The following is a 55237-nucleotide window of genomic DNA, read 5'->3' as shown; positions in this document are numbered from 1 at the left end:
CTATCGCTACCGCTGGGACACCGAAGCGTTCGGCCAGGTGCTCACGCCGCTGCCGGAATCCGGCCTGCTCGACTTTACCCAACCAGACGCCTACGCGTTCTGGCGCGACCAGCACCGGGCCCTGTTCGAACTCGGCGTGGATATGATCAAGGCGGATTTCGGCGAGCAGGTGGGCGACGACATGCGCGCCGCCAACGGCGAGCACGGTCACGCCCTTCACAATGTCTATGCCCACCTGTACAACCGCTGCGTTTACGAAGCCGCGGACAAGTACTCCCGTTCCGGCGCGTTCCTGTTTTCCCGCTCCAGTTGGATTGGCGCGCAGCGCTATCCCTCACAGTGGGGCGGCGACCCGCAGGCCGACTGGGGCGGCATGGCCGCCAACCTGCGCGGGGGTGTCGCCTGGGGTCTCAGCGGTGGCGCCTACTACGCCACCGATGTCGGCGGCTTCTACCGCGACGAGCGCGATCCGGTGCTGTATGTGCGCTGGGCGCAGGCCGCCGTGTTCTCCGCGCACATGCGACTGCACGGCATCGGCGCGCGTGAGCCCTGGTCCTATGGCGCCGAGGCGGAGGCCGCCACACTGGCCGCGTTGCGGCTTCGCTATCGCCTGCTGCCTTACCTGCAGCAGACGATGGCGGCGGCGCAGGCGACGGGCCTTCCGGTGCAGCGCGCGATGGTGCTGGCCTGCCCGGATGAACGGGCGGCGTGGGCGTTCGAAGATCAATTCTTCTTCGGACCCGACATCCTGGTGGCACCCTGCCTGAATCCTACAGGCGAAGTCGAGGTCTATCTGCCGCAGGGAACCTGGCATCGCTTCCCGCATGGCGCAGCGCTCGCCGGCTCACGCACGCACAAGCTGCATCTTTCGCTTTCGGATACCGCCGTCTTCGTGCGCGCCGACAAGCACATTCCGCTGGGGCCCGAGGTCAACCATACCGGCGAACTCAACGGCACCGCGCGCATCACCGAGTACTGGTGCAATGGCGTCTTCACGCCGATCTGAGCACCGCACCGCCCCTAAGAGCGTGGGTGATGGAAACCGTTCCGGCTCCTAGGCGACCGAGTGAGCGGACGCGACCCGGTTGGTGGCCGCATCCGTCGCGCCCGAGGCGTGCCCTGTCACGTGGGTCGCCATGTAATGGTACACAGCATCCTGTGCGGCAGCATCAAGGTGCAGGCCGAGCTTGGAGCGCCGCCACAACACGTCCTCCGCGCCGCACGCCCATTCGTTGGCTATCAGGTAGTCGAGTTCGGCTTCCGTCAAACCCGCGCCGAAATCGTGGCCGAGATCGTCCATGTGCTTTGCGTCACCCAGCACGCGATCGATGCGGGTACCGTAGGCCCGGGCCAACCGGTGCAGCATGGCTGGCGGCACGTAGGCATATTGCGCGGCGAGCCCCGGCAGCCAGCCGTCAAAACCGGGTTCGGGAATGTCGCCGCCGGGCAGGCACGCAACCCGCGTCCAGGGACGTGCGCACCGACCCAGCGCCTTGTCCAGTTTGTTCAATGCCTCTTCGGCGAGTCGGCGAAAGGTCGTGATCTTGCCCCCGAAAACCGTCAAGAGAGGGGCCTGACTGCGGTCGCCACTCAGCTCCAGCGTGTAATCGCGGGTGATCGCCGACGGATCATTGGATCCATCGTCGTAAAGGGGCCGGATCCCGGCGTAGCTCCATACCACATCAGCCGGCTGCACCGGTTTTTCCAGATAGCCGCTGACGGTGCGACACAGGTAATCAACCTCTTCCACACTGATCACCACGCCCGCCGGGTCAGCCGAAAACGGCACATCCGTGGTGCCGATGAGGGTGAAATCATGCTCATAGGGGATCACGAACACCACACGCCCATCGCCGCCTTGCAGCGTATATGCCTGCGGTCCGTCGTAAAGTGCGCGCACCACGATATGGCTTCCCTTGACCAGCACCACGCTGCTGCCGGTGCTGCGCGATCGCAGGGTTTCGGCCACCGGCATCACCCAGGGGCCGGTCGCGTTGACGATCGCACGTGCGCGCACCTGCCGCACTTGTCCATCTTCCATCGCCAGGTCCGCAAGCCAGCTGCGGTCCTGCCTGTGCGCATCGAGAAAGTGCGTGTGGGTCATGATGTCTGCCCCGTGCTCGCGCGCGTCAATCGCGGCCAGGACGACCATGCGCGCATCGTCAACGCAGCAGTCCGAATATTCGTAGCCAAGCGTGTAGCGATCGGCCAACGGCGCACCCGCTGGATCGTTGCGCAAACGCAGCGTCCGCGTCGGCGGCAGGCGCTTGCGCCCACCCAGGTGGTCGTAGACAAACAAGCCTAGGCGAAGTACCAGCGCGGGACGCAGGTCGGCGTGATGCGGCAGCACGAATCGCATCGGCCGCACCACGTGGGGCGCGGCACGCCACAACACCTCGCGTTCACTCAATGATTCGCGCACCAGGTGGAAATCGTACTTTTCCAGGTAGCGCAGACCGCCGTGTATCAGTTTCGAACTCGCCGACGAGGTGCCGCTAGCCAGGTCCGACTGCTCGCATAGCAATACCTTGTACCCGCGCCCGGCGGCGTCCCGGGCGATGCCCGTACCATTGATGCCACCGCCGATGACCACCAGATCGTAATCTTCATGCATACTACGTATGCTATATCATGTGTCTTATATAAGTCTAAGCTAAGCGTGTGTGTGGTACTCGAACGCCTCACCACCAAGCGACCAACGGGGCCCGCATGACAGACTCGAAGCTGCGCTACTGGGTACTGGCGGTGGTGTGCACCGCCATCCTGCTCAACTACGTGGATCGCCAGATCATTGCGCTGCTCAAGCCGTTGCTTGAGCAGAAGCTTGGCTGGGACGACGAGGACTACGGCTACATCACCACGTTCTTCCAGCTCGGAGGGACCGTGGCAGTTCTCTTCGCGGGCCGATTCGTTGACCGCGTTGGCCTGAAGGCGGGCTACGCCTGGGGCGTAGGCGTGTGGAGCATGGCGGAGGTCGCGCATGCAGCGACGCGCAGCGTAGCCGAATTTTCGGCGGCACGGCTGGTCTTAGGCGTAGCCGAGTCGGTAAACACCCCTGCGGCCGTAAAGAGCATGGCCGTATGGTTCCAGCTCAAGGATCGTTCCTTGGCTTTGGGCGTGATGAATGCCGCTCCCAACATCGGCGCCATCATCACGCCACTGCTGGTGCCATGGTTGGCTCTGACCTACGGCTGGCGCGAGACTTTCATCATCACCGGTGCTGCAGGTTTTGTCTGGCTGGTTTTTTGGCTCACCCTACCCAAGCCGCCAAAGCGAATTCGGTCCGTGGCCGAACCCACACGCCACGACGTACGCGCCATGCCGTGGGGACAGCTGCTGCATGACCCCTACACCTGGCTGATGGTGGTGGGCAAGCTGCTGACCGATCCGGTCTGGTGGCTCCTGCTGTTTTGGGCTCCAGACTTTTTCCACCGTCGCTACGATCTGGACATGGCGCATATCGGGTTGCCGATCGCAGCGATTTACGTGATGGCGATGGCCGGCGCGCTTCTGGGTGGGTGGTTCCAAACCTTGCTGATACGCCGCGGCTCGCCGGTCAACACAGCACGCAAGATCCCCATGCTGGTAGCCGCACTGCTGGTACTGCCGCTGCCACTGGTGCTGCTGGCGTCCGACTACTGGGTTGCCGTTCTGCTTGTGGGCACCGCTTTGGCTGGACACCAGGCATTTTCCACCAACTTGTTCGGTCTGGCGGCAGATTCATTCCCCAATCACGCGGTCGGATCCGTGATCGGCATCGCTTCGTTTGCGGGGAACGTGGGCGGGCTTGCTATCCTGTTCGTCGCGGGCATCTTGTTGAACCATTACCACAACTACCTGCCGCTGTTCGGCTACGCAGCGATCGCATACTTGGTCGCGCTCGCACTGATACATTGGATCGCGCCCACGCTGCGACTGGCAGAGACAGATTGACCCTCCCCCCGATGGCCTGATCGACCTGCAGCGCGGTCGCAACACGAACACGGTGGCACGTCGTCATTCCGCGTTCGCAATCGATATTTCGATCTGGACGCGCCTATTCCACGGTGACGGACTTGGCGAGGTTGCGGGGCTGGTCGACGTCGGTGCCGCGTTGCACGGCGACGTGATAGGCGAGCAGCTGCAGCGGCACGGTGAACACCACCGGCGCAATGAAGTCGCCGCCGGAGGCGACGCGCAGCATGACACCCTGGCCGGCCATGTCGTCCATCCTGGCGTCGCCGTCGGCAAACACGATCAGGCGGCCGCCGCGCGCCCGCACTTCCTGCAGGTTGGACTTGAGCTTGTCCAGCAGCGGGCCGTTCGGCGCCACCGCCACCACCGGCATGTCTTCGTCCACCAGCGCCAGCGGGCCGTGTTTCAACTCGCCGGCGGGATAGGCCTCGGCGTGGATGTAGGAGATTTCCTTGAGCTTGAGCGCGCCTTCGAGCGCCACCGGATACTGCACGCCGCGGCCGAGGAAGAGCGCGTGCTGGCGGGTGATGAACTCGGCGGCCAGTTCGATGATGGCCGGTTCCAGCTCCAGTGCCCGGTTGATCGCCGCCGGCAGGTGTTGCAGTTGCGCACACAGCTCGCGGTAGCGGGACGCCTCCAGATCGTGGTGGCGGGCCAGCTCGAGCGCCAGCAGGGCGAGCGCCGCAAGCTGGGTGGTGAAGGCCTTGGTCGAGGCCACGCCCACTTCCACTCCGGCGCGGGTCAAGAGCTTCAGGTCGGATTCGCGCACCAGGGACGATTCGGGTGAATTGCAGATCACGAGCGTGCCGACGTAGCCGCGCCGCCGCGCCTCGCGCGCGGCAGCAAGCGTGTCGGCGGTCTCCCCGGACTGCGAAATGGCCACGAACAAAGTGCCCTCGGGCACCACGAACTCGCGATAGCGGTATTCGCTGGCGACCTCGACGCTGACTGGCAGGCGGGCCAGGCGCTCGATCCAGTAGCGCGCAACCAGGCCGGCGTTGTAGCTGGTGCCGCAGGCGACGATGTGCACGCCGCGCAGCTTGGAGAACAACTCGTCACTGTCGGTGCCGAAGATGTTGGGCAGCACGCCATGTTCGCCCAGCCGTGCTTCCAGCGTGTCGGCGATGGCACGCGGCTGCTCAAAGATTTCCTTTTGCATGTAGTGCCGGTAGCCGCCGCGGTCGGCCGCGTCCAGCGACAGCTCGCTCTCGTGCTCGGCGCGTTCGACCGGCGTGCCATCCAGCGTGCAAATGTCGACGCTGCCGCGGGTGATCTCCACCACGTCGCCTTCTTCCAGGTAGACCATGCGGTTGGTCACCTGGATCAAGGCCTGCGCATCCGACCCCAGGAAGTTTTCGCCAATACCCAGGCCGACCAGGAGCGGCGCGCCGCGACGCGCGCCGACGATGCGATCCGGATCGTCGCGATCCAGCACCGCGATGGCGTAGGCGCCCTCGAGCTCGCGTACGGTCGCGAGCACCGCATGGCGCAGGTCCAGGCCGGCGGCCAGGCGCTCGTCGATCAGCGCCGCGATCACCTCGGTGTCGGTTTCCGAGGAGAACACGCGGCCGCGCGCCTGCAAGGCCGCGCGCAGTGGCACGTGGTTCTCGATGATGCCGTTATGCACGATCGCCACCCGCCCGGATACCTGCGGATGCGCGTTGCCCTCGCTGGGTGCGCCATGCGTGGCCCAGCGCGTGTGCGCAATCCCGGTGCCGCCGGGAAATGGATCGGCGAGGTAGCGCGCTTCCATTTCGCGGACCTTGCCCTTGGCGCGCACGCGCTGCAGCTTGCCGGCGTGCAACACGGCCAGTCCTGCCGAGTCGTAGCCGCGATACTCCAGCGCCTTGAGGCCGACGATCAGCAGCGGCGCCACGTCACGCTGGGCCACCGCAGCAACGATTCCACACATGTCATCACGCTCCAGGACGATGCACGTCGCTCAGTGGGCAAGCTTACCCGCGCCAGCTCGACCGGACGGCGCATTGTGCCATTTGCGCCCTCGCCGGCGCGGGCGCCAAGCCGGTGACGGCGGCCGGCACAAGGTCAATTCACCTTGCGCCGCAGGTAGTTCAACAAGTCGATGCGCGTGATCAGGCCGAGGAAGCGCTCGCCGTCCATGACGATGGCGACATGCCCGCGGTCGAACACCGGCAGCAGCGCCTCGATCGGCGAGGTCACCGGCAACTGGTGCAGCTCGCGGATCATGGCCATCGACACCTTGTCGTTGAAGCGCGTCTCGTCGGTGTGCACATGCAACAGCACGTCCGATTCGTCGACGATGCCGACCAGGCGCTCGCCGTCCATGACCGGCAATTGCGACACGTCGTACAGCTTCATGCGCGTGTAGGCCGTAATGAGCTGCTCGTCCGGGCCGACGACCACGGTGCCGCGGTCGGCAAACGGGCGTAGCAAGAGGTCGCGCAGGTCGCCGTGTTGCTCGTGCGCGATGAAGCCGTTGTCCAGCATCCAGTAGTCGTTGTAGAGCTTGGACAGGTACTTGTTGCCGGTGTCACAGACCAGGGTCACCACGCGCTTGGGCGCGTCCTGCTCGCGGCAGTAGCGCAAGGCCGCCGCCACCAGGGTGCCGGTGGACGAGCCGCCCAGCACGCCTTCGCTGGCCAGCAAACGGCGCGCGGTGAGGAAGCTCTCGCCATCGGCAATCGCATAGGCCTTTTTCACGCGGCTGAAGTCGCTGATGCTGGGCAGGAAATCCTCGCCGATGCCCTCGACCATCCAGCTCGCGGACTTGGCCTTGAGCTCACCGTGGTTGATGTACTCGGCCAGCACCGAGCCGACCGGATCGGCCAGGATCAGCTCGGTCGTGGGCGAATGCTCGGCAAAAAACTGCGACAGCCCGGTCATCGTGCCCGAGGAGCCGCAGCCCACGACGATGGCGTCGACCCGGCCATCCATCTGCTCGAGGATCTCGGGTCCGGTGGTCGTACGGTGCGCCGCCGGGTTGTCCGGGTTGCCGAACTGGTTGATGAAGTACGCGCCAGGGGTCTCGGCCGCAATCCGCGCCGCCATGTCCTGGTAATACTCGGGGTGTCCCTTGGCCACATCCGAGCGGGTGAGCACCACTTCGGCGCCCATGGCCTTGAGGTTGAAGATCTTCTCCCGGCTCATCTTGTCCGGCACGACCAGGATCAGCCGATAGCCCTTGGCCTGTGCCACCAGCGCGAGGCCCAGCCCGGTATTGCCGGCCGTGCCTTCCACCAGGGTATCGCCCGGCTTGATCGTACCGGCGCGCTCGGCACCCTCGATCATCGATACGCCGATGCGGTCCTTGATCGAGCCGCCGGGGTTCATGTTTTCCAGTTTCAGGAACAGCGTGCACAGGCCGGTATCCAGCCGATGCGTTTGCAGCATCGGCGTATGGCCGATGAGTTCGAGGATGCTCTGTTGGACCGTCATGGCTGTCCCGGTTACGCGTTCGCCAGCATGCTGCGACAAGCCGCGCTGGCACACCGGACATGATAGCCGACGGTTGTGACCCCAAGACCGGTGGCGGCAACTCGCATTGGCGCTGGTCTTGTGGCGGCTGCTTGCGCGCGGACGGTACCGGCGCAAGCAGCCGTACGGCGCTGGATCAGTGGACCATGTGCCTGCGGTTGGCCCAGAGGCGTTCCAGCCGCGCCTTGGCGGCGAGTTTTTCCTTCTTCATGCTGACCAGGGTGTTCGGATCGATGGGAAGCACACCAATGTCCGCATCGTGCACCTTGCTGTCCAGCTCCTGGTGGTGCTGGTACAACCGCCGAAACTCCACGTCGGTCTTCAGCAGTGCCTCCACATCCTCGCGCTGATCATTTTCAAACATGAGTTCGACCTCTCGATGATTGAGTCCGAGATGGCAACCCGCGCACGGAGGCCCGGCCCGTCGCCACGGCAGAGCCGCGGAACGCAGGCAACGAGACAGACGAGGGGCATAGGCATGTGTCGGGTCGAGGGCCGTCAGGCGGACGCCTGCCGGTAGCTCGACCCTACTACGCGAAGCGGGCGCTTACAAGCCGACGAAGCCAACCAGATTCACGGCCGTGCTGGGCGGCCAAACCTTTAATTTACATGCAGTTAACTTGGGCGGCGGGAAGCCGCACGGAACCGTATCAGGCGATTACGTGGACCATGCATCAGGCGCCGATATGGACGGCTTGGCGGCTATTTCCAATCGCCGGGATCGTGCCCGCCATCCGGCGTTTTCGCCGGTGTCGAGGAAGACGCTGCCGGTGCCCCGGCCTGCTCCTGCATCTGCGAGCGCATCGCCTTGGCCGCCTTGGCGGCGAGGGCGGCCTGCCGCCGTGCCGCCGTCGCCACGCGACTTTGCGCCGCGGCGAGCTTCTTGGCCTTGTCGGCTTCCGCGCGGGCCTGCTCGGCTGCCGCGGAATACGCCTGGCCCTGGGCCTGCAGGCGCGCCGCCTCTTCCTGGGCCAGCTGGTACTGCAGGCGCTGGCGTTCCAGTTCGCGGCGTGCGGCAGCGATGTCCTGGCGGCTGTTTTCCAGCAGGATCTGGTCGTGTTCGCGATCGAGCTGGGCCAGCTTCATGCGCGCGTCCTGCAGTTGCGCCGCGACTTTCGCCAGGTCGACCAGGCGTTCAGCCAGGTACAGGTCGTGCGGCCGGTCCTTGCGGCCAGCGTGCGCCAGCCGGTTGATCGCGTCGCGGGCGCGGGCCTGCTCGGCTTGCGCGTAGCCGCCCAGGGTCTGGTCGCCGGCCAACTGGTCGAGGCTGGCGGACAAGCGCGCCACGTCCATCGTGTCCTGCTTGGCCTGGGCCGTACCGCCCATGCCGAACGCCAGGACCAGCGCGAGGACCACTGCCGTCACCGGCTGCTTCATGGCTGCATCCCCTGGATTTGTCCGGCGTCGACGGTCGGCGTCGTCGGGACCGATTGTGCCTGCGCGGGTTGACTCCCGGATGCCGCCGGCGGCACGGTCTGGAACCCGGCGCTGGGTGGCGCCGGGGGAGCCGGCGCCGGCTGCCTCTGACCGCCCCCAGCCGCGCCCGCAGAGGCCGCCGCTGCAGGCAAGTCCGGCAACGCCGCCACCGGCGGAGCCCGATTGCCGACCGGCAACGGCTCCGGCGCAGAGGACGCTTCCTGGTCCGACGAAGCCGGCCGCCGCAGCCGGTTGTTGTCGGCAATCTTCTGCTCGATCTGCGCCCGCGCCGCGCCAAGCCGGCCTTTGGCGGCGGCAAGCTCGGCATCGGCCCTGGCTTCATCCGCCAGCACCGCTGCATCCGCGTATTTGCGCTCGGCCATGGCGCCCTGCGCCTGCTCGAACTTGTCCTGGGCGAAACCCAGGTCCACCGGCGCATAATCGGCAGCGTGCGCATCGCGCGCCGCCTGCAGTTGGCTTTGCGCCAAATTCATGGCGTTGTCCGGAGGAGGAACCGAGGCGCAGCCTGCCAGCACCAGCATCGAGAACACGCTCAAGCCCACAACGATCCGGCCGACATAGGTTGTAGTCCCGACACCACGGGAAAAGACGCGCACCATCACATTCCTCATGGAAACTTCAGGGTATTGTGGCGAGGCTCAATCGATCTTTGCAACGAGCAGCGGAGGCAAGGGGAAAAATGGACATTGGTTATTTCCTCAAGCTCATGTTGGACAAGGGTGCTTCGGACATGTTCCTCAGCACAGGCGCCCCCGTAAATATCAAGGTCGAAGGCAAGTTGTACCCGCTAGGCAATACCGGGCTGCCCAGCGGCATGGTCAAGAAGATCGCCTACTCGCTGATGGACGAGGGGCAGGTGCCACAGTTCGAGCGCGCGCTGGAGCTGAACATGGCGTTGGCCGTCAAGGATACCGGACGCTTCCGCGTCAACGTCTTCAAGCAGCGCGGCGAAGTGGGCATGGTGATCCGCGCGATCAAGAGCGAGATCCCGAGCATCGAGGAGCTGCGCCTGCCCAGCATCTTCAACAAGCTCATCATGGAGCCACGCGGACTGATCCTCGTGGTGGGCGCCACCGGTTCGGGCAAGTCGACGACGCTGGCGGCGATGATCGACCAGCGCAACCAGAATGCACCGGGACATATCCTCACCATCGAGGATCCCATCGAATACCTGCATCGCCACAAGCATTCCATCGTCAACCAGCGCGAAGTCGGCCTGGACACGCACAGTTTCAAGGAAGCGCTGAAGAACGCCATGCGCGAGGCGCCTGACGTGATCATGATCGGCGAGATCCGCGATACCGACACCATGGAGGCGGCCATCGCGTTTTCCGAGACCGGCCACTTGTGCCTGGCGACCTTGCACTCCAACAACTCCGACCAGACCCTGGAGCGTATCCTCAATTTCTTCCCCGAATCGGCCCACCGCAACGTGTTGATGAACCTCGCGCTCAACCTGCGCGCAGTCATCAGCCAACGCCTGGTGACTGGCAAGGACGGGCGGCGCCTGCCGGCCGCCGAGGTTTTGCTGAACACGCCGCTGATCAGCGACATGATCCGCCGCGGGCAGATCCACGAAGTGAAGGAAGCCATGGACCACAGCCTGCAGGAGGGCATGCAGACCTTCGACCAGTCGTTGTACCGCTTGTACAAGGAAGGCCGCATCGAACTTGAGGAAGCGCTGGACAAGGCCGATTCCCGCGATGGGCTCAGCCTGAAAATCCGCCTCGCCGCCGGCGCCAGCGACCCCGAGGCCTTGGTCGCGAACGACCCCTACGGCATGGGCTTCTAGCCCGCGTCTCAACCGGCCCCAGGCTGTACCTCGGGCGCAGCGCGGCGGAATGCTTCCACGGCGCCGCAAGCCTGGTCGATACGGCTGAGCGTGGGATAGGCGTCCATCGGCAAGTGCCAGCGCCGGGCGTTGTAGATTTGCGGTACCAGGCAGGCATCGGCCATGCCCGGGGTGTTGCCGTGACAAAAGCGTCCGGTGGCGGGGTCGCCGGCAAGCATGGCCTCCAGGGCAGTAAAGCCCGTGGCAATCCAGTGCCGCGCCCACGCCTTCTTCCGCTCGTCGTCCGCGCCAAGCTCGCCTTGCAGGTATTGCAGCACGCGCAGGTTGCCCAGCGGGTGCACGTCGCAGGCCACGGCCAAGGCCAGTGCCCGCACCCGCGCCCGACCCGCACGGTCGGCCGGCAACAGCGGCGGCACGGGCCACTTCTCTTCCAGGTATTCCAGGATGGCCAGCGACTGGGTCAGCACCAGCTCACCATCCACCAGGCTGGGCACCAGCTGCTGCGGATTGAGCGCCAGGTATGCTGGCGCGTGCTGCTGGCCACCCTCCTGCACCAGGTGCACGCCGTGGCTGGCATAGGGCAAGCCCTTCAGGTTGAGCGCAATGCGTACCCGATAGGAGGCACTGGAGCGCCAGTAGTCGTACAACACCAGGTCCATAGCCACAGCATGCCTCCGCTGGGAATCAAAACCGGGGTCAGAGTGCGCTTTCGGCGGAAGTGACGGGATGTCCACCGGTATCGGCGCCGAAAGTGCACTCTGACCCCGGTTTTCGGTTTGCATGCACCTTGCCCGCCCGGGACAATGCAGTTTCCCGGGTGCATGGGCGCCCGTACATGATACCGGAGCTGCATCATGGCCATCCTGCGCATGGGTGATTTGGACCTACGCGGCAAGCGCGTGTTGATCCGCGAGGACCTCAACGTGCCCCTCGACGCCGGGGGCAACATCACCTCGGCGCAGCGACTCGGCGCCGCGCTACCCACGATCCGCAGTGCGCGCGACGCCGGCGCCCGGGTCATGGTGCTCTCGCACCTGGGTCGACCCCATGAAGGCGAATTCGATCCAGCCTTCTCACTGGCGCCGGTGGCCGAATGGCTGGCCACCGCCCTGGGTACACCCGTGCCGCTGGTGCGGGACTACCTCGACGGGGTAGACGTGGCCCCCGGCGCTGTGGTGGTGCTGGAAAACTGCCGCATGAACCGCGGCGAGGCCAAGGACGACGAGGCCTTGGCCAGGCGCTACGCGGCCTTGTGCGATATCTTCGTGATGGACGCCTTCGGCACCGCGCACCGGGCCCAGGCCTCGACCCATGGCGTCATCCGCCTGGCGCCCGTCGCCGTCGCCGGACCCCTGCTCGGTGCCGAGCTCGAGGCCCTGGGCCGGGCGCTGGAGCAGCCCAAGCGGCCGATGCTGGCGATCGTGGGCGGCTCCAAGGTGTCCACCAAGCTCGAATTGCTGGACAGCCTGCTGGCCAAAGTCGACCGGTTGATCGTTGGCGGCGGCATCGCCAACACCTTCCTGCTGGCTGCCGGCTATCCGATCGGCAACTCGCTGGCCGAGCCGGATCTGGTCGATGCCGCGCGCAAAGTGCTGCAGGCGGCCAAGCAACGGGGCGCCGAAATACCGCTGCCGACCGATGTGGTGGTGGCGCCCGCCTTCTCCGCCAACGCCACGGCCACGGTGAAGCCAGCAAGCAACGTGGGCGCGGACGAGATGATCCTCGACGTGGGACCGGAGACCGCCCAACGCTACGCCAGCGCGATCGCCGGCAGCGGTACGGTGATCTGGAACGGGCCGGTCGGCGTGTTCGAGTTTGACGCGTTCGCCCGAGGCACGGAGACCGTGGCCCGCGCCATCGCCAAGTCGACGGCATTTTCGCTGGCCGGCGGCGGCGATACGCTCGCGGCCATCGACAAGTACGGCGTCGGCAACGACATCTCGTACATCTCCACCGGTGGGGGCGCTTTCCTGGAGTTCCTGCAGGGCGAGACCTTGCCGGCAGTCGCCGCCCTCGAGGCCCGCGGTTCGCACTGAGCCGCGACAAGACGCCCCCGCAACGCCGTTGTCACTCGAAGTCCCTGGTTCCCCAGGCGGGAGTCGTGCGCCTGGCACTGCCACTTGGCACATCGACACCGCGGTCAGGCGGCACCTGTCGGCAGCCTATTAATTTGGCCTGAACCCGCCAGCCGCCTGTGTAGGCAGGCTTCAGGCGCGGGTGGTTCCAATGGTTCCGCCGAGATGGAACCAGCCGTAGGCGGATGGTTCTTAACACTTCCTAAATATTAAACTGCCAAGTATTGAATTATTCGCCGACTGCTCCATCTCAGTGACACAGGCGTCGTCACCCGGCCAATCCGGGGCGCCGCCTGCCGCGACGGCGGGCACTTCCGCCCACAGCCGCATAGATAACAACAGGAGAATCTCCTCATGAAAAAGACCCTACTTGCCTTAGCCATCGCATCAGCCGGACTGTTTGCTGCAACGGCGGCGAGCGCACAGGACATGTCTGCCGGCAACGGCGGCTGGTTCATCAACGGCAACGTAGGCCGGGCGTCGCTCGACCACGGTCCGTACAACGATGACACTACGGGTTACGCCATCAACGGCGGCTACCGTTGGGCCCTCGCTCCCTCCGCCGCACTGGGCGTGGAAGTGGGCTACAACGACTTGGGCAACATCCACGCGAAGAACATCTTCCAGAGTGGCCCGGTGATCCAGGATAACAAGTCCCAGCTGCATGGCTGGACGGCCGGCGTGAACGGCCATTTCAACTTCAATCCCAACTGGTACGTGAGCGCACGTGGCGGCCTCTACAGCTGGACTGGGCATGGCCTGAGCAACGACGTCAACCCCATCCGCAAGGGCCTGGATGACACCAGCTGGTACGCGGGTGCCGGCGTCGGCTACGACTTCAGCAACAACGTCAGCCTGGGCCTCAACTACGACCACTACGATGCATCCAAGAGTGGGGTCAATCTGGGCACCAACCTGATTTCGGTGAGTGCCGAGTACCGCTTCTGATCGAAGGATTGATCGCAGCTACGCAGAAGGGCGCCCTGGGGCGCCCTTCTTTTGTCTGACGGCCAGGCAACCAGGTGGCGCTACTTGCCGCTGCTCCACTGACCGAGCGCGGCCAGCCCGTTGTCACGCGCCCGGGCGAAGACGACCTTTTGCGCTTCGGCGACGTTCGCCCTGGTGTCCTTGGCCCACAGCTTCAGCGCGCTGCTCACCATCGCCCGGCCGTAGGAGAAGCTGAGCGGCCATGGGTGCGGCCCCAGCCGGTTGATCGCGTTCAGGTGCGCCGTAGCCTGTTCGTCGGTCTGCCCACCGGAGAGGAACACGATACCCGGCAAGGCCGCCGGCACCGTGCTCTTGAGCACCCGTACCGTGGCCTCGGCGACATCGTCGATGTCGGCCTGGTCGGCGCAATCGGTACCGGCAATCACCATGCTCGCCTTCAGGATCGTCCCTTCGAGCATGACGTTCTGCTCGTACAAGGCGTTGAACAGGCTGCGCAGCACGGCCTCGTGCACCTCGTAGCTGACCGCCAGGTCATGGTCGCCATCCATCAGCACTTCGGGTTCGACCATCGGCACCAGGCCGGCTTCCTGGCACAGCGCCGCATAGCGCGCCAAGGCGTGGCAGTTCGCTTCGATCGCCGTGGAACTCGGCGTGTCCTCGCTGATCTTGATCACGGCGCGCCATTTCGCAAACTGCGCGCCAAGCTTGACGTACTCCTGCAGGCGCTCGCGCAAGCCATCCAGGCCCTCGGTGACCACGTCGCCCGGGAAACCGGCGAGCGGCTTGGGGCCTTTGTCCACCTTGATGCCGGGGATGATCCCCGCCTTGCGCATGGCCGCCGGGAACGGTTCGCCGGTACTGATGGCCTGGCGGATGGTCTCGTCGTACAGGATCGCGCCAGAGATGTGCTCCTTCAGCCCGGGGGTAGTGACCAGCATTTCGCGATACGCGCGCCGGACTTCCTCGGTGCTCTCCAGGCCGACTGCCGTAAGGCGCTTGGTGATGGTGCCGGTCGATTCGTCGACCGCGATGATGCCCTTGCCGGGGGCAACCATCGCCAAGGCGACGTTTTCAAGATTTTCGATACTCATGGGAACTCCGCTCGGGGGTGCGCTGTACGCGCCGACAGGGGGTGCCGCGGCATGGACCGCCCGCGTCATTCAAACCCGTGATTATAGGTCAGTTCCGGCTGCGCAGGGCGGCCGGCAGCCAGGGCCGCGCCGACCATCATCCGGGGTAGCCGGGCAGCTGGCAGGGCGCCATCAGCTTCTTGCGCGCGGCAGGATCGTCCGGCGAGTTGAACGGCACCACGTAATAGGTCGATACCGGCTCGCGCTTGCCATTGGTCAGCGACGGGCCGTAGCGGAACTGTTTGACCGCGTTGGTGGCGATGACGCCGAGGTCACTCGGCGGCGCCACCTTGGCCAGCTGCACGTCGCGTGGGATGCCGTCCGAACCCACCATGTAGGTCACCGCCGCGCAACCCGGGACCATCAGGTTGCGCCCGCTGTTGGGTGCCTCCAGCGTCACCGAACGGTTGAGCAGGATCCAGTAGCGGTAAAGGTTGGCCTCGTTGATCTTGCGCGACTGCGCAAACAACGGCGCCACACAGCCCAAGGCAAGTGCCAGTACGAGCGCCTGCCGGACCAGCGACAAGGAAGATTTCATAGCGGACTCCCGTTCGGGCTGAAGACGACTCAAAGTGTAGACAACAACGGTTGCCAGGAAGTGAACCGCGACGACGTGGACAGCTTCCACCGCCCATGTTCCTAGAGGTCGCGCAGGCTCTCGACCATGCCGCCGGCGCCAACGGCCAGCAGCTTCAAGGTATTGGTGCCACCGCCCAACCCCACGCGATCGCCATGCGTCAAGATGACGCGATCGCCCTCGGCCAACAAACCTTGCACAAACAGCTGCTGCACCGCGGCGCGCGCCGTGGCGGCGGAATTCTGGCCCTCGTGGCTGAACGCGACTGGTTGCACGTCGCGCAGCAGCAGCATGCGCCGCCGGGCCTCGGGCAACGGCGACAGGGCGTAGATGGGAATCGCGCTGCGATAACGCGAGAGCCATTGCGCGGTCGCACCGGACTCCGTCAGGGCGACGATGCCGCGCACGTCGACTTCACCGGCCAGTACCATCGCCGCCAGGGCAATGGCCTGGTCGGTGCGATCCAGCTGGGGGCCGGCGGCGCGGAAATCGGCTTTCGATTCAAACTGATGCTCTGCGGCCAGGCAGATGTCGCGCAAGGCCGCCACGGCCTTGTCCGGATGCTCGCCCGCGGCCGATTCCTCCGACAACATCACCGCATCGGTGCCGTCGATGACCGCGTTGGCGACATCCAGTACCTCGGCGCGGGTCGGGATTGGCGCGTGCACCATCGACTGCAGCATTTGCGTGGCGGTGATCACGGCGCGGTTGCCACGCACGGCCTCGCGGATGATTTTCTTCTGCAGGCCGGGCAACTCGGCGTAGCCAATCTCCACTCCCAGATCACCGCGCGCCACCATGACCACGTCGGAGGCAGCGATGATTTCCCGGAGCACCGGTATGGCATCGGCGCGTTCGATCTTGGCCACGAGCGCGGCGCCGCCGCCGGCTTCGCGCAACAGACGCCGGGCCAGATGCATGTCCTCGGCCGAGCGCACGAACGACACCGCCAGGAAATCCGCGCCAATCTCGGCGGCCAGGCGGATGTCGTGCTCATCCTTGGTGGACAGTGCGGCCACCGACAAGCCGCCGCCCTGGCGGTTCAGGCCCTTGCGATTGCTGAGCCGGCCGCCTACGCGCACCGTGCAGCGCACCTCGGCGCCAGCCACCTCGCGCACGGTCAGCGAAATCAGCCCGTCATCGAGCAGCAGCACGTCGCCGATGCCGACGTCGCCCGGCAAGCCCACGTAACTCACGCCGACGCGGTGCTGATCGCCGACCGGCGCGTCCGGGCGGCAATCGAGCACGAAGGGTTCACCCTCGATCAGCTCGACCGCGCCTTGGGCGAACGTCTCGATGCGGATCTTCGGCCCCTGCAGGTCGGCCAGCACGCCAACCTCGCGCCCCAGGCGCCCGCGGATGCCGCGCACCGCCTCGGCACGCGCCCGATGGTCGTCGGCCACCCCATGTGAGAGGTTCAGGCGCACCACGTCGACGCCGGCCACCAGCAGTTTCTCCAGCATGCCAGGAGCGTCGGTGGCAGGCCCGAGGGTGGCGACGATCTTGGTGCGGCGGGAAGCGTCGGACATCGCACGAGCCTAGGAGCTGGGATAGTGGGAACGCAAGCGCGTCGGCACCTGGTGCGCGGGCGACACTCCGGCCGCCAGGGCGGCGTCGAGGACCGCAGCCAGGCGCCGGCCAGCCAGACGCAGACGCTCTTCGGCCACCGGCCGCTCGGCGCGCACGTAGGCCGCGCCGATGCGGCGCGCCGGTGGATAAAAGCCTGGCTGGGCCGTGATGCGGCACGACTCCCGCGCCCAACTTGCGTAGGCCGCTGCATCGGTGCCATCCACAGCGTGTGGAGGGACCCCAGGCTCGGCCTCGAGCAGGCGCGCATAGGCCGGCGCCGCCAGACCCCGGCTCGCCAGCAGGCCCGAATCCCATACCCGATGCAAGTTGCTGCCACGCCCTTCGAAACGCACTTGCCAGGTATTGCCACCGCGGTCGTCGCGATAGCCGGCATGCAGCGGCTGGTGGATGTCGCCGACGAAGTGCACGACGAACGCCAGCGCCTCGACGCGATCCGCATCACTCCGGCTGCGGTCGGCCAGCACCGCGACATACTGCGCGATGCCGGCCACCACGCACTGCCCAGCGCGACAATCGCGCGCCGGCTCGAATGCGCAGATCGGGCCGCGGAAATCCACGTAATGTTGGTGTCGCGTGCGTTGCCACAACGCCTGCTCGGCTGGGTCGTCCTGGATTGCATCGGCCCAACTGGATACCGCCGCCAGGCTTTCCGCGTGGCCGGCGGCAAGCAGGCGCTCCACCTCGGCCCGGGCGTCTGCACGCAGTTGCCGCTGCGCGAGCTCGGCGATGATCGCGTGGCCCAACGGTCCCCAGGCCTGCGCCGGCCAGGCCAACGTGCAAGCCAGCAGGATCGTGCCCAGCCGTGCGACACCCCGCATCTTCTTCCCCCCTGTCAGCGCCGCCGACCCTGCTGCGACCACCCACGCATGATGGCATGTTCGTGCGACACAAAACCGCATGCCCCGGCATCGCGCTCACGGTGCGCGGCGCCGTCCTGCTTGGCCGGGCGACGGGTAAGCCACCCGGTTTGCCGCTAAAATCACTGGACGATGAGTCGCACGACGCGACTCGATGCACCCTTAATCGGAGGACTTCGCTTCATGGCCATCAAAGTTGCCATCAACGGTTACGGCCGTATCGGCCGCAATATCCTGCGGGCCTTGTACGAAGCCGGCCGTACGCAGGAACTGCAGATCGTCGCCATCAATGACCTGGGCGACGCCCAGACCAACGCGCACCTCACCCAGTACGACACCGCGCACGGCAAGTTCCCCGGCACGGTCAGCGCCGAGGGCGGCTACATCATCGTCAACGGCGACAAGATCAAGGTTTGCGCCGAGCGTGATCCAAGCAAGCTGCCCTGGGGCGAGCTCGGCGTCGACCTCGTCCTGGAATGCACCGGCTTGTTCCGCAGCAAGGCCAAGGCGGGCGCGCATCTCGCGGCCGGGGCAAAGAAGGTGATCATCTCGGCGCCCGGCGCCGACGACATCGATGGCACGTTCGTGTGTGGGGTCAATACCGATCGGCTGAGCGCGCAGGCCCAGGTGATCTCCAACGCCAGCTGCACCACCAATTGCCTGGCGCCATTGGCCAAGGTGCTGGACGCGGAAGTGGGCATCGTGCACGGCTTGATGACCACCATCCATTCCTACACCAACGACCAGGTGCTGACTGACGTCTACCACAGCGACCTGCGTCGCGCGCGTTCGGCGACCATGAGCCAGATCCCCACCAAGACCGGCGCCGCTTCGGCCGTTGGCCTGGTGCTGCCCAACTTGAACGGCAAGCTGGATGGCTTCGCCATGCGCGTGCCGACGATCAACGTGTCCGTGGTGGACCTGACCTTCGTGGCCAAGCGCGCCACCAGCAAGGAAGAGATCAACCGTATCGTCGACGCTGCCGCCAAGGGCGCCATGCACGGCATCATCGAGGTCAACACGCAACCGCTGGTGTCGGTCGATTTCAACCACAACCCTGCGTCGTCGATCTTCGATGCGACGCAAACCCGGGTCATGGAAGGCACCCTGGTCAAGGTGTTGAGCTGGTACGACAACGAATGGGGCTTCTCGAACCGCATGCTGGACCTGGCCGTCACCTGGATGGCCGTCCGCTAGGAACCGGACCCGCCTGTGGCTCCGGGCTCTGTGGCGGCATGCCGCCGCGAGCCCGGAAGCGCACAGGGCGTCCTAGAGTTCGCGCTTGAGCAAGGGCAGCTTGTCCGGGACGCCATCCCACTTTGCCGCGTCCGGCAACTCGGGGATCTTGCTGGTCAGCACCGGCCAGTTCGGCGCCAGCTCGGCGTTGATCGAGAGGTAGATTTCCTGCCCGGCAGGCACGTCCATGTCCGCATAGATGGCATTGACCGGGCATTCCTCCACGCACAGCGTGCAGTCGATGCATTCTTCGGGGTCGATCACCAGGAAATTCGGCCCGGCGTGGAAGCAGTCAACCGGACACACCTCGACGCAATCGGTGTACTTGCAGTTGACGCAATTGTCGGTGACTACGTGGGTCACGGGCTTTCCTCCACGCGTGGATCGTCGCGCATCAGTGTTCAACAGGCAGGGGCGCAGCGTGCTGATCCACGTCACGCCAGCACAGCCCCGGCAGGGTCCGCATCCTGTCACACGCAGCGGATCGGGCCAAGCTGCGGCAACAAGTCACAGGTGTCGGCTGACGCAAGTCAGGATGCTGTCATGGGTCGCAACGCAAAATATCACTGCAATCCATTCACCGGTTTACAGGAGATTCCATCCATGATGCGCAAGCTTTTCGCCATTGCCTTGTTGGGCCTGCTGTCCACGCCGCTGCTCGCGGCCGAGTGCGCCACGACGATCGAAGGCAACGATGCCATGCAGTTCAACAAGCAGACGATTACCGTCCCCAGCGCCTGCAAGACGTTCTCGGTCACCCTGAAGCACGTCGGCAAGTTGCCGAAGACTGCCATGGGCCACAACTGGGTGCTCACGCACGGCAATGACAAGGCCGGCGTGATTGCCGACGGCATGAAGGCGGGCGCGGCGAACAGCTACGAGAAGCCGAACGACGCCAGGATCATCGCCCACACCAAGCTGATTGGCGGTGGCGAGTCCGACACCACGACGTTCGACGTGGCCAAGCTCAAGAAGGGCGAAACCTACGCCTACATCTGCACCTTCCCTGGTCATGCCGCGCTGATGCATGGGACGCTCACGCTCGGCAACTGACCGCCCCGCGCAACGCCCCTCATGCGCCCGGCCAGCAATGGCCGGGCGCATTTGTCTCCTGGATCCAGGCGAGTACGCCGCGCGCGATGAGGAGCGCCAATACCGGCTTTGACACGTCCAGCATCGCGCGGCCGGTCGATCGTTTCTACGGGCGCGTGCGCGGTTCCCGGGATCTGGCCGGATGCCAGAACAGCAAGGGCGCCGGCTCGCCTGTCAGGCGAGGGCTTTCAGCGCGGCATCGTAGTTCGGTTCGTGGCCAATCTCGCTGACCAGTTCGGCATACAGCACCTTGTTGCCCGCGTCCAACACCAGCACCGCGCGTGCGGCCAAGCCGGCCAAGGGACCACTGGCCAGGGCCACGCCGTAGTCATTGAGGAATTGGCGGCCACGCATCATGGAGAGCATGGTCACCTTGTCCAGGCCTTCGGCCCCGCAAAAGCGGGCCTGCGCAAACGGCAAGTCGGCCGAAATGCACAGCACCACGGTGTTGTCCAGCTTGCCCGCCAGCTCGTTGAATCGGCGCACGGAAGCGGCGCATACCCCGGTGTCGACGCTGGGGAAGATGTTCAGCACTTTGCGCTTGCCGGCAAACTTGGCCAGCGACACGTCGGCCAAGTCCGTTCCTACCAGGTGGAACGCAGGCACCGTCGAGCCGACCGCTGGAAATTGACCATTGATGCTGACCGGCTCGCCCTTGAATGTGACATTCGACATGTTGCACCTCTGGTTTGGTGGGAATGCTTCAGATGAAACGCATGGTCTTGGCGATGAACACGATGCCCACCATCAAACCAAGCACCACGCGATGCGTATTGCGAAAGCGGCAAATATCCATCTTGCCACGCTTTGAGGCCCGCACCGCGCTGATGAACACGCCGAGCACGCCAAACGCCAGTACCACCTTCAGCACCAGCCAGTTGCCGAAGCGCGATCCCACGCACTGGAATCCGTCGCAGTTGACGTCGAAGATCACGAACCCGCTCAGGAACAGCAGGACGACTACGACCGGCATGAAGCGCCTGACGCGCGCCATGACCGTTTGCTCGATGCGCTGCATCGTCACCACGTCGAATTGCCTGTGCAGGCCTTCCAGCACCAGTACCTCGAATGTCACCGCACCCACAAACACGATCGCGCACGCCAGGTGCAACAACTCTATCCACGGATACCAGGCAGCCATCGCCTACTCCCACCAGTCCATTACCCAGTCTGTGCCCGTGCACCAGGCACCGCGCTGACATGGATCAAGCACGCGGGCGGGGGCGTGCGGTGACGCCCCCGACAGGGGAGCGAAACCATCGCGCCAGGATACCGTGGCGCGACGCGACGCTCAGCCCGGCTTGCCGTCGACCCGTGGCGTCAGGTAGATCCAGGCCGACCGGAATACCCAGGGCGCAAAGGCGACCAACCAGCCGTAGGCAGCGATGACCAGCCAGAAATACGGGTTGAAGTTCTCGCCGCCGCCGAACTCCGCATACAAGCGCAGCAACACCACCGCCTGTAGCAGGGCGAAGCACAGCCAGGCCACCTTGCCCATCTCCAGCGGTCGGCCCGAATGCCCTTGCGTCACCCGCGTCACCATGGCCACCAACATGGAACCAAAGTAGCCGATGCCCAGCGCATGCAGCGGCGCACGCAGGAAGAACACCGAGCCGGTGCGCAGATACAGCAGATCCTGCACGACATACAGCACGAACGCGATCGGCAGCCAGGCAAAGGCCAGGTGCAAGGCACCGAGCAGGCCCGGATGCATCGCCTTCCACGGCTGCCAGCGCAACGCATGCCAGATAAACACCAGTGCCAACGGCACGTCCACGATCCACAGCCAACCCAGCGCCCCTCGCCAATCCAGCAGCAGATGCGCCAGCAGCAGCACCCACACCACCGGCAGACTCCAGCGCGGGCGGATCACCTTGTAGCCGGGCACGATGTTGCCAGTGAAGAACGGCATCATGCGGTGAGTGACGGTGAAGAAGATCGGCAGCAGCAGCCCAAAGGTGCCAATCCGCACGGCCAACTCGGCACACTCGGCGAGATCGGTGAACAAGTAGACCAGGAACAGCAGCAGGCCCAGGGCGCCCAGGCTCAACGCCAGCAGGCAGGATTTGGCGTGATCAATGCGGTTGCTTGCGGCGCGCAGCACGCCAGCCAGGTTATAGATGCCGAACAGGTAGCCAGCCAGCATCAGCACGAAGCCGAGCCGCAGCAGCCAGGGCAAGTCCAGCAGGCCGACGTTCGCCAGCACATAGCCGCCGAAGACCAGACCAGCCACCGGCACGTAATGCGCGCGGGTCAAGGCCGGCTGGTTCATCCAGCGCGGGAACACGGTGAGCAGGAAGCCGAACATGAACAAGGGGAAGACGCCGTACTGCAGCAGCATGCCATGCGCATAGGCTGGCGGAATCGTCGGCTGCGGCCACGCCGACATCGGGATGCCAAACATCCAGCTCAGCTCGACCGCCCACCAAGCCATGCTCAGCAAGACGGTGATCGTGCCGGCGAGGAACAACACCCGATGCGGCGCTGCCGCCAACAATGCCGGCAACTCGGCAAACGTGGCCGGGGTGCGCTGAGGAATTGGAGATGCAGCCATGGTGAACAACCTTAACGCGAATGATTCTCTATCATGCCACGTACGGATACGTGGTGCCCAGTGCATTGCACGCCGGGCGGGAGATCGTGCCTCGCTGGCGGTCGCTGGCGCCCAGGGTGGTCCCGCCCGCCTTGCAGACCCATGCGCGACCGGTGGCGCTTACTCACACGAAACCACCGTGCGTCGCACCAGCCAACCGTCCCCCATGCTGCTCAACGCGACGCGTCATTTGGTTGCAAGGCGTGGCCAATCTCGCGCAAGCGCGCCGGATCCAGGACCCGGCACTCGCGACCTTCGACCTGGATCAGCCCCTGGGCGCGGAAGCGGCTGAGCACCCGGCTGACCGTCTCCGCCGCCAGGCGCAGGTAATTGGCAATGTCTCCGCGCGACATGCTGAGGCGAAAACGCGTGGCGGAGAATCCACGTGCGGCGTAGCGGCCGGCCAGGTCCATGAGGAACGCTGCCACGCGTTCGTCGGCGCTGTGGTCGCCGGCCAGCAATGAGGCACTGCCCAGTTCCTTGCTCAACATGCGGAACAGGTGTTGTTGCACGGCCGGGATACGTGAGGCCAGCGCACTCATGGCGGGGAACGAAAAGCGGCAAAAATACGCGGTGTCCAGTGCGACCGCGTCACACGGGAAGTGTTCCGGATAGATGGCGTTGAGCCCCACCACTTCGCCGGGCAGATAAAAGCCCAGCACCTGCTCACGGCCGTCCTTGTCCACCATGCGTGTCTTCACTGTGCCGCTGCGCACCGCGAAGATGGCGCGGAAGGGGTCGCCGGTACGAAACACATGCTCGCCACTTCGGTACGGCCCGACGTGCTCGACCAGGCATTGCAGCTCGGCCAATGCGGGTTTGTTGTAACCGGCTGCGACACACGCACTGGAGAATGCACAAGTTCCGCAGAAATGAACCTCGTCGCCATCATCGGCGATTGGACTCGGCGGTTCCGGCAGCCGCCCTGCAGCGTGCTTGGATTGCATAAGCGGAATGATAGTCGAAGCAGGCAACGCGAGTCAGTCCGCAGTCAGATCGCCCGGGAAAAGCGCGTGGCCTGCGTCCCATCGCCGAGATAGGCGTCAAAACACATGGCGATATTGCGCACCAGCAGACGCCCCCGCGCGGTGACCCGCAGGGCACGCGCGTCCTCTTCCACCAATCCGTCCGCCACCAGCGGCAGCAAGCGTTGGCGCTCGCGCAGGAAATATTCATCGAACAGCAGTCGGTGGCGCGCGCCAAAGCTCGCCTTGTCGACCAGGCCGTGGCACATCAGGGCACCAATCAACTCGCGGCGGATCAAGTCGTCCTCGTCCAGCTCCAAGCCACAAGCGACGGGTAGGCGGCCATTGTCCAGCGCGGCGTAATAACCAATCAGGTCGCGTGCGTTCTGGCTGTAGCTGTCGCCGATCCGGCCAATGGCGCTGACGCCGAGACCGACGATGTCGCACTCGCCGTGCGTGGAATAACCCTGGAAATTGCGCTGCAGGGTGCCGGCACGCTGGGCCACGGCCAACTCGTCATCGTTGCGGGCGAAGTGGTCCATGCCGATGTACACGTAGCCTGCGGCGGTCAGGCGCTCCAGCGCACAGCCAAACAAGGCCAGACGCGTCGCCGGATCCGGGATCTCGTGCTTGGCAATCTGCCGCTGCGCCTTGAACACGTCGGGCAAGTGGGCGTAGCCATACACGGCCACACGGTCTGGTTGCAGGGCTATGACTTCGGTCAGGGTGCGCTCGAAGGCCGGCAAAGTCTGCAGCGGCAGGCCGTAAATCAAATCCACGCTGACCGAACGAAACCCGGAGGCCCGCGCCGCCTCGATGACGGTACGTGTCTCCTCGACGCTCTGGAGGCGATTGACTGCGCGTTGCACCTCGGGATTGAAATCCTGTACCCCGACGGACAGCCGGTTGAAGCCCAACTCGCCCAGCCCGTGCATGTACGCGGCATCGGCAAAACGCGGATCCACCTCGATGCCGTATTCGCGCGTCGGCTCCTGGCTGAAGCTGAAATGCCGCGCAAGGGATTCCAGCAGCTCGCCCATGCTGCGGATGTCGAGGAAATTCGGCGTGCCCCCGCCCAGGTGCAGCTGCCGCACCGGCCGGTCGCGATCAAACAGTGGCGCCAGCATCTCAATTTCGCGGTACAGCCGCTCCAGGTAGCGGCCAGACTGCGAGTGATCGGAGGTGATGATGCGGTTGCAGCCACAGTAGAAACACGGGCTGGAACAAAACGGGATGTGCACGTAGAGGGACAGCGGCCGCGGGATCGGCTCCTCGTTCGACCAGCGGATCACGCTGCGCAACGCCTGCTCGTCGAAGTTGGGGCGGAACTGTGGCGCCGTCGGGTAGCTGGTGTAGCGCGGACCAGCCACGTCGTAGCGTGCAATCAACGCGGCGTCGAACTCCGGGGCAACGACTGTAGTCATGCGGGGCAGTCTGCGCATCCGCCGCTGCCACCGCCTTGATCCGGGTCAATCGCCACGGCGGCATTCAGCCGCAGCCGCGCCGGGGATAAAGCCGATGCCAGACGGACGCTGCGCGGTGACCAAGCCACCTCGCACGCGGGCTCAACCGGAATAAGGCTGCACCTGCTGCTCGATTGCGCCGAAGATCGAGGCCCCGGCGGCATCCAGCACCTCGATGCGCAAACGATCGCCAAAGCGCAGGAACGGCGTATGCGCCTCGCCGTCGCGCAGCTTTTCCACCGTACGCTGCTCAGCCAGGCATGAGGCGCCCTTGCCGGTGTCCTGGTTGGCGATGGTGCCCGAGCCGACCAGGGTGCCCGCCGCCAGCGGCCGGGTCCTGGCCGCGTGCGCGATGAGTTGGGCGAAATCGAACTGCATGTCCACCCCGCATTCGGCAGCGCCAAGCCACGTGCCGTTGAGCCAGGTGCGCATGGCCAGATGCAGCTTGTCGCTGCGCCAGGCGTCGCCGAGTTCGTCCGGCGTCACCACGACCGGGGACAGCGCCGAGCGCGGCTTGGACTGCAGGAAACCGAAACCCTTGGCCAATTCGCCGGGAATCAGGTGCCGCAAGCTGACGTCATTGACCAGGCCCACCAGCTGGATGTGGGCTGAGGCCTGCGCGGCACTGACCGCCATCGGCACGTCGTCGGTGACCACGACGACCTCGGCTTCCAGGTCGATGCCGGAATCCTCGCTCTGTACCAGTACCGGGTCGCGTGGGCCGAGGAAACCGGCGCTGGTCGCCTGGTACATCAGGGGGTCGGTATAGAAGCTTTCCGGTACGCTGGCGCCACGCGCCCTGCGCACGCGCTCGACATGCGGCAGGTAAGCGCTGCCGTCGACAAACTCGTACGCGCGCGGCAACGGCGCGGCCAGCTGCTGCGGGTCGAGGGCGAAGCTCGCCAGCGCCTGGCCGGCCGCCAGGTCCTGCGCCAGCGCATTGAGGCGCGGGGCGAGGCGCGGCCATTCATCCAGCGCCGCCTGCAACGTTGGCGCAATGCCGTCGGCGCGCACGGCGCGCGCCAGGTCGCGGCTCACCACGATCAGCGTGCCGTCGCGGCCGCCTTCCTTCAGACTGCCAAGTTTCATTGCCGGGTTCCGGATGCGTTCAAGCGTGGGGTGGTGCAAAGTGCCTGGCCAGGCCTTGCCACACCCGGCAATAATCTTGCTGCAACTGCGGCGACGCCAACGCCTGCGCCGTCGGCCGGATCACCTTGCGCGTTTCGAACATGATCGCCATGGTGTGCTCGATCACGTCTGCGCTCGTCGTGTCGGCGTGCGTCGCCTTGTCGAACGTCACCGCATCCGGCCCGTGCGCCGTCATGCAATTGTGCAGGCTGGAGCCACCCGGCACAAAACCCTCGGCCTTGGCGTCATAGACGCCGGTGATGAGCCCCATGTACTCGCTGGCGATGTTGCGGTGGAACCATGGCGGGCGGAACGTGTGCTGCGCGACCAGCCAGCGCGGCGGGAAGATCGCGAAATCGACATTGGCCGTCCCCGGGCTTTCGGTCGGCGAGGTGAGCACGCAGTTGATCGAGGGATCGGGGTGGTCAATGCGGATCGCCCCGACCGGACTGAAGCGGCGCAGGTCGTACTTGTACGGTGCGTAGTTGCCGTGCCAGGCGACGACGTCGAGCGGCGAGTGGCCGATGCGGCCTTCCCATAGCGCGCCCTGGAATTTCGCGACCAGGCGGAAATCGCCTTCGACGTCCTCGTAGGCCGCGCAGGGCGTGAGGAAGTCGCGCGGGTTGGCCAGGCTGTTGGCGCCGATCGGACCAAGGTCGGGCAGGCGCAACAGGGCGCCGAAGTTCTCGCAGACGTAGCCGCGCGCGCTGCCGTCGGGCAACTCGACACGAAAGCGCACGCCGCGCGGCACGACCGCGATCTCCTGCGGCTCGACCTCGACGATGCCGAGCTCGGTCGCCAGGCGCAGGCGCCCCTGCTGCGGCACGATGAGCAGCTCGCCGTCGGCGTCATAGAAGAACCGCCCCCGCATGGACCGGTTTGCCGCATACAGGTGGATGCCGATGCCGTTCTGCTCCGCAGGACCACCGTTGCCGGCCAGCGTGTGCAGACCGTCGATGAAATCCGTCGGCGCCTCCGGTAGCGGCAATGGATCCCAGCGCAGCTGGTTCGGCGTGGCCGGCGCCTCGTCGAAACGGTTGTGGAAGTGCGCGTGCGCGAGTGGCTGGAGAGGCTCGTGCACCGCGCCGGGGCGGATGCGATACAGCCAGCTGCGCCGGTTCAGGTGCCGCGGCGCGGTGAACGCGGTGCCGGTGAGCTGCTCGGCGTACAGGCCATAGGCAACCTGCTGCGGCGAGTTCTGTCCGACCGGCAAGGCGCCGGCAATGGCCTCGCTGGCGAATTCATTGCCGAAGCCGGATTGGTAGTCGGTTCCCGTCATGTCCGCGCTCCTCACAGCACGCCGCGTTTCATCTGGTCGCGCTCGATGCTCTCGAACAGGGCCTGGAAATTGCCCTCGCCGAAACCCTCGTTGCCCTTGCGCTGGATGATCTCGAAGAAGATCGGGCCAATCACGTTTTCGGTGAAGATCTGGAGCAGCAGCTTCTTCTTCGTCTGCGGATCGGCATCAATCAGGATCTTGTTCTTGGTCAGCCGCGGCACGTCCTCGCCGTGGCCGGGAACGCGCTGGTCGATCACGTCAAAATAGGTGTCCGGCGTGTCGAGAAACTTCACGCCCACCCTGCGCATGGCTTCGACCGTCGCGTAGATATCGTCGGTGAAACATGCAATGTGCTGGATACCCTCACCGTGATAGGCATCGAGGTATTCATTGATCTGGCTCTTCGGGTTGTCCGACTCGTTCAGCGGTATGCGCACGATGCCATCGGGCGCGGTCATCGCCTTGGAAACCAGGCCGGTCTTCGCACCCTTGATGTCGAAGTAGCGGATCTCGCGGAAGTTGAACAGGCGCTCGTAGTACTGCGACCATTTTTCCATGTTGCCGAAATAGAGGTTGTGCGTGAGGTGATCGATGAAGCTCAGCCCAAAACCCTTCGGATTTTGTTTCAGCCCTGGAACCGGCGCGTAATCGGCCGCAAACACGTCGCCGTCGCGGGGCGCGAGATACAGCATGCACTCGCCAATACCCTTGATCACCGGCACATCGATCGCACGGCTCGCCGGCTTGCAGGTCACCTCTTCGGCGCCTTTGGCGAGCACTGCTTGGTGCACCTCGGCCACCGGCTTGGTGAAACGGATCGCAAAACCGCATGCGCTTGGCCCGTGCCTGTCGGCGAAGTCGGCAGCGAAGGAGTCGGGGTCTTCGTTGACCAGGAAGTTCACGCCGCCCTGCCGATACACGGTGATCGCGCGGCGCTTGTGCTTCAGCACGGCGGTGAAGCCCATCAGGGAGAACAGATCGTGCAGTTCGTGCGCCCGCCCGGCGGGTGCGGCAAACTCGACAAATTCAAAGCCATCGATTCCCATGGGGTTGGCAAACGTCGTAACGTGCATGCCGGGGTCGAGCTGCGTGGCGTTCATGACTGCCTCCTGGCAACGTGCAGGCGCACGATTGGCGCACGACTGCAATGAATGGATTCTATGTTTATAGTTACAGCTGCAACCATTTGCAAGGAACCCCGCGCATGACACGGACTTCTGGACTGAAAACCAAGCGGCCACCTGCTGGTGCGCGGGGGGACAAGCTCGATCGCGCGCCGCTGCAGCTGGAACATTTTGTTCCCTACCGCCTGTCGATACTTTCCAACACGGTCAGCCAGGCCATTGCCAGCGACTACCAGGAGCGCTTCGACCTGAGCATGACCGAATGGCGGGTGCTGGCCGTGCTGGCACGCTTCGAGGGCTGTTCAGCGCGGGACGTCGCCGAACGTACGGCCATGGACAAGGTGGCGGTGAGCCGGGCCCTGGCCCGGCTGGTGCGCGACGGCCGGGTCGAGCGTGGCACCCACGACGACGACAAGCGCCGCTCGGTATTGGGCCTGAGCACGAGCGGATGGGCCATCCACGACGCGGTCGCACCCATGGCGCGTGCCCGCGAGCGCGCGCTGCTGCGCCGACTCGACGCGGAAGAGCAGGCGTGGCTGGGGCGCATCCTCGACAAGCTCGAGGTTTAAGCCTCCCCGGTCCGGGAAACCGTGTGCTGCCGGAAGCTCAGCACTCCAGCACGGTGCGCACGTCCAGCAGCTCGGGGAAGAATTCGAGATCCAGCGCCTTCTTCAGGAAATCCACGCCAGACGAGCCGCCGGTGCCGCGGCGGTGGCCGATGATGCGCTCCACGGTCTTCATGTGCCGGAAGCGCCAGAGCTGGAAGCTCTCCTCCACATCCACGAGCTGCTCGCACATGTGGTATTCGGGCCAGAATTCGGCGCGCTGCTCGTAGATGCGCTTGAACACCGGGACCAGCCCGGCGTGGCTTCGGTACGGCGCGGTCCAGTCGCGTTCGAGCAGCTCAGCCGGCACGGCGTGGCCGCGTCGCGCCAGGTAACGCAGGAACTCGTCGTACAGGCTGGGTGAGCGCAGCACCGCCTCGAGTTCAGCCTGGGCCGTCGGGTCGTAGCTGAACACCTGGAGCATGCCGGCGTTCTTGTTGCCGAGGCCAAACTCGATCTTGCGGTATTGCAGCGACTGGAAGCCCGACGAGTGGCCAAGCTGGTCGCGAAACCTCAGGTATTCGGACGGGGTCAGGGTCTCCAGCACCGACCACTGCTCGAACAACTGGCTCTGGATCTTCTTCACCCGCGCCAGGATCTTGAGGCAGGTGTCGACATCGTCGGCCCGCAAGTGCTCGATCGCGGCGCGTAATTCATGCCACAGGAGCTTCATCCACAGTTCGGCCACGTGGTGCTGCACGATGAACAGCATTTCGTCATGCTGGTTGGTCAGCGGGCGCTGTGCCGACAGCAGCGTGTCCAACTGCAGATAGCTGGCATAGGTCACGCGGCCGTGCAGGTCGGTCTGCACCCCGGCTTCGATTTCACGCTGGTTCTCGCTCATGTCTGCCTGCACCCTCACCGAAAGGCCCATGGTAACGGTCACCCGGCTGTCGCAGCCCTGACGCACGGCAAAGACAAGGCTGTGCGGTCACGGTACAAAGAGCGGAACTGGACGACGCACGATACAATGCCTGGTCGGGTAACGAACGCCACACCGCGGCGCCAAGGGAAGCTTCCAGGCGTCTGCATGCTGCGTCGTACCTTGCCGGGCCAGGCACGCGGCTGTTATCAGGCGAAGTCAGTTTGGTCGCTTCGCGCGATGCCGCGCGCCGCCCAGCCCACCCTCAATCCGGAGTGAGTCGTGACCATTGCCGCCAAGTTTGAAATCGAATACCTGCAGTACGTGGACGCCACCGGCAAACAGGTGCGCAAGGACCTGCCGAAGTTCGCCAAGGACCTCGAGTACATGGTCAAGCTGTACAAGCTGATGGTCTCGACCCGGGTGTTCGATGCCAAGTCGATCGCGCTGCAGCGCACCGGCAAGCTCGGCACCTACGCCAGCTGTCTCGGCCACGAGGCTGCCCATGTTGGCCTGGGCAGCGCGATGCGACCCGAAGACGTGCTGGCCGTGAGCTACCGGGAATACGGTGCGCAGCTGTACCGCGGCGTGCAGCCGCGCGAGGTGTACCTGTATTGGGGCGGTGACGAGCGCGGCAACGATTACCAGAACGAGCCTGCGCGTCACGATTTTGCCTGGGCAGTGCCGATCGCCACGCAATGCCTGCACGCCGCCGGCGCTGCTCTGGCGTTCAAGATCCGTGGCGAGAAGCGCGTGGCGGTGTGCACGATCGGCGACGGTGGTTCGTCCAAGGGCGACTTCATGGCCGCACTCAACATCACCGGTGCACGCAAGCTGCCGCTGGTGGCGGTCATCGTCAACAACCAGTGGGCAATTTCCGTACCGCGCAAGATCCAGTCAGGCGGGCCGACCCTGGCGCAAAAGGGCATTGCCGCGGGCCTCTACTGCATCCAGGTCGACGGCAACGACATCATTGCGGTGCGCAAGGCCGTGGGCGATGCCCTGGACCGGGCGCGCAACGGGGAAGGTGGCAGCGTGATCGAGGCCGTCACCTATCGCCTGGGCGACCACACCACCGCCGATGATGCCCGCCGCTATCGCGGCGAGGAAGAAGTAAAGGAGGCCTGGGCGCGCGAGCCGATGATCCGCATGCGCAAATGGCTGGAGGACCAAGGCGTCTGGGACGACGCCAAGGAGACCGCCTGGAAGGCCGAATGCGACGAGTGGATGGACAAGGAGGTCGACGCCTACCTGGAAACCCAGCCGCAGCCCGTCAGCGCGATGTTCGACTACCTCTACGCGGAAGTGCCGGCCGATCTGGAACGCCAGCGCAGCTACGCCCTTTCGCTCGAAGCACAGGGGCACTGACGCCATGGCACAGATCACTCTCATACAGGCAGTCACGCAGGCCCTGGCCTGGGAAATGGCGCACGACGACAGCGTCGTGGTGCTGGGCGAGGACGTGGGCATCAACGGCGGCGTGTTCCGCGCCACCCAGGGCCTCAGCGAGAAATTCGGCGAATGGCGCGTCATTGATACGCCGCTGGACGAAACCACGATTGCCGGCGTCACGGTCGGTCTCGCGACCCAGGGCATGAAGGCGATTGCCGAGGCGCAGTTCGAGGGATTCATCTACCCGATGATGGAACAGATTGCCTGCCATGCCGCGCGCATGCGCAACCGCACGCGCGGGCGCATCACCGTGCCGGCGGTGTTCCGCGCGCCCTGGGGCGGCGGCATCCACGCCCCGGAGCACCACTCCGAGGCGAACGAGCACCTGTTCACCAACGTCCCCGGCTTGCGCGTGGTGCTGCCCTCCTCGCCCGCGCGCGCCTACGGCCTGCTGCTGGCGGCGATCCGCGATCCCGACCCGGTGGTGTTCTTCGAGCCCAAGCGCATCTACCGCCAATACAAGGAGGAGGTGCCGGACGACGGCGAGGCGTTGCCCATGGACGTCTGCTTCGTCCTGCGCGACGGCACGGACGTCACCCTGGTGACCTGGGGCGCACAGGTGAAGGAAAGCCTGGAAGCGGCCGACGAGCTGGCCGCCGAGGGCATCAGCGCCGAGGTGATCGACGTGGCCACGCTGACCCCGCTCGATTTCGACACCATTGCCGAGTCGGTGCACAAGACCGGCCGTTGCGTGATCGTGCACGAGGCGCCGAAGACTGCCGGTTTTGGCGCGGAAATCGCTGCCCGCCTGGCCGAAGAGTGCCTGTATGACCTGCTGGCACCGGTGGAGCGCGTCACCGGCTACGACGTGCACATCCCCTTGTACCGGCAGGAAATGAAATACCTGCCCAGTACCGAACGCGTCGTGGCGGCGGCCAAGCGCACCTTGGCTGCAAGCTGACCCGCCGGCAGGCCCGATGGCCTTGATGCCATCCGGCGCCGGCTCGTCGGGCACCGCGCCCACCTTCCACCTTGCGGATGAATCTCATGGCTGAAATCAAGACATTCCGTCTACCCGACCTCGGCGAAGGCTTGCCCGACGCCACCATCGTCGAATGGAAGGTCAAGGAAGGCGACACCATCAAGCTCGACGCCCCACTGTGCGCGATGGAAACGGCCAAGGCGGTCGTGGACGTGCCCTCGCCCTACACCGGGAAGGTCGTCAAGCTGCACGGCGCCCCAGGCGACGTCATCGAGACCGGCGCCGAACTGGTCGATTTCGAACCCGATCCGAATGCCAAGCAGCGCGCCGAAGGCAGCGGCGGCCACGGCCACGCCCCGGCAAAGCCGGCGCGCAGCACAGCAGCCCCAGCCGCCGCCCCCGCCGCCCAGGATGGCGGCGGCGTGGCACCGGCGGCGGCCGAGCGCGAGGACGAAGGCACCGTGGTCGGTGCCATGGCGAGCAGCAATGCCGTGCACGTCGAACAGGCCTCCAGCATCGGCAACGTCAAGGCGGTTCCAGCCGTGCGCGCCCTGGCGAGGAAGCTCAAGGTCGACCTGGGCCGGGTGCGTCCCAGTGGCGCCGGCGGCGTAGTCACCATGCAAGACGTCAAGCAGGCGGCCGCGGGTGGTACCGCCGCGCCCGGCGCCGCACCGGCGGCACCCGTCACAACGGCAGCCCGCGCCGCCGCACCGGTCCCGGCCGCGCGCACCGCGGTTTCGCAGGCAGGCCGGGCCATGCGCACCGCGCCGCCCAGCGCCCACGCCAGCGGCCAACCCGAACAGCTCAAGGGCGTGCGCCGCAACATGGCACGGGTGATGGCAGACGCCCATGCGCGCGTGGTGCAGACCACGATCGTCGACGACGCCGACCTGCACGCCTGGATCGGCAAGCAGGACATCACCGCGCGCACGATCCGTGCGATCGTGGCCGCGTGCAAGGCCGAGCCGGGCCTCAATGCCTGGTTCGACGACCAGAACCTCAGCATCACCCGCCATCCCCACGTCGACCTCGGCATTGCCGTCGACACCGCCGATGGCCTGTTCGTGCCGGCGCTGCGCAACGCCCATCTGCTCGACGCCCACGGCTTGCGCGAGGGCATCAACCGCCTGCGCGCGCAGGTCGAGGACCGCTCGATCCCCGCGAGCGAGCTCAGCGGCTACACCATCAGCCTGTCCAACTTCGGCATGTTTGCCGGCCGCTACGGCACCGTCGTCGTCGTGCCGCCGTGCGTGGCCATCGTCGGCGTCGGCAAGCTCAGCCACGACGTGGTCGCGGTGATGGGCGGCATCGAGGTGCATCGGCGCCTGCCGATCAGCCTCACCTTCGACCACCGCGCGGCCACCGGCGGCGAGGCCGCGCGCTTCCTCAAAGTGTTGCTGGACGACCTGGGCCTGCCGCAGTAAGGCGCACGCTGGCACCCCGTCATCCGACCGATCCGCCGGCCGCCATCTGGCGCGCCGGCGTGGTGGCCTGCGGAACCAGCCGGCAAGCCCATACCTCCATACGTCTCTTCGAAGCCCGGCGAGGGACGCCGGCTGCGGCGTTCGTCAGTCGCCTGCCGCCAGTTCCTCGAGCGCCGAGCGCAGCGCGACCAGTGCCTGGTCGCGGGACGCCGCATCCGGGAAGTCTGGAGCGCTACCAACCAGCTTGCCGTCCAGTTCCAGGGTCAGCCCCAGCGTGGAAGTCGGCGCCACCGTGGCACCATTGCCCGCTGTGTGGAGCCGCTGCTGCACGGCGCCGGCCGCCTTGGGGTCGGCAAAGCCGACCGACAGCAACAATTCGTCACCCTGCGCGGAGAACAGGCGGAAACGAAAGCGCCCGTCCGCATCGCGAAAACTGACGACGCGCGGCAGCTTGCGCGACCGACGCGGCGCTACCGGCTGCGCCGGCGTCTTGTGCGTGACGCCGGCACGCAGGCCCAGCGCCTCGCGCAGCGCGGCAATCTTCGGCGTGGCCACGGCCCGCGCCCGCTGTGCCCCGCGTTGCAGGATATCCTCGATCGCGCCTGGGTCGGCCATGAACGCGGCATAGCGCTCGCGCAACGGTGCCAGGTCGAGCTCGATACGGGCGACCAGCGCCTGCTTGGCCTCGCCCCAGCCCAGGCCGTCATGCAGCGCCTGGCGAAACGCCGCGGTTTCCGCTTCGTCGGCAAACGCCCGGTAGATGGTGAACAAGGCGCTGGCTTCGGCGTCCTTGGGTTCGCCAGGCAGGCGTGAGTCGGTGACGATACGCATCACCGCCTCGCGCGTGGCTTTCGCGCCGCCGGCGAATAAGGGGATTGTGTTGTCGTAACTCTTGGACATCTTGCGCCCGTCGAGGCCAGGCAAGGTGGCGACCTGCTCCTCGATCAGCGCTTCGGGCAACACGAAGAATTCGCGTCCGTACTGGTGGTTAAAGCGTTGTGCCAGGTCGCGCGCCATCTCGATGTGCTGCACCTGGTCGCGGCCCACCGGCACCTGGTTGGCGTCGAACGCCAGGATGTCGGCCGCCATCAATACCGGATACATGTACAAGCCGGCAGTGATGCCGGCGTCGGCGTCCTCCGATTGCTGCAGGTTGCGCTCCACCGCCGCCTTGTAGGCATGCGCACGGTTGAGCATGCCCTTGGACGCAATGCAGGTGAGGAACCAGGTGAGCTGCGGAATCTCGGGGACGTCCGATTGGCGGTAGAACGTCACCCGCTCGGGATCGAGCCCAACCGCGAGCCAGGTGGCGGCAATCTCCAGCCGCGAACGCTCGATGCGCTCGGCATCCGTGATCTTGATCAGCGCGTGGTAGTCGGCCATGAAATAGAACGCGTCGACCTCCGGCCGACGGCTGGCCGCCACCGCCGGACGGATCGCGCCAACGTAATTGCCGAGGTGGGGCGTGCCGGAAGTGGTGATGCCGGTCAGCATGCGCATGGATGTGGTACTCGCAATGGGTCGGACGCCGGGCGGCGCCCGATCAACGCAACAGCGTAGATTTGCCGAACAGGGATTCGACCAGGTCCACCACCAGTTTCGCCGTGGCGTTGTGCTGGTCGAACGCCGGATTGAGCTCGACCAGGTCGAGCGAAGCGAGGCGGCCGGTGTCGGCGATCATCTCCATGCACAATTGCGCCTCGCGATAGGTTGGGCCGCCGGGGACGGTGGTGCCTACTCCCGGCGCGATCGAGGGATCGAGAAAATCCACGTCGAAGCTCACGTGCAGGTGGGTGTCCTCGTCGACGCCGGCCAAGGCTTCGTGCATCACCTTGCGCATGCCGATCTCGTCGATCCGGCGCATGTCGTAAACCGTCATCTGCGATTCACGCAGCAGCCGCTTCTCGGCCTCGTCCACCGAACGGATACCGACATAGCGCACCGCATCGCTGGCGAGCGCCGGCGTCTGCCCGCCGATGCCGACCAGGCCGTCCGGACCATGGCCGCACAGGCAGGCCACCGGCATGCCATGGATGTTGCCCGAGGGCGTGACTTCGGCGGTATTGAAATCCGTATGCGCATCCAGCCACAACACGCGCAAGCGCTTGCCGTGCCCGCGGCAATGCCGAGCCACGGCTGAAATCGAGCCAATGCCCAGACAATGGTCCCCGCCCAGCATGATGGGCAGCTTGCCCTCGGCCAGCTCACGATGTACGGCCTCATGTACCGCCTGGTTCCACGCCTGCACCTCGGCCAGGTGCCGATAGCCGTGCACCGGCGGCAGCCAGGGATTGAGCGGCCCGTGCAGGTTGCCGCGATCGGCCACCTGCAAGCCCCGTGCTCCCAGGTGTTCGGCCAGCCCGGCCACGCGCAGCGCTTCGGGGCCCATGGAGGCGCCACGGTCGGCGGCGCCGATGTCCGTGGGGACACCAATCAGCGCGATGCTTTGTTTCGACATGATGTTTGGTCCGTCATCTGGCGCGCACGCCGGCGTTCATGGCGCGGACGCCCTCGGCTCGTATGGTGCCGGCACCCGGATTCGAACTGGGGACCTACTGATTACAAATCAGTTGCTCTACCAACTGAGCTATGCCGGCGGGGGCCGTTGATTTTAGCAGCATGCCCGGCCCGCCACCGCGGCCCGCCAGGGCTCAAAAGCAAGGTGTGCTATGCGACTGCACGCCGGCCAGTTGGGGGCTGCGCCAGTCGATGCCAGCACCAGCCGGCACCACCAGGTCCAGCCAGTACGCCGGCACGGTTTCAGCACGCCGGATCATGCCGGCGGGAAAGCCCGCCGCGATCACCTCGTCCCGGCGCCGGCGCGCATTGTCCGGATCCTTGAACAAGCCAAGCGATACGCTGTTGGCGTGCTCGCCGCTGCTCACCACGAAATAATCGCTGACGTGGCGGTCGGCCAGCTGACGCGCCCTTGCCAGAGCCTGAACCCGATTGGTGACCGGCGGCAGGTAGACCCACCAACTCCCGCTCTCGGTGCTCTGCTCCTGGCGCACCCGCGAGCGCTCCACCTTGGCTTCGAGTATCTGACGGGCCAGACGGACGTCCTGCGGTGTGGCAAAGGGGCCAAGCGCGACGCAGCGGCGCTCGCCGGCGGCATCAGCCGTCAGGGTATCCGTGATGTCCGGGGCACCCGCTGCCAGGCTGGCGCTCACCGCCGGCGCGGCCACACTACCTGCGGCCGGCGGCAATTCGGAGAGGAGCTGCAGTCGGGGGACGCCAGGATCAGCCGCCGGCAGCGCGTCCCTCGCCGGGTGGGGCTGTCCGAGCCAAAGCCACGCCCCCAACGCGATATTGGCCAGTCCCAGCAAGACGAACAGCAAGCGCACCAGCACGCTCAACCACCCCGCCCGTCGGGGCCTGCTGCCGCCCGCTGCACCAAGCCAGCATCCTCACTGGCTGCCCAGCGCAGCAAGCCGTGCAGAACCCCATCCTCGGCCAGTTGCGCCGGCACACCCAGCAGCGGCAACAACTGTCCGGCATCGCCGCCAGTCAGCAGCAGCCTGGGGGCGCCGCCCAAGGGTTCGCGCATGCGCATGGCAAAGCGCTCTACCAGCGCCACCAGGGCCTGCCAGCAACCGGAATTGACCGCATCGGCCGTATTGCTCGCCGCATCGACGATGGCCCCGACCGGCCCCGGCCGGATGCGCGCAGTGGCAGCCAGCAGGGACTCTCGCATGAGCTGTGCACCCGGCGCGATCAAGCCACCGAGATGCTGCCCATCGGCGCTCAACGCATCCAGCGCGAGCGCCGTGCCGGCACTGGCCAGCACGCACGGCGCCTGGCCAGCGGCATAGGCGGCCACCATGTTGAGAAAACGGTCGACGCCCAGCGCGCCAGGCTCGACATAGGCGTTGCGTACGCCACAGGCGCTGGCAGGCGTGCGCACCCAGCGCACCACCCGCCGAAAACACTCGCGCACCACCGCGTCCATCTGCGCCTCACGCCGGTCGTCGACGACCGAAGCGGCAAGCACCATGGCTGGCGGCGGACATCCGGCCCAGGCCTGGCGCAAAGCCGGCGACAGCTGTGCCGACCATGGCAGGCTACCGCTCGCCGTCCAAGCCGCCCCTGGTTCCGCGCAGCAAGCCCACTTCAGGCGTGAGTTGCCCAAGTCCAGCAGCAGCATCATTGCCGGCGCACCGAAATCTCGGCACTGTCCAGCGTGCGCATGCTGCCGTCGGCAAGGCGCACCCGCAAGGCACCACGTGCATCGACTCCAGCACCCACGCCGTCAAAGGGCTGTAGCCCGCCACTCAGCCGCAACGCCTGGCCCGCGAGCAGGTCGTGGCGCCCGTACTCGGCGTGGAAGGCGGCAAAGCCGGCGCCCTCGAATTGCCGCAGCCCCTCGATCAAGGCCGCAACCAGGCTGGCCGCCACCAAGTTGCGGTCCGGCGGCATGCCGCCACACAGGCCGGCCAGGTCGGCCAGTGGCTGGGCCACGCGCTCGCGCATGGCCGCCGTCAGGCGCAGGTTCAAGCCCACGCCGACGATCGCAGTGCAGGGCCCATCGCGCCCTCCGGCCAGCTCGACCAGGATTCCGGCCAGCTTGCCGCCGGCATCCGGACCCGAACGCGCCTGCAGGTCATTCGGCCATTTCAGGCCCACGCCGCCGATGCCCAAGGCCTCGAGCGCACGCAGCACCGACAGGCCGACGACCAGGGACAGGCCGGCCAACTCGCCCACACCGCAGGCAAAACGCTTGCGGCAGGACGCCTGAATGTTCAGTCCGGGTGGCGAGAACCAGGCGCGTCCGCGCCGCCCCCGTCCAGCAGACTGACTCTCTGCCAGCACAAAGGCCAGGTCCGGCGCCGCGGTGCCGCGGCGCTGCAGCTCAGCCGAGGTGGAATCCAGCTCAAAACAAACCTCGAGCGCGCCCAACTGGGCAGCGGCAGCGGCCGGCAAGGCAGCCTGAATCCGCTTCGCGTCGAGCATCTGCAACGCCCAGGGCAAGCGGTACCAGCCCGCGCGCGGCGACTGCACCGGCAGCCCGGCGGCGCGCAGCGCATTGACCCCTGTGGTCACCATCGCACGGGACATGCCCGACGCCTGGGCAAGCTGCGTCACCGCCACTCGCCGACCCGCTGCCAGCGCCAGCAGAACCTCGCGCAGCCCGGTCGGCGGGCCCGACACCGGCGGGGCGTGTTCGTCAGGGGCCGGCGCACTGCAGTTCATCGGCGGATTCTAGCGTGCACGACGCGTCCGCGGCTCCGGGTCCGGTACATGCCTGGCAACGTGCACCATTTTCTGCGAGGATAACGACATCCATTTCACGTACTGCCGGGTGGGGTTGCCATGCACGCCACACATTGCCTTGTCGGCTGCGTACTGTGTCTTGCCAGCCTGGGGGTGGCAGCTACAACCGGCGGCGAATCGCCAGACATGGGCAGCTCGGCGACCCATGCAGCCATGGGCAGCAGTGCGCACAGCACGATCAGCACGGCCGCCGACACCACCGAGGCCAACAGCAGCAACGACCCGGCCAATTCCGCCGCCGAGCAGGGCAGCCCGCTGTCGGGCAACGGCAATACGCCCAGTCCGGGCGCCACACCCATGCATCGCACGCCTGAGCACCACGTCGGCTGGCAATCACTGCTGCCAGGCTCGATCCAGTAACGAGCACCAGATGCCCTTTCGCCTAGGGAAGGTCTGAATAATTGCCGTCATCCCCGCGAAAGCGGGAATGACGATCAAGAGCGAGTTGTTCAGAGCTTCCCTAGGGGCTTGTGGGGGCCCACTCAGCTGGCGATGGTGACGCTGAAGCGGGCACCGCCAAGTTCCGGTGAATGGTCGACCACCAGCTTGCCGTGATAGGCGTGGACAATGTCCTGCACGATCGACAAGCCAATGCCATGGCCCTGCACACGTTCGTCGCCGCGCACGCCACGCTGCAACACCTTTTCCACCTGCTCGTCAGCAATGCCCGGCCCGTCGTCCTCTACGATCAGGTGCAGCGTCGCCGCCTGGTGGCCGGCTGCGGGTTCGGTCTTCACCGTGAGCAGGACGCGGTGCCGGGTCCACTTGAACGCGTTCTCCAACAGGTTGCCCATAAGTTCGAGCAGGTCCCCCTGCTCGCCGTAGAACACGGCGCCATCCTCGATGTCGAACTCGCACAGGGCATTCTTGGCGGCGTAGACCTTCTCCAGTCCACGCACCAGATCCTCGGCATGTCCCGCAATCGGCACGGCGCTGGCAAAGGTCTGGCGTCCCGACGTCGCCGCCCGCGCCAGCTGATACGCGACCAGCTCGTCCATGCGGCGCACCTGCGAGAGCACCCCGCTGCGCCATTGCGCGTCATTGGCGTCTGCCGCCGCCTCGACCTGTGAGCGGATGACTGCCAGCGGGGTCTTCAGGCTGTGCGCCAGGTCGGCCAGGGTGTGCCGGTAACGCGTACGCTGTTCGCGCTCGCTGTCGATGAAGCCATTGATGCGGTCGGTCAGGCCGACGAGTTCTTGCGGGTACTGGCTGTCCAGGTGCGCGCTGTCGCCATGCTCGACCCGGCTCATGTCGCTGGCCACCCGGCGCAGCGGCGTGAGGCTCCAGCGCAGCAGCAGCAGCTGCAACACGATCAGCATGACGCCGAGGATCGACAGCCAGATCACCAGCGTACGCCGGAACACCGCGTTCTGGCCCTCCAGCTGATCCTCGGTCTGCGCCACCAGCATGGTCAGGTGGACCGGCCGTTTGCCCTCGACGTCCAGGGCGACGCCATAGCTGAAGTAATACAACCGCCCCATGCGCGTATCCACCGGTCCGATGAACTGGCTTTGTCCGGGCGGCAGCGGCTGCAGAAAGTTGAAATCGCGACCAATCGCGGAGGAAGACTCCCAGCGATAGCCGCCATCTCCCACCGCCACGGCGTACAGGCCCGAGCCGGGACGCGAAAAATTCGGGTCGGGCTCTTTGTCTGGCGGCAGCAGCTTGCCGAAGCGGTTGGCGTCGGTATAGGTGATGTAGGCCAGAGCGAAGTTCTGCAGACGATCGTGCAGGGCGCTCAGGGCGCGCTCCTTGCCGGCCTGGGACAAGGTCAGACCGACCAGGCCGAGGAAACCCGCCAGCACAAAACCCGTGGCGATCGCTGCGCGCGTCGCCAGCGACAGCGGGCGCCGCGCCACGCCAGGTTTACTCGTCGTCGGTGTCGGTTCGGGGGATGGCGAATCGATAGCCTCGGCCACGTACCGTCTCTATGGGTTTGAGGGCACCTTCCGGATCCAGCTTGCGCCGCAGGCGGCCAATGAACACCTCGAGCACGTTGGAGTCGCGATCGAAATCCTGCTGGTAAATGTGCTCGGTGAGATCGGCCTTGGACACGAGCTCGCCGGCATGCAGCATCAGGTATTCGAGGACCTTGTATTCATAGCTCGTGAGATCCACCACCTTGCCCTCGACGGTCACAGTCTGCGCCGTGGTATCGAGTTTGATCACGCCGCAGGCCAGGATCGGCTTGGACCAACCGCTGGCGCGGCGCACCAGTGCGTTGATGCGCGCCAGGAGCTCTTCGACATGAAAGGGTTTCACCAGGTAATCGTCGGCGCCGTACTTCAGGCCCTCGACCTTGTCCTGCCAGCTGCCGCGCGCGGTGAGGATCAGGATCGGATAGCGCTTGCCTTCTTCGCGCAGTGCCTTGACCAGGTCCATGCCGGAAAGCTTGGGCAAGCCCAGGTCGATGATCGCCAGGTCGAACGGCACTTCGCGACCGAGGTAGATGCCTTCCTCGCCGTCCTGCGCCGCGTCCACCGCAAAGCCATCCCGCTTCAGGCGCGCCGCCAGCGTCTCGCGCAAGGGTGCCTCGTCTTCGACCAACAAGATACGCATGACTTCTCCTAGCCGTCGGTACGCCTGCCTGGCGAGCGCCTTGCCGATCGCGTCGCCGCCGGGGTAGCCTTGCCCGCCTCTGACGAAACCACGATCACGCGTACATGTCCAGCCGGCGTGAGCACCTTGATGCGGTATTCCTCGCGCTGGCCGCTACGCCGCGGCTCGGCGGACAACACTTTGCCGTCAGTCTCCGCTTGCACGCGCTGTACCGCCTGGTCCAACGTGATCCTCGAGCCCACAGACTGCGCCGACAGCGCGGTGGCGGTCAAGCCGATGGGCAATGACAGCAGACAAGCCATGAATTTCTTGTGCATGGGCGGCAACCGGCCTCGGTGCGGCGTTACTGGACCACGCCAGTCTGCGCAATACGACCTGAAGCAGACCCGACCCGCAGCGATCACGCGGCCAAGGCTCCTGGCGCGCAAGGTGCGAGCGCCTGCTCGATGAGCGCCCAGCCCGCCCCCGGCCGATGCGCGCCCTCGCTCAAGGTGCGCCTGAATGCCCGCGCGCCGGGCTCGCCCTGGAACAATCCCAGCACATGGCGGGTGATCTGCGCCAGCGCCGTACCGCGCCGCAACTCGGCCTCGACATAGGGTCGCAGGCGACGCAACAACTCACCGCGCGCCGGTAGCGGTCGCCCGTGCAACATGGCCTCGATGCGCGCCAGCAGGTAGGGATCGTGATATGCGGCGCGACCCAGCATGACCCCGTCGAGCTGGCCCAGGTGCAGGCGTATGTCTTCGAGCGTGGTGATGCCACCGTTAAGGATGACCTGCAGCTGCGGGAATTCGCGCTTCAGGCGATAAACGCGGGCGTAGTCGAGCGGCGGCACCTCACGGTTCTGCTTGGGCGACAGGCCCTGCAGCCAGGCCTTGCGCGCATGCACCACCAGCACCCCGACGCCCGCCGCCAGCATGCACTCGGTGAAATGCTGCAGGTCGCCGTAGGCATCCTGCTCGTCCACGCCGATCCGGCATTTCACCGTAACTGGCACGTCCACCGCCTCGCGCATGGCCTGGACGCAGGCGCCGACCAGCGCGGGCTCCAGCATCAGGCAAGCGCCGAAGCGCGCCGCCTGGACCCGATCCGACGGGCAGCCGACGTTGAGGTTGATCTCGTCATAACCGGCCCGTACGCCGCGTCGCGCGGCCTGGGCCAGTTGCGCGGGATCGCTGCCGCCCAGTTGCAGCGCCAGCGGGTGTTCCACGGCGTCATGCGCCAGCAGGCGGTCGGCATCGCCCCGCACCAGCGCCATGCCAGTCACCATTTCCGTATACAAGCGCGCGTGCGGCGCCAGCAGACGGTGGAAATACCGGCAATGCCGATCAGTCCAATCCATCATGGGCGCGACACAGAAGCGCCAGGCGGATGCTTCCGCGCCAGGCAAAACAGGAGCTGCCAGTTCATCCATAAGCACCTATGGTCGCCCAAAGCGCGCCCGTTGTCGCCCCGGCGACGCCGACGCCCAGCCATATCGCCAGCACTGCCAACGACCAGCGGGTTGGCTACGGTCTCCGTTCCGGCGCCGGCTGGGCGGCCGCGGCGCACAGCGGCCGGCAGCGATGGCGCTCAGCGCCGCCGGGAATGATGACTCCGCCACTTGCGCCGGCTCAACCACCAGCCGAGATAGATGCCCAGGGTCACGCCCAGGATCTCGCACACCACGCGCAGGCCCATGTTGCCCGGATCATGCACCTCGGCCAGTTTGGCGCGCAGCAGCGGCAACGATTGCAGCGCCGCGTAGTTGAAGTAAAAGAGGTTGGCTACGTCCCCGCCGGCGGTGAGCAGCATGGCCGACAAGAAGGCCCAGCCAATCTGCGGACCATCGCTCCAGCCGTGGCGTCGCCCCAGCCAGTGGAACACCCCAAACAGCAGCACCCCAGCCAAGGCTGAAATGAGCCCAGCCTCCAAGCCTCCCACGATGCCAAGGCCCATCCACGACTGGTTGTACGGCATCGCGGCCTCCCCTGCACCGGCCACATCAATTATGCCCGGGCTGGCCGGCATGACAACCAGGGCATCGGTAATGCGTGATGCGGCATACTTGCGGCATGTCCAAGCGCCAAGCCCTGATCGTCGTCGATGTACAGCCTGATTTCATGCCCGGCGGTCCCCTGGCCTGTGACCACGGTGATGAGATCATCCCCGGCTTGGATCGGCTGCTGCATGCGCGCGTCGTATCCGACGTGGTGGCCACGCAAGATTGGCACCCCCGCGGCCATGTGTCCTTCGCCAGCTCGCATCCAGGCCAGCAGCCGTTCGCGCACATCGACTTGCACGGTCACGCGCAGACCCTGTGGCCAGACCATTGCGTGCAGGGGACGGCCGGCGCCGCACTGCATCCGGCCATCGACTGGTCAGCGCTGGACGCGGTGATCCGCAAGGGTACCGATCCACACGTGGATTCCTACAGCGGTTTTCGCGAGAACTACGGCGCGGATGGCCGGCGGCCGAGTACCGGCTTCGCCGGCTGGCTGCGCGAGCGCGGCGTGGAGGAAGTCTTCGTGTGCGGGCTCGCCCGCGACGTCTGCGTGCTGTGGACCGCACAGGACGCCCGGCGGCTGGGTTTTCGCACCAGCGTAGTCTGGGATCTCACGCGTCCGGTCACGACCGACACCGACCAGGCTACACGCCAGGCCCTCGCCGACCAGGACATCGGCTGTATCGACAGCGGGCAATTGCGCGGCGCCTGAAGGCGGCGTCAGGCTTCGTCCTCGGTCGCCGCATGCACCTCGATGTCACCGTCCTCGTCGATCTCCACCTCCAGGCTGATGGGGCGGCAGCACACCTGGCAATCCTCGATGTAGGACTGGCTGGGCACGGATGGATCGATCACGATCTCGATCGGTTCATTGCAATAAGGGCAATACAGCATATGCAGCAGGGACATGCGGGCCTCGCGTGAAGTACACGCAAAAGTACAGCACAATCACCGTCGGATTTGCAGCAAGCGTAGCCGGGCGTTCCACGGCGACCGCAACCGCGCGGCGTCATGCGGGAGCATGCCGGGGTTACACTGGCCGCCCACCCGAACACACCCTGGCATGGCTGAACGCACCCTCGACCACTGGCGGGTCCGCTCCAGCGCGACGCTCGAAGGCGCCCGCTATACGGCCCTGCTCAGGGTCTTACCGCAAAACGGCCACGGCTACCCGATCTACTACGCGGTGTGCGAAAACCGCAGCTTTCGCAGCCAGGACGCCGCTGAGCAGGCCGCTGCAAAGGCGCTGGAGGACTTGGTCGGGCTGGAAGCCGACGGCACCCCGATCTTTCCGGTTGGCTACACCGGCTTTGACGACCCGGCGCCGCCGGCTTGATACCGGCTCCCGCGCACTACCCCGCCTGGGCGGTAAAAAGCGAGAGCCCGACCCCTACCAGCGCGCTGCAGGCAAGCAAGGCGACCAGCAATCGATAGACCTGCAGCAGCCAGCCCCCGTCGGCGCCGCGTACGCCGCGCAGGAACAAGCCCAAGGCCATCGCCAGCAGCACCGCACCGACCGCCACCGCGGCCGGCCGGACGAGCAATCGACCGGAAATCACCAGTGCGTTGGCGCCGTTGAACAGCAACCATTGGCTGCCGAGCAAGGCCGACGGCGGCGGGCGCGAAGCCAGCCCCGCCTGGCCCGCACCCAAGGCGACCTGGGCGATGCCGACAACCAGCACCAGGTAGGCCGTCAGCCACATGGCCGCACGCGTCGGGGCGTGCGCGAGCGCGGCCGACAACGCACCTGCGGCAATGATGGCCACCAAGCCGGTGGTGGCAAACAACCAGACACCGTAAGCAGCAGGGGGATAGCGCGGGGTGGATGGCAACATGGATCCTGATCTCACAGGCACTTCGCGCAGGCCCGACGCCGGCAGCGCCGGATGTCTTGGCCCGACTCAGTGGCGTGACAACCGCCGGCGTGAGCCGAGCACCACGAGCGGCCAGGCCGAAGGCGGCGTGGCCTGTCATTCTTGGCACTACGCACCCATAGGCAGCTCATGACCAACCTGCAGCAATTCATCGCCACTCATCCGCAGCTGTTCGTCTTGACCGGCGCCGGTTGCAGCACCGAATCGGGCATCCCCGATTATCGCGACCGCGACGGGCAATGGAAGCGCGCAAGCACGCCCGTCATGTACGCCGCGTTCATGCACGAGCCCCGGGTGCGCCAACGTTACTGGGCACGCAGCATGCTCGGCTGGTTGCATTTTCGCGCGGCGCGGCCAAATGCCGCGCATCGGGCGCTGGTCGAATTGGAGCGGCGCGGCCAGGTCGGCTTGCTGGTCACGCAGAACGTCGACCGCCTGCACCAGCGTGCCGGCAGCCGGCAGGTCGTCGACCTGCATGGCCGCCTGGATCGCGTACGCTGCATGGTGTGCGGGCTGATTCGGCCACGCGACGATTATCAGCGCGAGCTGCTGGCCGCCAACCCGGCTTGGGCCGGACTCGATGCCGTCATCGCGCCCGACGGTGACGCCGAACTGGAAGGGCAGGACTTCAGCGGCTTCGTCGTCCCGGCCTGCCCGCGCTGCGGCGGCAGCGTCAAACCGGATGTGGTGTTTTTCGGCGAAGCCGTGCCACGCGAGCGGATCGACGTCGCCAGCCGCGCCTGGCAGGCGGCGGATGCCGTGCTCGTGGTCGGCTCATCGCTGATGGTGTATTCCGGCTACCGTTTCGTGCGCGCCGCCGCCTTGGCCGGCAAGCCCGTGGCAGCGGTGACGCTGGGCCACACTCGCGCCGACCCGCTGCTCACGCTGAAGCTCGACGCCAAAGTCAGCGACGCGTTGGCTTTCCTCGACCCGGTGCAGTTGCAGGCCAGGCCCCAAGCCCCAGCCGTGCGAACCGTATCGTCGTCACCGTAGCCCGCGGGAGCCCCAGCCGAGCTATCCATGCCGCGCCGGGCCAGTTGCCGGCGGAACCTCCAGGGCGAGCATCGCCACCGTCTTGCCGCCATCGAGTTGGCGCCGCCCCTCCTGGCGAAATCCCAACTGTCGATGGAAGCGTTGTGAGGTGGGGTTTGGCGGCTCGACGTCGACCTCGCAGGTGAGCCAGGGGACCCGCGCATGCGCCGCCAGCGCGATGGCGAGGCGGTACAGCAGGCGGCCTATGCCGTGCCCCTGGGCATGGCGGGCCACGACGATGCGGTCCACGTACAGGAAACGCTCGTGGCGCTGCACGAACCAGCGGAAGTTCGCGCCGTCATATGGGGAGTCTTCGCGCATCGCGAGCATGAAGGCGGCCACCTCGCCGTCCACCTCGACCACCCGGTGCAACGCCGCACAGGCATGCAGCGTCGCCAGGCGTGCCTCATCCAGTGGGCTCAATACCGCCACATAGGCCCGGTTGAGGGCCAGGATGGCGGGGAAATCTGCGCGGTCCGCCGGCCGGTGCGTAATCGTCGCGGATGACCCGGACAGGGACGCCGTGCCGCTCAAGACACGCCACCGGGCCCGGACGCTTCGTCGGCCTTGCTGATGTGAAAGCGGCGCCGGCGCCAGCGGTTGATCAATATTCCCAGGGTCAGGAACACCACGCCCAGCAGCCAGGCCCAGAACTGCGTGAACGCATTCCACGCCGTGAGCCCAAGGCTGGCCAGGCCCGACTGCACGTAGCACATCCGGCACACCTGGACCTGGACCCGGATGAGACTGGTGGACTTGGGTACGGGCACCCCCGAGCAGTCCGCCGAGTCGAACAGTTGCACGTTGGCGCCCACGGTCAGCTCGCCGGCGCGCTTCGGCACCAAGGCGAAATTCACCGCCGAGCCCGAGGGCACGATGCGCTCACACACCGTGCTGGCCGGATCGACCTCGAAGTCCGGAGCAAACGGAGCGATCGTGGCGGTCTGGCCGCGCATGCCCAAGGATTGGGTCGCCGAAGCCGTGCCGGCGGTTGCCTGCGGCAGGTTCTGCGCCAGGCCGATCCATACCGTCAGCAGGCCCTTGGCACCCGGCAATTCAAAATGGTCGGTGGCGGAAACCCGGGCGATGTAGCTGGCGAGATCGGCACCCACGTCGGCCGCCCTGATCGCAGGCGCTGCCGCGTCGACCCTCGCCGCAGTCTGCAGCGGGGGCACCGGGTGGGCAGGAGCGGACGGGTACGTATGGCCGGCAGGCGGGCGCGCGCGGAGCGCGTCGGTCGAACGCCGCGGGCGCGCAGCGGCAAGCTCGCCAGGCGGGCGCGGCGCCGGCCGGGCTGCCGACATTCGCGGCGGGAGCTCGGGAGCAGCCTGGGCGGGAGCGGGACGCGCGGACGTCACCGCAGCATGCGTGCCCGCATTGGCAGGCGCCGCGGGCGGCGGCGGCGGGTTCACGTCCACACCACGCTCGGGGCCTTGCCCGCTCGCCCCCATGTTCCGCGGCGGCGGCGGGGAGCCCGAACTGCAAGCCGCCAGCCCGATCAGCAGGACCACCTGCACTGCCCACGCGGCGACGTTTCCTCGCCGGATCCGCACGTCGCCCAGGCCACTCATGGTGAACCTCCGCTTGGGTTGTACTGTGCCGCGGCAATCAGCAAGCCAAACAAGAGCGGCCTACAGTATAAGCGTGAAAGGCGAGGAAACCCGCAGTTTCCACCACGCTTTCCACCCGTCCCCGGAGCGTCGCGGGACGCCGCGTTGACCGCTCGGCCGCAACCCCGGATTCCCGCTCGCAGGACCTGCCGGATACCTCACGGCATCGACTGCGGACGTGCTCAGTTGGCGGCATCCACCAGCACCGCGCGAAGACGTTGCCCATGTCACGAATTGCAGAGGACACACGCTTGTATCCCGCTCCCCCGTCCACCACGGATTAGCCGACGCGCCATCGAAGACATCGATGCCGTAGTGGGCGTTGCGCCGCGGCGCGCCAAGTGGGATCCGCTCAGCGCCACCGCCTGCCGCCCGGATTCAAGGCGCGATCGTCTTCGGGTCCTGGCGCGCCTTCAATGCGCTGCACAACATGATCGCCTCGTGGGTTTGCGCCAGGCCCCGCTTGACCCCGGCGACATCCCCGAGTTTGGGCTGGAAAAAGTCTTGCACGCGCTGCGCCTCGGCCTCTGAACAGCTGCCGCTGGCCGCAGTCGACGGCAATTGGCCGCCAGCAAATGAACCGGTACGCGCCACGATCTGCGCGTAGTGGCCGGTGAACCATTGCCACAACGCCGTGCGCTCGGCCACGGTATCGCGGCCGCCGCTGAGAATCATGCGCATTTCACCGACCTTCACGTCCTTGCTCAGGGCAAAATTGCGCGCCACGTCCGCCTCGGCACCTTGCGCGTGGCTGAGCGCGCTGAGCATGGCATTGCGCGCCACCGGGTCGGTGGTCTTGGGAATGGCCGCAATCAGCTCGTCCACGGCCGGCTTGCCGCGCTCGGCCACCGCCACGGACAGCGCCGAACGCAACAAGTCAGGATCGGCCGCCGCAAGGTTTGGCAAGCCGTCCTTGCCCAGTCGCAAAGCCGCATCCCCCTGTTTGAGCAGGGCGCTGCGCACCCGCGGCAGTTCAAACGTCAAGCCGAGCTCACGCGCCAGCGCGGTGCGCAACAGCGCGTCGTCCGCCGATTCGCCAGCCCGGCGGTGGTAGCCGAGTGCCTGCAGGCGGGGCGAGTACGCCTGCTCCACCGCGCTGCGCACCGCCACCCGTTGCGCGCCGGTCTGCGCCTCGTGGCCATAAATCCAGGCGACCGTAGCCAGCGGCGCCAACGCCACCTGGCGCACCTTCGAGCGCGCCAGCTCGCGCATCGACATCAGCACCTCGTCGGCACCAAGGTCGCCACGCTCGAACGCGGCGCGCACGGAATCGGCGTAGGCCAATTGCTCGCCATCGCTGCGTTGCGCGATGACCTTGGTGAGCGCGGCGCGGTCCGCCTTGTCCATGGCGTAGCGGTAATAGCCTTCGCCGTCGGCATTGGGCATGTACCACGCCGGGCACTGACCACCGGTGACGTGCATGTCCATGGATTTCTTGTCCAGGAGCTGGCACTGCGTGCCATTGGGGAAACGCACGCACACTGGGATACCCCAGGTCCGATCCGCCTCGCCAGCCGAGCCCAGCGGCAGGTAGCGGCTTTGCGCCAGGTTCAGCACTGCGCCGGCCTTGCCGTCGCAATGCAGTTTCGCAGACACCAGCGGCACGCCATTTTGATCGAGGAAACTCTTGAACGCCTGCTTGAACGTGTCGTCCTTGCCGGCGGCTGCGGCAATCGCATCGACCAGGTCATCGGCATTGGCGTTGCCGAATGCGTGTGCCTTGATATAGGCCTGCATGCCGCGCTGGAACACGTCCGGGCCGACGAAGTGCTCGAACATGCCGATCACCGCGGCGCCCTTCTGGTAGGTGATGCCGTCGAACGCGGTCGCGATGTCGCCATTGCCGGTGATCGGCTGGCGGATCATGCGCGCGCTGACGAGGCTGTCGCTGCGCATCGCACCCTGCCCGCCCTCGATACGCTCGAGATCACCGCGCCACTCGGGATGGATCTCCTCGGTCACCTTTTGTTCCATCCAGGTGGCAAAGGCTTCGTTGAGCCAGATGTCGTTCCACCAATCGAGCGTCACCGTGTCGCCGGTCCACTGGTGGGCCAGCTCATGCGCCTCGACACTGAACGTGCTGCGCACCGCGCCGGGCGTCGAATCCTTGTCCAGCAGCAACAGCCAGTCGCGGTAGGTGACCAGTCCGGCGTTCTCCATGGCGCCGGCCGAGAAGTCCGGGAGCGCAGCGAGATCGAGCTTGCCGAACGGATAGCCGAAGCCGTAGTACTTCTCTTCGGCTTCGATGATGCCGGGCACCATGGCCAGGGCGCGTTCCATCTTCGGTCCGTTGCCCTTGGTGGCAATGCCGCGCACCGGCACCGGCTGCGCGCGCCACTGGTTCGCCGGGATGCTCGGGCCATCGACGATGTCCCAGGGCCCGACCGCCCAGGCGTAGAGATAGGTTGGCAGTGGCTTGGTTGCCTCGAACGTCACCGTCTTCCAGCCCTGGCCAGCTGGCTTGGAGCTGGCCTGCGGCGCATTGGCGACGGCCTGGTCCACATCCGGAATGGTGAGGCTCAGCGTCAGCGGCGCCTTGAAGCCGGGCTCATCGAAACTGGGAAACGCAAAGCGCGCGCTGATCGGCTCCATCTGCGTCATGGCGTAGGCGTCGCCGGCAAATACGACCTTGTAATAGCCCTGCAGGGTCTGGTTGTACGGCGCGGTGAAGTCGATCGCCAGCTCGAGTTTTTGTGGCTGCAGCGTTGCACCGAAATCGATGCGGGCCACGCCGGCGCGCTCGGCGTCCTTGGATGCCGCGCCGTCGTACTTGCCGGCATACGCCTTGCCCGCGGCATCGGTCACGGTGACTGACGCGACCTTCAAGTCCTTGCCATGCAGCCACAGGTGGTCCGCGGCCTGCTTCAACTGGACGCCGATGCGAACCGTGCCGGTGTAACCGGATTGCGCAGGGTCGCTCTTGAGCGCGAGATCGTAGGACTCGGGCACGACCCAATCGGGCAACCGGGTCAAGGGCGGAGCTTCGGCAGATTTCGCCGCGGTGGCGGTTGCCGCCGATGGCGGCATCGGCGGCGCTTCCGGGCCCGAGCAAGCCACCAGGGCTACCGCCAGCAGGCCGGCCACCACCATCGCGGGAATCATGCGCATCGTTCCGGTCTCTCCAGTCATCTGCCCTGGAGTGCAGCACGATCAACTGGCCGAGGCAAGTGACGGAAGTCTCTCCGCGCGCCTAATCGAGATACTCGATGTCGCCGCGTGGTTGCGGTGGCAGCTTGATCGCCAGCGCCTTCACCGGCCCCTCCCGCACCAGCGTGCCGCCATGGGCGGTGCCGGCGGGAATGACGATGAGGCTGCCAGGTTTGAACTCGCGGCGTTCGCTGCCGAGCCACATTGCGCCGCTGCCGGCGACGATGTATTGGATTTCGGTGGTGTGCATATGCCGATGCTTCGCCACGTTGCCGGATTGGATACCGATCGTGCCGCTGGCCGTGGCAACCAGCGTGCGGGCGCGCATCTCCCGATTGGACGTCGCAGGCAGATCGGCATGTCCCAGCGCGAGCAGGTCGATCACTTCCGGCTGCAGCGGAGCCGGCACGGCCGGCGCCTGGGCTTGTGCCTCGCCCAGCGCGTGCTGCGCCAGTGGCGAGAGCAGGAGTCCGGCCGCGAAGGCCAGGCCGGTTGCGGCGGCGGTCTTGAGGCGCATCGGTGGTCTCCGTCCCGGAGGTGGCGAGTGGGGTTGTCGCATCAGTATAGGCGATTGCAGCGGCTGCGCCGCGCCCGTCTCCCCTCGCCGCGTCGAGCCCGCGTGACCCCAGCGACAGGCCGGGCCGCGCTAGAAACTCGAACCGGGCTGGCTGAGGAATTCCAGCTCTTCGACGCTGCTGGTCCGCCCCAGCACCTCGTTGCGATGCGGGTAACGCCCGAAGCGCTCGATGATGACCCGATGCCGCAGCTCGGCTTTGTAGTTCTCCGGTGGCGCGAACTCGCGGAACAAGGCCTCGGCTTGCACATGGATCAGGCGTGACTCGCTGTGCATGTACGGCATCAGCAAAAAAGCGCGCTCGACCGGCACCAGGCCACGGTGCAGGCCAGCAGCCACCGCCTCCTGGGCCAGTACCAGCGCCATCGGATCCTGGGCAAAGGCCTGCGGCGTGCCGCGATGGACGTTCCGCGAGAACTGGTCGAGCACGATGATTTCCGCGAGACGGCCGCGCGCACTGGCGCGCCACGCATACTGCTCGCCCTCTGCCGTGTCTTGCAGCAGGCGCAGGAAGCGCTGCCGGATTTCCGCATCGAAGGCCGGATCGCTGGCAAACCACTGCGCAGGATCGATTTCCTCGAACCAGAACTTCAGCACTTCCTCGATCATGGGTTGCTCCGGGCTTGCCGTGACGGGGACGAATCGCTCAACGCCGCGTGGCCTGGTCATAGTCGCGCGGGCGGTCGAGAACCAGCCGGCTGCCGCGCATCACGCTGACCGCGTCGATGTTCAGCACACCGGGAGCCCGCGGGCCAGCGGCAGCGGTAATGGATCCAGCTCGGCGCACGGGAACTTCCGCGCGGCAGGTCAATGGTCGGCAAGCGTGGGATGCGGGGCGGCATGCCCCGCTCAGCCGCCCTGGCTCCAGGGCTTGGCCTCGGCGAGCATGGCCCGCAAGCCGGCTTCATCGAGCTTCGCCAGCACCTGCTCCGCCTCGCCGAAATTGGCCGCCTCCGTCCCCATGGAGCGCATCAGCACCTGGTCGCCGCCAATGCACCCAAACACCAGCACCACGTCACCAAACGAACCTTCGATCAGCGCAGCCTGCCAGTGGCCACCCTCGCCGTCGTCAAAATTGCGCATGGAACCTGGTCCGCGGAAAGCTCCATGGTAAACCCATGCCCGTCCCGGCCAACCGGCTTGATGTGGCCAGGATTCCTCAGCCAGGCCAACGCGGATCGAGCACCATCCCTTGCTGAGTCCCTTCCACCGCGCTGACGTAAGCCTTGGCCACGTCCACCGCAGGCAAGCCGGGCGTCGCGTCCATGCCAAGCTTGACCAGCGTTTCCCTGACCCACGGCGGGCTGACGACGTTGATGCGCAATCGTCGCGGCATTTCCAGCGCGGCAGCGCGCGTGAAACCTTCGAGACCCGCGTTGACCAGCGAAATGGACGCGCTGCCTGGCATGGGATCGCGCGCAAGGATCCCAGCGGTCAGGGTGATCGAGCCACCGTCCCGCAGTCGGTCCTTTGCGATCCGCGCCAGCGCCACCTGCCCCATGAGCTTGCTGCGCAGGCCCAACGCATAATCCGCGTCATCCAGCTCCGCAAAGGGCCTGAAGGTCGCATCGCCGGCACAACAGACAACTGCGTCAGCGTCGCCCACGGCATTGAACATGCCGCGGATGGAGGCCGCGTCCTCCAAGTCGACCTTGATCTCGTCATGTCGGCTTGCGGCAATGACTTCATGTCGCTTCGCGGCCAGGGCCTTCGCGACCTCCGCGCCAATGGTGCCGGTGGCACCAACGACGATGACTCTCATGGCGTCTTCCTCTTCTGCAGCAGCAATCTCGAACTATACGCTCGCAGGGGACGGCTCCCGCTGCCGCATCATCGAGTCCCGACTCAGGCCTTCTCCTGGTACGCGCGTTCGACGCGTGTGATGAACGCGCGAAATTCCGTCATGTAGTTGCGCAGAAACTCGGCGGTCGTATCGACCGTGACCTGGCCGTCATCCGTGATCAGGCCAGGTGTGGCCTGGATATAGGCCTCGACCGTGTTCATGAGTGGCGCATTGCAGAAGCACAGCACGCCGCGCAGGCTCTGCTGCGCAACCGCGGTGCCGATCGCGCCCGGCGACGTACCGATGATCGCGCACGGCTTCCCGGTGAACGAATTCTTGCCCCACGGACGACTGGCCCAGTCGATCGCGTTTTTCAAGCCGCCGGGAATCGAGCGGTTGTATTCCGGCGTCACGAACAGGATGGCGTCGGTGGCGGCGATCCGCTGCTTGAACTCGCGCGCGACCGGCGGGTAATCGGCGTCGTAGTCGTAGCTGTACAGCGGAAGATCCCCAAACGGGATTTCCGTCATGTCCAGTTCCGGCGGCGCGAGATTGATCAGCACCTTCGCCAGTTTGCGGTTGATCGATGCCTTGGCGAGGCTCCCCACGAAATAGCCTACCTTGTACTTGGACATGACGGACTCCTTGGGTGCGGTGGGTTGTTGCTGCGACGAAAAGCCTGTGATCCAATCCGGTACGACGCCGAAGACCGGTGTTCCGGGCTCCGCCGCGGTATCCGACCGTGAAGCGTGCAGGCGGGCGACCCTGACCACTCAAGGCTTCCTGTGATCGCGCTTTGGCGCAGTTCCATCCAGGTCGCGCGTCGAGACCAAGGCCACCCGCGCAGCCGGCAGATGCCAGCCATGACGAATCGCGGCGTAGCGCAAGGCAAAACACGCCAGGCCGCCCACCATCGTCGAAGCGACGGCCGAGACGTTGCGGACCGCAGCGAGCGCACCACTGATGGCGAATACGAACGTCCCGCCGAGATCGAGCGTGGTAAGCAAAATGCGGGCAACGTCCTGTTCCATGCGCAAGGACCGTCAATGGAGGAGTGGATTACGTCGCGAGCCACGCCCGCGCCGCGATCACCAGCGTCTCGACCCCAGTCTCCAGGGTCGGGTGCAGCACCGGCAGGAAATGCGGGCTGTGGTTGCTCGGGATCTCGTTGATGCGGTTTGCCGCCTTCGCCTTCGCGTAGGTGTCGGGATCCGTGCCGCCGACGAACCAGAACACCGAAGGCACGCCCCACGCGGCGCCGAACGAGCCAAAGTCCTCGCTCGCCGCAGCCGGGCCGGTCTCACGGATGCGCGCAGGGGGAAAGTATTGCCGGAACGCTTCGACCACACGCTGCGTCGCTGCCGCGTCATTGCTGACCAGCGGATACCGATCCAATGCGGTGATCTCGGGCGCCTTCGGGGCGCCCGAAGCGGCCGCTTCGG

The 55237-nt window shown here is 66.1% G+C and carries 59 protein-coding genes and 1 tRNA gene (2 of these 60 cut by a window edge); 15 read left to right on the top strand and 45 right to left on the bottom strand.

Translation table 11 applies throughout. From position 1 onward, the window contains the following. Positions 1-1006, top strand: the end of a protein-coding gene (locus AC3WJB_RS04815) for a TIM-barrel domain-containing protein (RefSeq protein WP_492679244.1). 1097 nt of this gene lie to the left of the window's left edge; 1006 of the gene's 2103 nt are visible here — the last part of the coding sequence; its start codon lies beyond the left edge, outside the window; the stop codon is at positions 1004-1006. A 48-nt stretch (positions 1007-1054) separates the two neighbouring features. On the opposite strand, the gene glpD is transcribed toward AC3WJB_RS04815, so the two are convergent. Next, positions 1055-2614 (bottom strand): glycerol-3-phosphate dehydrogenase, encoded by a 1560-nt coding sequence (glpD, locus tag AC3WJB_RS04810; protein ID WP_492679242.1) that lies wholly within the window; start codon positions 2612-2614, stop codon positions 1055-1057. 95 nt (positions 2615-2709) lie between these two features. On the opposite strand from glpD, the gene AC3WJB_RS04805 reads away from it, so the two are divergent. Then, positions 2710-3933, top strand: a complete 1224-nt coding sequence (locus tag AC3WJB_RS04805) for an MFS transporter (RefSeq protein ID WP_492679240.1) — start codon at positions 2710-2712, stop codon at positions 3931-3933. 103 nt (positions 3934-4036) lie between these two features. Here AC3WJB_RS04805 and glmS read toward each other — a convergent pair whose 3' ends face one another. From glmS to AC3WJB_RS04780, 5 genes are all read right to left on the bottom strand, one after another. Beyond that, a complete protein-coding gene (gene glmS / locus AC3WJB_RS04800) occupies positions 4037-5866 on the bottom strand; it encodes a glutamine--fructose-6-phosphate transaminase (isomerizing) (RefSeq protein WP_492679238.1) in 1830 nt (609 codons plus the stop codon). Positions 5867-6000: 134 nt separating this feature from the next. Then, complete coding sequence (locus AC3WJB_RS04795; RefSeq protein WP_492679236.1) at positions 6001-7371, bottom strand: pyridoxal-phosphate dependent enzyme; 1371 nt, start codon at positions 7369-7371, stop codon at positions 6001-6003. 175 nt (positions 7372-7546) lie between these two features. Beyond that, positions 7547-7774 (bottom strand): HP1242/YdcH family protein, encoded by a 228-nt coding sequence (locus tag AC3WJB_RS04790; RefSeq protein ID WP_492679234.1) that lies wholly within the window; start codon positions 7772-7774, stop codon positions 7547-7549. A gap of 338 nt (positions 7775-8112) precedes the next feature. Beyond that, on the bottom strand, positions 8113-8787 hold the full coding sequence (locus AC3WJB_RS04785) for a hypothetical protein (protein WP_492679232.1): 675 nt from the start codon (positions 8785-8787) through the stop codon (positions 8113-8115). Continuing rightward, positions 8784-9320, bottom strand: a complete 537-nt coding sequence (locus AC3WJB_RS04780) for a DUF4398 domain-containing protein (RefSeq protein WP_492679230.1) — start codon at positions 9318-9320, stop codon at positions 8784-8786. Before AC3WJB_RS04780 ends, AC3WJB_RS04785 begins: the two co-directional genes overlap by 4 nt. 206 nt (positions 9321-9526) lie before the next feature. On the opposite strand from AC3WJB_RS04780, the gene AC3WJB_RS04775 reads away from it, so the two are divergent. Further along, positions 9527-10639, top strand: a complete 1113-nt coding sequence (locus tag AC3WJB_RS04775) for a PilT/PilU family type 4a pilus ATPase (protein WP_492679228.1) — start codon at positions 9527-9529, stop codon at positions 10637-10639. Positions 10640-10647: 8 nt separating this feature from the next. Here the strand turns inward: AC3WJB_RS04775 and maiA are convergent, their stop codons facing one another. Beyond that, positions 10648-11304, bottom strand: coding sequence for a maleylacetoacetate isomerase (gene maiA, locus AC3WJB_RS04770; RefSeq protein ID WP_492679226.1), 657 nt, complete (start codon positions 11302-11304; stop codon positions 10648-10650). A gap of 189 nt (positions 11305-11493) precedes the next feature. Here maiA and AC3WJB_RS04765 point away from each other — a divergent pair, with 189 nt between their 5' ends. Together AC3WJB_RS04765 and AC3WJB_RS04760 are read left to right on the top strand one after the other, a co-directional pair. Next, positions 11494-12675, top strand: coding sequence for a phosphoglycerate kinase (locus AC3WJB_RS04765; RefSeq protein WP_492679224.1), 1182 nt, complete (start codon positions 11494-11496; stop codon positions 12673-12675). Between the two features lie 393 nt (positions 12676-13068). Continuing rightward, complete coding sequence (locus tag AC3WJB_RS04760) at positions 13069-13662, top strand: porin family protein (protein WP_492679222.1); 594 nt, start codon at positions 13069-13071, stop codon at positions 13660-13662. Between the two features lie 80 nt (positions 13663-13742). On the opposite strand, the gene AC3WJB_RS04755 is transcribed toward AC3WJB_RS04760, so the two are convergent. The 4 genes from AC3WJB_RS04755 to AC3WJB_RS04740 all read right to left on the bottom strand — a co-directional run bounded on the left by AC3WJB_RS04755 (position 13743) and on the right by AC3WJB_RS04740 (position 17777). After that, positions 13743-14753: a class I fructose-bisphosphate aldolase gene (locus AC3WJB_RS04755; protein WP_492679220.1), complete on the bottom strand. Its 1011-nt coding sequence runs from the start codon at positions 14751-14753 to the stop codon at positions 13743-13745. A gap of 136 nt (positions 14754-14889) precedes the next feature. Beyond that, positions 14890-15330, bottom strand: a complete 441-nt coding sequence (locus tag AC3WJB_RS04750; protein WP_492679218.1) for an energy transducer TonB — start codon at positions 15328-15330, stop codon at positions 14890-14892. A 101-nt stretch (positions 15331-15431) separates the two neighbouring features. Further along, positions 15432-16898: a pyruvate kinase gene (gene pyk, locus AC3WJB_RS04745; RefSeq protein WP_492679216.1), complete on the bottom strand. Its 1467-nt coding sequence runs from the start codon at positions 16896-16898 to the stop codon at positions 15432-15434. Positions 16899-16907: 9 nt separating this feature from the next. Then, the gene (locus tag AC3WJB_RS04740; RefSeq protein ID WP_492679214.1) at positions 16908-17777 is read right to left on the bottom strand and encodes a S1/P1 nuclease; all 870 of its coding nucleotides are present in this window, start codon (positions 17775-17777) and stop codon (positions 16908-16910) included. Between the two features lie 222 nt (positions 17778-17999). Between AC3WJB_RS04740 and gap the strand changes: the two genes are divergently transcribed. Then, positions 18000-19013, top strand: a complete 1014-nt coding sequence (gap, locus tag AC3WJB_RS04735) for a type I glyceraldehyde-3-phosphate dehydrogenase (protein ID WP_492679212.1) — start codon at positions 18000-18002, stop codon at positions 19011-19013. A 72-nt stretch (positions 19014-19085) separates the two neighbouring features. Here gap and fdxA read toward each other — a convergent pair whose 3' ends face one another. Next, positions 19086-19415: a ferredoxin FdxA gene (gene fdxA, locus AC3WJB_RS04730; protein WP_492679209.1), complete on the bottom strand. Its 330-nt coding sequence runs from the start codon at positions 19413-19415 to the stop codon at positions 19086-19088. 243 nt (positions 19416-19658) lie between these two features. Between fdxA and azu the strand changes: the two genes are divergently transcribed. After that, positions 19659-20105 carry an azurin gene (gene azu / locus AC3WJB_RS04725; RefSeq protein WP_492683072.1) on the top strand — a complete coding sequence of 149 codons (447 nt, stop codon included), beginning with the start codon at positions 19659-19661 and terminating at the stop codon, positions 20103-20105. Positions 20106-20318: 213 nt separating this feature from the next. Here azu and tpx read toward each other — a convergent pair whose 3' ends face one another. The 8 genes from tpx to hppD all read right to left on the bottom strand — a co-directional run bounded on the left by tpx (position 20319) and on the right by hppD (position 28672). Continuing rightward, positions 20319-20819, bottom strand: a complete 501-nt coding sequence (tpx, locus tag AC3WJB_RS04720) for a thiol peroxidase (protein ID WP_492679207.1) — start codon at positions 20817-20819, stop codon at positions 20319-20321. Positions 20820-20847: 28 nt separating this feature from the next. Further along, on the bottom strand, positions 20848-21285 hold the full coding sequence (locus AC3WJB_RS04715; RefSeq protein ID WP_492679205.1) for a CopD family copper resistance protein: 438 nt from the start codon (positions 21283-21285) through the stop codon (positions 20848-20850). 150 nt (positions 21286-21435) lie between these two features. Beyond that, positions 21436-22698, bottom strand: coding sequence for an NnrS family protein (locus AC3WJB_RS04710; protein WP_492679203.1), 1263 nt, complete (start codon positions 22696-22698; stop codon positions 21436-21438). Between the two features lie 212 nt (positions 22699-22910). Beyond that, positions 22911-23684 (bottom strand): helix-turn-helix domain-containing protein, encoded by a 774-nt coding sequence (locus tag AC3WJB_RS04705; RefSeq protein WP_492679201.1) that lies wholly within the window; start codon positions 23682-23684, stop codon positions 22911-22913. Positions 23685-23728: 44 nt separating this feature from the next. After that, positions 23729-25126 (bottom strand): oxygen-independent coproporphyrinogen III oxidase, encoded by a 1398-nt coding sequence (hemN, locus tag AC3WJB_RS04700; RefSeq protein WP_492679199.1) that lies wholly within the window; start codon positions 25124-25126, stop codon positions 23729-23731. Positions 25127-25267: 141 nt separating this feature from the next. Continuing rightward, positions 25268-26254 carry a fumarylacetoacetate hydrolase family protein gene (locus tag AC3WJB_RS04695; protein WP_492679197.1) on the bottom strand — a complete coding sequence of 329 codons (987 nt, stop codon included), beginning with the start codon at positions 26252-26254 and terminating at the stop codon, positions 25268-25270. A gap of 19 nt (positions 26255-26273) precedes the next feature. Then, complete coding sequence (gene hmgA / locus AC3WJB_RS04690; protein WP_492679195.1) at positions 26274-27572, bottom strand: homogentisate 1,2-dioxygenase; 1299 nt, start codon at positions 27570-27572, stop codon at positions 26274-26276. Between the two features lie 11 nt (positions 27573-27583). Beyond that, complete coding sequence (gene hppD / locus AC3WJB_RS04685; RefSeq protein WP_492679193.1) at positions 27584-28672, bottom strand: 4-hydroxyphenylpyruvate dioxygenase; 1089 nt, start codon at positions 28670-28672, stop codon at positions 27584-27586. A gap of 104 nt (positions 28673-28776) precedes the next feature. Between hppD and AC3WJB_RS04680 the strand changes: the two genes are divergently transcribed. Next, entirely contained in the window at positions 28777-29265 is a 489-nt protein-coding gene (locus AC3WJB_RS04680; protein WP_492679191.1) for a MarR family winged helix-turn-helix transcriptional regulator, read from the top strand. Between the two features lie 37 nt (positions 29266-29302). Here the strand turns inward: AC3WJB_RS04680 and AC3WJB_RS04675 are convergent, their stop codons facing one another. Further along, positions 29303-30145: a tryptophan 2,3-dioxygenase gene (locus AC3WJB_RS04675; RefSeq protein ID WP_492679189.1), complete on the bottom strand. Its 843-nt coding sequence runs from the start codon at positions 30143-30145 to the stop codon at positions 29303-29305. A 300-nt stretch (positions 30146-30445) separates the two neighbouring features. Between AC3WJB_RS04675 and pdhA the strand changes: the two genes are divergently transcribed. The 3 genes from pdhA (at position 30446) to AC3WJB_RS04660 (ending at position 33961) form a co-directional block, all read left to right on the top strand. Beyond that, positions 30446-31531: a pyruvate dehydrogenase (acetyl-transferring) E1 component subunit alpha gene (gene pdhA / locus AC3WJB_RS04670; protein WP_492679187.1), complete on the top strand. Its 1086-nt coding sequence runs from the start codon at positions 30446-30448 to the stop codon at positions 31529-31531. Between the two features lie 4 nt (positions 31532-31535). Then, positions 31536-32516, top strand: a complete 981-nt coding sequence (locus AC3WJB_RS04665; RefSeq protein WP_492679185.1) for an alpha-ketoacid dehydrogenase subunit beta — start codon at positions 31536-31538, stop codon at positions 32514-32516. An 86-nt stretch (positions 32517-32602) separates the two neighbouring features. Then, positions 32603-33961, top strand: coding sequence for a dihydrolipoamide acetyltransferase family protein (locus tag AC3WJB_RS04660; protein ID WP_492679183.1), 1359 nt, complete (start codon positions 32603-32605; stop codon positions 33959-33961). Between the two features lie 144 nt (positions 33962-34105). Here AC3WJB_RS04660 and AC3WJB_RS04655 read toward each other — a convergent pair whose 3' ends face one another. The 6 genes from AC3WJB_RS04655 to AC3WJB_RS04630 all read right to left on the bottom strand — a co-directional run bounded on the left by AC3WJB_RS04655 (position 34106) and on the right by AC3WJB_RS04630 (position 39151). Beyond that, a complete protein-coding gene (locus AC3WJB_RS04655) occupies positions 34106-35461 on the bottom strand; it encodes a tryptophan--tRNA ligase (RefSeq protein WP_492679181.1) in 1356 nt (451 codons plus the stop codon). Between the two features lie 43 nt (positions 35462-35504). After that, the gene (gene rocF / locus AC3WJB_RS04650) at positions 35505-36419 is read right to left on the bottom strand and encodes an arginase (protein ID WP_492679179.1); all 915 of its coding nucleotides are present in this window, start codon (positions 36417-36419) and stop codon (positions 35505-35507) included. 63 nt (positions 36420-36482) lie between these two features. Then, a tRNA-Thr gene (locus AC3WJB_RS04645) sits at positions 36483-36558 on the bottom strand. A gap of 54 nt (positions 36559-36612) precedes the next feature. Beyond that, a complete protein-coding gene (locus AC3WJB_RS04640) occupies positions 36613-37311 on the bottom strand; it encodes an SPOR domain-containing protein (protein WP_492679177.1) in 699 nt (232 codons plus the stop codon). 2 nt (positions 37312-37313) lie between these two features. Further along, on the bottom strand, positions 37314-38108 hold the full coding sequence (locus AC3WJB_RS04635) for a type III pantothenate kinase (RefSeq protein WP_492679175.1): 795 nt from the start codon (positions 38106-38108) through the stop codon (positions 37314-37316). Then, positions 38105-39151 (bottom strand): biotin--[acetyl-CoA-carboxylase] ligase, encoded by a 1047-nt coding sequence (locus AC3WJB_RS04630; RefSeq protein WP_492679173.1) that lies wholly within the window; start codon positions 39149-39151, stop codon positions 38105-38107. Before AC3WJB_RS04630 ends, AC3WJB_RS04635 begins: the two co-directional genes overlap by 4 nt. Positions 39152-39271: 120 nt before the next feature. Here AC3WJB_RS04630 and AC3WJB_RS04625 point away from each other — a divergent pair, with 120 nt between their 5' ends. Next, a complete protein-coding gene (locus AC3WJB_RS04625) occupies positions 39272-39592 on the top strand; it encodes a hypothetical protein (protein WP_492679171.1) in 321 nt (106 codons plus the stop codon). Positions 39593-39714: 122 nt separating this feature from the next. Here AC3WJB_RS04625 and AC3WJB_RS04620 read toward each other — a convergent pair whose 3' ends face one another. The 5 genes from AC3WJB_RS04620 to AC3WJB_RS04600 form a co-directional block, all read right to left on the bottom strand. Continuing rightward, complete coding sequence (locus AC3WJB_RS04620; RefSeq protein WP_492683070.1) at positions 39715-41091, bottom strand: ATP-binding protein; 1377 nt, start codon at positions 41089-41091, stop codon at positions 39715-39717. Between the two features lie 7 nt (positions 41092-41098). Then, positions 41099-41791 carry a response regulator transcription factor gene (locus tag AC3WJB_RS04615; RefSeq protein WP_492679169.1) on the bottom strand — a complete coding sequence of 231 codons (693 nt, stop codon included), beginning with the start codon at positions 41789-41791 and terminating at the stop codon, positions 41099-41101. A gap of 8 nt (positions 41792-41799) precedes the next feature. Then, complete coding sequence (locus tag AC3WJB_RS04610) at positions 41800-42108, bottom strand: PepSY domain-containing protein (RefSeq protein WP_492679167.1); 309 nt, start codon at positions 42106-42108, stop codon at positions 41800-41802. Between the two features lie 83 nt (positions 42109-42191). Next, positions 42192-43205, bottom strand: a complete 1014-nt coding sequence (gene dusA / locus AC3WJB_RS04605) for a tRNA dihydrouridine(20/20a) synthase DusA (protein WP_492679165.1) — start codon at positions 43203-43205, stop codon at positions 42192-42194. Between the two features lie 158 nt (positions 43206-43363). Continuing rightward, complete coding sequence (locus AC3WJB_RS04600; protein WP_492679163.1) at positions 43364-43750, bottom strand: hypothetical protein; 387 nt, start codon at positions 43748-43750, stop codon at positions 43364-43366. A 95-nt stretch (positions 43751-43845) separates the two neighbouring features. Here AC3WJB_RS04600 and pncA point away from each other — a divergent pair, with 95 nt between their 5' ends. Further along, positions 43846-44487: a bifunctional nicotinamidase/pyrazinamidase gene (pncA, locus tag AC3WJB_RS04595; protein ID WP_492679161.1), complete on the top strand. Its 642-nt coding sequence runs from the start codon at positions 43846-43848 to the stop codon at positions 44485-44487. 8 nt (positions 44488-44495) lie between these two features. Here the strand turns inward: pncA and AC3WJB_RS04590 are convergent, their stop codons facing one another. After that, the gene (locus tag AC3WJB_RS04590; protein ID WP_492679159.1) at positions 44496-44684 is read right to left on the bottom strand and encodes a CPXCG motif-containing cysteine-rich protein; all 189 of its coding nucleotides are present in this window, start codon (positions 44682-44684) and stop codon (positions 44496-44498) included. 154 nt (positions 44685-44838) lie between these two features. Here AC3WJB_RS04590 and AC3WJB_RS04585 point away from each other — a divergent pair, with 154 nt between their 5' ends. Further along, the gene (locus AC3WJB_RS04585; protein ID WP_492679157.1) at positions 44839-45111 is read left to right on the top strand and encodes a hypothetical protein; all 273 of its coding nucleotides are present in this window, start codon (positions 44839-44841) and stop codon (positions 45109-45111) included. 16 nt (positions 45112-45127) lie between these two features. Here the strand turns inward: AC3WJB_RS04585 and AC3WJB_RS04580 are convergent, their stop codons facing one another. Continuing rightward, on the bottom strand, positions 45128-45610 hold the full coding sequence (locus AC3WJB_RS04580; protein WP_492679155.1) for a hypothetical protein: 483 nt from the start codon (positions 45608-45610) through the stop codon (positions 45128-45130). Positions 45611-45778: 168 nt separating this feature from the next. Here AC3WJB_RS04580 and AC3WJB_RS04575 point away from each other — a divergent pair, with 168 nt between their 5' ends. Beyond that, a complete protein-coding gene (locus tag AC3WJB_RS04575; RefSeq protein WP_492679153.1) occupies positions 45779-46642 on the top strand; it encodes an NAD-dependent protein deacetylase in 864 nt (287 codons plus the stop codon). A 21-nt stretch (positions 46643-46663) separates the two neighbouring features. Here the strand turns inward: AC3WJB_RS04575 and AC3WJB_RS04570 are convergent, their stop codons facing one another. The 11 genes from AC3WJB_RS04570 to AC3WJB_RS04520 form a co-directional block, all read right to left on the bottom strand. After that, positions 46664-47215: a GNAT family N-acetyltransferase gene (locus AC3WJB_RS04570; RefSeq protein WP_492679151.1), complete on the bottom strand. Its 552-nt coding sequence runs from the start codon at positions 47213-47215 to the stop codon at positions 46664-46666. Next, complete coding sequence (locus AC3WJB_RS04565) at positions 47212-48252, bottom strand: hypothetical protein (RefSeq protein WP_492679149.1); 1041 nt, start codon at positions 48250-48252, stop codon at positions 47212-47214. The genes AC3WJB_RS04570 and AC3WJB_RS04565 overlap by 4 nt, the downstream gene beginning before the upstream one ends. A gap of 417 nt (positions 48253-48669) precedes the next feature. Continuing rightward, positions 48670-51399, bottom strand: a complete 2730-nt coding sequence (locus AC3WJB_RS04560; RefSeq protein WP_492679147.1) for a M1 family metallopeptidase — start codon at positions 51397-51399, stop codon at positions 48670-48672. Positions 51400-51481: 82 nt separating this feature from the next. Beyond that, positions 51482-51955 (bottom strand): cupin domain-containing protein, encoded by a 474-nt coding sequence (locus AC3WJB_RS04555; RefSeq protein ID WP_492679145.1) that lies wholly within the window; start codon positions 51953-51955, stop codon positions 51482-51484. A gap of 129 nt (positions 51956-52084) precedes the next feature. Next, positions 52085-52621 (bottom strand): DUF924 family protein, encoded by a 537-nt coding sequence (locus AC3WJB_RS04550; protein ID WP_492679143.1) that lies wholly within the window; start codon positions 52619-52621, stop codon positions 52085-52087. A gap of 37 nt (positions 52622-52658) precedes the next feature. Beyond that, entirely contained in the window at positions 52659-52799 is a 141-nt protein-coding gene (locus AC3WJB_RS04545) for a hypothetical protein (protein ID WP_492679141.1), read from the bottom strand. A gap of 62 nt (positions 52800-52861) precedes the next feature. After that, positions 52862-53095 (bottom strand): hypothetical protein, encoded by a 234-nt coding sequence (locus AC3WJB_RS04540; protein ID WP_492679139.1) that lies wholly within the window; start codon positions 53093-53095, stop codon positions 52862-52864. A gap of 76 nt (positions 53096-53171) precedes the next feature. Further along, positions 53172-53801, bottom strand: a complete 630-nt coding sequence (locus AC3WJB_RS04535; protein WP_492683068.1) for a short chain dehydrogenase — start codon at positions 53799-53801, stop codon at positions 53172-53174. Positions 53802-53857: 56 nt separating this feature from the next. Then, entirely contained in the window at positions 53858-54430 is a 573-nt protein-coding gene (locus AC3WJB_RS04530; protein WP_492679137.1) for an NADPH-dependent FMN reductase, read from the bottom strand. A gap of 138 nt (positions 54431-54568) precedes the next feature. Beyond that, positions 54569-54826 (bottom strand): hypothetical protein, encoded by a 258-nt coding sequence (locus AC3WJB_RS04525; protein ID WP_492679135.1) that lies wholly within the window; start codon positions 54824-54826, stop codon positions 54569-54571. 28 nt (positions 54827-54854) lie between these two features. Continuing rightward, a protein-coding gene (locus tag AC3WJB_RS04520) for a M20 family metallopeptidase (RefSeq protein WP_492679133.1) crosses the window boundary here: on the bottom strand, positions 54855-55237 show its 3' portion. It continues 829 nt past the right edge of the window; 383 of the gene's 1212 nt are visible here — the last part of the coding sequence; its start codon lies off the right edge, out of view — the gene reads right to left on this strand; its stop codon occupies positions 54855-54857.

This window comes from Rhodanobacter sp. FW510-R10 (genome assembly GCF_058781105.1).
Note: the sequence above shows the minus strand (reverse complement) of the source record. Positions and strands in the feature narration are given on the sequence as shown.

Bases quoted from the DNA above. Each gene is read 5' to 3' on its own strand.
- glpD (WP_492679242.1), bottom strand. From the start codon at position 2,614: ATGCATGAAGATTACGATCTGGTGGTCATCGGCGGTGGCATCAATGGT.
- AC3WJB_RS04805 (WP_492679240.1), top strand. From the start codon at position 2,710: ATGACAGACTCGAAGCTGCGCTACTGGGTACTGGCGGTGGTGTGCACC.
- glmS (WP_492679238.1), bottom strand. From the start codon at position 5,866: ATGTGTGGAATCGTTGCTGCGGTGGCCCAGCGTGACGTGGCGCCGCTG.
- AC3WJB_RS04795 (WP_492679236.1), bottom strand. From the start codon at position 7,371: ATGACGGTCCAACAGAGCATCCTCGAACTCATCGGCCATACGCCGATG.
- AC3WJB_RS04790 (WP_492679234.1), bottom strand. From the start codon at position 7,774: ATGTTTGAAAATGATCAGCGCGAGGATGTGGAGGCACTGCTGAAGACC.
- AC3WJB_RS04785 (WP_492679232.1), bottom strand. From the start codon at position 8,787: ATGAAGCAGCCGGTGACGGCAGTGGTCCTCGCGCTGGTCCTGGCGTTC.
- AC3WJB_RS04780 (WP_492679230.1), bottom strand. From the start codon at position 9,320: ATGAATTTGGCGCAAAGCCAACTGCAGGCGGCGCGCGATGCGCACGCT.
- AC3WJB_RS04775 (WP_492679228.1), top strand. From the start codon at position 9,527: ATGGACATTGGTTATTTCCTCAAGCTCATGTTGGACAAGGGTGCTTCG.
- AC3WJB_RS04765 (WP_492679224.1), top strand. From the start codon at position 11,494: ATGGCCATCCTGCGCATGGGTGATTTGGACCTACGCGGCAAGCGCGTG.
- AC3WJB_RS04760 (WP_492679222.1), top strand. From the start codon at position 13,069: ATGAAAAAGACCCTACTTGCCTTAGCCATCGCATCAGCCGGACTGTTT.
- AC3WJB_RS04755 (WP_492679220.1), bottom strand. From the start codon at position 14,753: ATGAGTATCGAAAATCTTGAAAACGTCGCCTTGGCGATGGTTGCCCCC.
- AC3WJB_RS04750 (WP_492679218.1), bottom strand. From the start codon at position 15,330: ATGAAATCTTCCTTGTCGCTGGTCCGGCAGGCGCTCGTACTGGCACTT.
- pyk (WP_492679216.1), bottom strand. From the start codon at position 16,898: ATGTCCGACGCTTCCCGCCGCACCAAGATCGTCGCCACCCTCGGGCCT.
- AC3WJB_RS04740 (WP_492679214.1), bottom strand. From the start codon at position 17,777: ATGCGGGGTGTCGCACGGCTGGGCACGATCCTGCTGGCTTGCACGTTG.
- gap (WP_492679212.1), top strand. From the start codon at position 18,000: ATGGCCATCAAAGTTGCCATCAACGGTTACGGCCGTATCGGCCGCAAT.
- azu (WP_492683072.1), top strand. From the start codon at position 19,659: ATGCGCAAGCTTTTCGCCATTGCCTTGTTGGGCCTGCTGTCCACGCCG.
- tpx (WP_492679207.1), bottom strand. From the start codon at position 20,819: ATGTCGAATGTCACATTCAAGGGCGAGCCGGTCAGCATCAATGGTCAA.
- AC3WJB_RS04715 (WP_492679205.1), bottom strand. From the start codon at position 21,285: ATGGCTGCCTGGTATCCGTGGATAGAGTTGTTGCACCTGGCGTGCGCG.
- AC3WJB_RS04710 (WP_492679203.1), bottom strand. From the start codon at position 22,698: ATGGCTGCATCTCCAATTCCTCAGCGCACCCCGGCCACGTTTGCCGAG.
- AC3WJB_RS04705 (WP_492679201.1), bottom strand. From the start codon at position 23,684: ATGCAATCCAAGCACGCTGCAGGGCGGCTGCCGGAACCGCCGAGTCCA.
- hemN (WP_492679199.1), bottom strand. From the start codon at position 25,126: ATGACTACAGTCGTTGCCCCGGAGTTCGACGCCGCGTTGATTGCACGC.
- AC3WJB_RS04695 (WP_492679197.1), bottom strand. From the start codon at position 26,254: ATGAAACTTGGCAGTCTGAAGGAAGGCGGCCGCGACGGCACGCTGATC.
- hmgA (WP_492679195.1), bottom strand. From the start codon at position 27,572: ATGACGGGAACCGACTACCAATCCGGCTTCGGCAATGAATTCGCCAGC.
- hppD (WP_492679193.1), bottom strand. From the start codon at position 28,672: ATGAACGCCACGCAGCTCGACCCCGGCATGCACGTTACGACGTTTGCC.
- AC3WJB_RS04680 (WP_492679191.1), top strand. From the start codon at position 28,777: ATGACACGGACTTCTGGACTGAAAACCAAGCGGCCACCTGCTGGTGCG.
- AC3WJB_RS04675 (WP_492679189.1), bottom strand. From the start codon at position 30,145: ATGAGCGAGAACCAGCGTGAAATCGAAGCCGGGGTGCAGACCGACCTG.
- AC3WJB_RS04665 (WP_492679185.1), top strand. From the start codon at position 31,536: ATGGCACAGATCACTCTCATACAGGCAGTCACGCAGGCCCTGGCCTGG.
- AC3WJB_RS04660 (WP_492679183.1), top strand. From the start codon at position 32,603: ATGGCTGAAATCAAGACATTCCGTCTACCCGACCTCGGCGAAGGCTTG.
- AC3WJB_RS04655 (WP_492679181.1), bottom strand. From the start codon at position 35,461: ATGCGCATGCTGACCGGCATCACCACTTCCGGCACGCCCCACCTCGGC.
- rocF (WP_492679179.1), bottom strand. From the start codon at position 36,419: ATGTCGAAACAAAGCATCGCGCTGATTGGTGTCCCCACGGACATCGGC.
- AC3WJB_RS04635 (WP_492679175.1), bottom strand. From the start codon at position 38,108: ATGATGCTGCTGCTGGACTTGGGCAACTCACGCCTGAAGTGGGCTTGC.
- AC3WJB_RS04630 (WP_492679173.1), bottom strand. From the start codon at position 39,151: ATGAACTGCAGTGCGCCGGCCCCTGACGAACACGCCCCGCCGGTGTCG.
- AC3WJB_RS04625 (WP_492679171.1), top strand. From the start codon at position 39,272: ATGCACGCCACACATTGCCTTGTCGGCTGCGTACTGTGTCTTGCCAGC.
- AC3WJB_RS04615 (WP_492679169.1), bottom strand. From the start codon at position 41,791: ATGCGTATCTTGTTGGTCGAAGACGAGGCACCCTTGCGCGAGACGCTG.
- AC3WJB_RS04610 (WP_492679167.1), bottom strand. From the start codon at position 42,108: ATGCACAAGAAATTCATGGCTTGTCTGCTGTCATTGCCCATCGGCTTG.
- dusA (WP_492679165.1), bottom strand. From the start codon at position 43,205: ATGGATGAACTGGCAGCTCCTGTTTTGCCTGGCGCGGAAGCATCCGCC.
- AC3WJB_RS04600 (WP_492679163.1), bottom strand. From the start codon at position 43,750: ATGCCGTACAACCAGTCGTGGATGGGCCTTGGCATCGTGGGAGGCTTG.
- pncA (WP_492679161.1), top strand. From the start codon at position 43,846: ATGTCCAAGCGCCAAGCCCTGATCGTCGTCGATGTACAGCCTGATTTC.
- AC3WJB_RS04590 (WP_492679159.1), bottom strand. From the start codon at position 44,684: ATGTCCCTGCTGCATATGCTGTATTGCCCTTATTGCAATGAACCGATC.
- AC3WJB_RS04585 (WP_492679157.1), top strand. From the start codon at position 44,839: ATGGCTGAACGCACCCTCGACCACTGGCGGGTCCGCTCCAGCGCGACG.
- AC3WJB_RS04580 (WP_492679155.1), bottom strand. From the start codon at position 45,610: ATGTTGCCATCCACCCCGCGCTATCCCCCTGCTGCTTACGGTGTCTGG.
- AC3WJB_RS04575 (WP_492679153.1), top strand. From the start codon at position 45,779: ATGACCAACCTGCAGCAATTCATCGCCACTCATCCGCAGCTGTTCGTC.
- AC3WJB_RS04565 (WP_492679149.1), bottom strand. From the start codon at position 48,252: ATGAGTGGCCTGGGCGACGTGCGGATCCGGCGAGGAAACGTCGCCGCG.
- AC3WJB_RS04560 (WP_492679147.1), bottom strand. From the start codon at position 51,399: ATGCGCATGATTCCCGCGATGGTGGTGGCCGGCCTGCTGGCGGTAGCC.
- AC3WJB_RS04555 (WP_492679145.1), bottom strand. From the start codon at position 51,955: ATGCGCCTCAAGACCGCCGCCGCAACCGGCCTGGCCTTCGCGGCCGGA.
- AC3WJB_RS04550 (WP_492679143.1), bottom strand. From the start codon at position 52,621: ATGATCGAGGAAGTGCTGAAGTTCTGGTTCGAGGAAATCGATCCTGCG.
- AC3WJB_RS04540 (WP_492679139.1), bottom strand. From the start codon at position 53,095: ATGCGCAATTTTGACGACGGCGAGGGTGGCCACTGGCAGGCTGCGCTG.
- AC3WJB_RS04530 (WP_492679137.1), bottom strand. From the start codon at position 54,430: ATGTCCAAGTACAAGGTAGGCTATTTCGTGGGGAGCCTCGCCAAGGCA.
- AC3WJB_RS04525 (WP_492679135.1), bottom strand. From the start codon at position 54,826: ATGGAACAGGACGTTGCCCGCATTTTGCTTACCACGCTCGATCTCGGC.